Origin of the sequence: Microbacterium paraoxydans (genome assembly GCF_018224615.1) — a bacterium.
GTDB lineage: Bacteria > Actinomycetota > Actinomycetes > Actinomycetales > Microbacteriaceae > Microbacterium > Microbacterium paraoxydans_B.
This window is the reverse complement of record NZ_JAGTUK010000002.1, coordinates 784,158-841,287: the sequence shown is the minus strand read 5'-3', so window position 1 is coordinate 841,287 and position 57,130 is coordinate 784,158. Positions and strand designations below refer to the sequence as shown.

Annotated in this window: 55 protein-coding genes and 3 tRNA genes (2 of these 58 only partly in view); 22 read left to right on the top strand and 36 right to left on the bottom strand. The window is 70.2% G+C overall.

The window, feature by feature from the left end; translation table 11 throughout:
• Positions 1-577 carry the 3' portion of a class I SAM-dependent methyltransferase gene (locus tag KE274_RS09805; RefSeq protein ID WP_211543200.1) on the top strand. It extends 254 nt beyond the left edge of the window, so 577 of the gene's 831 nt are visible here — the last part of the coding sequence; its start codon lies beyond the left edge, outside the window; it ends in the stop codon at positions 575-577.
• 122 nt (positions 578-699) lie between these two features.
• Positions 700-2,223 (top strand): amino acid permease, encoded by a 1,524-nt coding sequence (locus tag KE274_RS09800; RefSeq protein WP_211543198.1) that lies wholly within the window; start codon positions 700-702, stop codon positions 2,221-2,223.
• 45 nt (positions 2,224-2,268) lie between these two features.
• On the opposite strand, the gene ygfZ is transcribed toward KE274_RS09800, so the two are convergent.
• The 3 genes from ygfZ to KE274_RS09785 form a co-directional block, all read right to left on the bottom strand.
• Positions 2,269-3,384: a CAF17-like 4Fe-4S cluster assembly/insertion protein YgfZ gene (gene ygfZ, locus KE274_RS09795; RefSeq protein ID WP_211543196.1), complete on the bottom strand. Its 1,116-nt coding sequence runs from the start codon at positions 3,382-3,384 to the stop codon at positions 2,269-2,271.
• 20 nt (positions 3,385-3,404) lie between these two features.
• Positions 3,405-4,007: an FABP family protein gene (locus KE274_RS09790; RefSeq protein ID WP_211543194.1), complete on the bottom strand. Its 603-nt coding sequence runs from the start codon at positions 4,005-4,007 to the stop codon at positions 3,405-3,407.
• A 149-nt stretch (positions 4,008-4,156) separates the two neighbouring features.
• Positions 4,157-4,447, bottom strand: a complete 291-nt coding sequence (locus tag KE274_RS09785) for a hypothetical protein (RefSeq protein ID WP_211543192.1) — start codon at positions 4,445-4,447, stop codon at positions 4,157-4,159.
• 74 nt (positions 4,448-4,521) lie between these two features.
• On the opposite strand from KE274_RS09785, the gene KE274_RS09780 reads away from it, so the two are divergent.
• The 7 genes from KE274_RS09780 to pstB all read left to right on the top strand — a co-directional run bounded on the left by KE274_RS09780 (position 4,522) and on the right by pstB (position 12,657).
• A complete protein-coding gene (locus KE274_RS09780; protein ID WP_211543190.1) occupies positions 4,522-5,205 on the top strand; it encodes a winged helix-turn-helix transcriptional regulator in 684 nt (227 codons plus the stop codon).
• Between the two features lie 46 nt (positions 5,206-5,251).
• Positions 5,252-7,417 carry an RNA degradosome polyphosphate kinase gene (locus KE274_RS09775; protein WP_211543188.1) on the top strand — a complete coding sequence of 722 codons (2,166 nt, stop codon included), beginning with the start codon at positions 5,252-5,254 and terminating at the stop codon, positions 7,415-7,417.
• Positions 7,414-8,400, top strand: a complete 987-nt coding sequence (locus KE274_RS09770) for an NUDIX hydrolase (protein WP_211543186.1) — start codon at positions 7,414-7,416, stop codon at positions 8,398-8,400. Before KE274_RS09775 ends, KE274_RS09770 begins: the two co-directional genes overlap by 4 nt.
• 158 nt (positions 8,401-8,558) lie before the next feature.
• On the top strand, positions 8,559-9,662 hold the full coding sequence (locus KE274_RS09765) for a phosphate ABC transporter substrate-binding protein PstS (RefSeq protein WP_211543184.1): 1,104 nt from the start codon (positions 8,559-8,561) through the stop codon (positions 9,660-9,662).
• A gap of 106 nt (positions 9,663-9,768) precedes the next feature.
• Positions 9,769-10,752: a phosphate ABC transporter permease subunit PstC gene (gene pstC / locus KE274_RS09760; protein WP_211543182.1), complete on the top strand. Its 984-nt coding sequence runs from the start codon at positions 9,769-9,771 to the stop codon at positions 10,750-10,752.
• A 1-nt stretch (position 10,753) separates the two neighbouring features.
• Complete coding sequence (gene pstA, locus KE274_RS09755; RefSeq protein ID WP_211543180.1) at positions 10,754-11,851, top strand: phosphate ABC transporter permease PstA; 1,098 nt, start codon at positions 10,754-10,756, stop codon at positions 11,849-11,851.
• A 26-nt stretch (positions 11,852-11,877) separates the two neighbouring features.
• Positions 11,878-12,657 (top strand): phosphate ABC transporter ATP-binding protein PstB, encoded by a 780-nt coding sequence (gene pstB / locus KE274_RS09750; protein ID WP_211543178.1) that lies wholly within the window; start codon positions 11,878-11,880, stop codon positions 12,655-12,657.
• A gap of 65 nt (positions 12,658-12,722) precedes the next feature.
• On the opposite strand, the gene KE274_RS09745 is transcribed toward pstB, so the two are convergent.
• The 5 genes from KE274_RS09745 to KE274_RS09725 form a co-directional block, all read right to left on the bottom strand.
• Positions 12,723-13,607, bottom strand: a complete 885-nt coding sequence (locus tag KE274_RS09745) for an aminodeoxychorismate lyase (RefSeq protein WP_211543176.1) — start codon at positions 13,605-13,607, stop codon at positions 12,723-12,725.
• 183 nt (positions 13,608-13,790) lie between these two features.
• The gene (locus KE274_RS09740) at positions 13,791-14,420 is read right to left on the bottom strand and encodes a DNA-directed RNA polymerase subunit beta (protein ID WP_211543174.1); all 630 of its coding nucleotides are present in this window, start codon (positions 14,418-14,420) and stop codon (positions 13,791-13,793) included.
• Between the two features lie 29 nt (positions 14,421-14,449).
• Entirely contained in the window at positions 14,450-15,241 is a 792-nt protein-coding gene (locus KE274_RS09735; RefSeq protein ID WP_211543172.1) for an anti-sigma factor, read from the bottom strand.
• Complete coding sequence (sigK, locus tag KE274_RS09730; RefSeq protein WP_211543170.1) at positions 15,238-15,840, bottom strand: ECF RNA polymerase sigma factor SigK; 603 nt, start codon at positions 15,838-15,840, stop codon at positions 15,238-15,240. The genes KE274_RS09735 and sigK overlap by 4 nt, the downstream gene beginning before the upstream one ends.
• 31 nt (positions 15,841-15,871) lie before the next feature.
• A complete protein-coding gene (locus tag KE274_RS09725; RefSeq protein WP_211543168.1) occupies positions 15,872-17,584 on the bottom strand; it encodes a cytochrome c biogenesis protein DipZ in 1,713 nt (570 codons plus the stop codon).
• A 178-nt stretch (positions 17,585-17,762) separates the two neighbouring features.
• Here KE274_RS09725 and KE274_RS09720 point away from each other — a divergent pair, with 178 nt between their 5' ends.
• The 3 genes from KE274_RS09720 to KE274_RS09710 all read left to right on the top strand — a co-directional run bounded on the left by KE274_RS09720 (position 17,763) and on the right by KE274_RS09710 (position 19,315).
• Positions 17,763-18,422: a fasciclin domain-containing protein gene (locus KE274_RS09720; RefSeq protein ID WP_211543166.1), complete on the top strand. Its 660-nt coding sequence runs from the start codon at positions 17,763-17,765 to the stop codon at positions 18,420-18,422.
• 132 nt (positions 18,423-18,554) lie between these two features.
• Positions 18,555-18,627 (top strand) — tRNA-Lys (locus KE274_RS09715).
• Between the two features lie 142 nt (positions 18,628-18,769).
• Entirely contained in the window at positions 18,770-19,315 is a 546-nt protein-coding gene (locus KE274_RS09710; RefSeq protein WP_211543164.1) for a type 1 glutamine amidotransferase domain-containing protein, read from the top strand.
• A gap of 3 nt (positions 19,316-19,318) precedes the next feature.
• Here the strand turns inward: KE274_RS09710 and KE274_RS09705 are convergent, their stop codons facing one another.
• A complete protein-coding gene (locus KE274_RS09705) occupies positions 19,319-19,837 on the bottom strand; it encodes a CGNR zinc finger domain-containing protein (protein WP_211543162.1) in 519 nt (172 codons plus the stop codon).
• A 25-nt stretch (positions 19,838-19,862) separates the two neighbouring features.
• On the opposite strand from KE274_RS09705, the gene KE274_RS09700 reads away from it, so the two are divergent.
• On the top strand, positions 19,863-20,090 hold the full coding sequence (locus KE274_RS09700; protein WP_211543160.1) for a hypothetical protein: 228 nt from the start codon (positions 19,863-19,865) through the stop codon (positions 20,088-20,090).
• 36 nt (positions 20,091-20,126) lie between these two features.
• Here KE274_RS09700 and KE274_RS09695 read toward each other — a convergent pair whose 3' ends face one another.
• Together KE274_RS09695 and KE274_RS09690 are read right to left on the bottom strand one after the other, a co-directional pair.
• Positions 20,127-20,660, bottom strand: coding sequence for a DUF1697 domain-containing protein (locus tag KE274_RS09695; protein WP_211543158.1), 534 nt, complete (start codon positions 20,658-20,660; stop codon positions 20,127-20,129).
• On the bottom strand, positions 20,657-21,238 hold the full coding sequence (locus KE274_RS09690; protein ID WP_211543156.1) for an isochorismatase family protein: 582 nt from the start codon (positions 21,236-21,238) through the stop codon (positions 20,657-20,659). The genes KE274_RS09695 and KE274_RS09690 overlap by 4 nt, the downstream gene beginning before the upstream one ends.
• 91 nt (positions 21,239-21,329) lie before the next feature.
• Here KE274_RS09690 and KE274_RS09685 point away from each other — a divergent pair, with 91 nt between their 5' ends.
• Both KE274_RS09685 and KE274_RS09680 read left to right on the top strand, forming a co-directional pair.
• A complete protein-coding gene (locus tag KE274_RS09685; protein WP_211543154.1) occupies positions 21,330-22,004 on the top strand; it encodes a HEAT repeat domain-containing protein in 675 nt (224 codons plus the stop codon).
• A 3-nt stretch (positions 22,005-22,007) separates the two neighbouring features.
• A complete protein-coding gene (locus KE274_RS09680; protein WP_307872182.1) occupies positions 22,008-22,997 on the top strand; it encodes a MerR family transcriptional regulator in 990 nt (329 codons plus the stop codon).
• A gap of 170 nt (positions 22,998-23,167) precedes the next feature.
• Here KE274_RS09680 and KE274_RS09675 read toward each other — a convergent pair.
• From KE274_RS09675 to KE274_RS09630, 10 genes are all read right to left on the bottom strand, one after another.
• A tRNA-Thr gene (locus KE274_RS09675) sits at positions 23,168-23,240 on the bottom strand.
• Between the two features lie 70 nt (positions 23,241-23,310).
• Entirely contained in the window at positions 23,311-24,864 is a 1,554-nt protein-coding gene (locus KE274_RS09670) for an alpha/beta hydrolase (RefSeq protein ID WP_211543152.1), read from the bottom strand.
• The gene (locus KE274_RS09665) at positions 24,861-26,018 is read right to left on the bottom strand and encodes a DNA polymerase III subunit delta' (protein WP_211543150.1); all 1,158 of its coding nucleotides are present in this window, start codon (positions 26,016-26,018) and stop codon (positions 24,861-24,863) included. The genes KE274_RS09670 and KE274_RS09665 overlap by 4 nt, the downstream gene beginning before the upstream one ends.
• Before the next feature lie 87 nt (positions 26,019-26,105).
• The gene (gene tmk, locus KE274_RS09660; protein ID WP_211543149.1) at positions 26,106-26,735 is read right to left on the bottom strand and encodes a dTMP kinase; all 630 of its coding nucleotides are present in this window, start codon (positions 26,733-26,735) and stop codon (positions 26,106-26,108) included.
• Positions 26,732-29,617 carry a type I DNA topoisomerase gene (gene topA / locus KE274_RS09655; protein ID WP_211543147.1) on the bottom strand — a complete coding sequence of 962 codons (2,886 nt, stop codon included), beginning with the start codon at positions 29,615-29,617 and terminating at the stop codon, positions 26,732-26,734. The genes tmk and topA overlap by 4 nt, the downstream gene beginning before the upstream one ends.
• 79 nt (positions 29,618-29,696) lie before the next feature.
• The gene (locus KE274_RS09650; protein WP_211543145.1) at positions 29,697-30,026 is read right to left on the bottom strand and encodes an Rv3654c family TadE-like protein; all 330 of its coding nucleotides are present in this window, start codon (positions 30,024-30,026) and stop codon (positions 29,697-29,699) included.
• Positions 30,026-30,367, bottom strand: coding sequence for a TadE family type IV pilus minor pilin (locus KE274_RS09645; RefSeq protein WP_211543143.1), 342 nt, complete (start codon positions 30,365-30,367; stop codon positions 30,026-30,028). Before KE274_RS09645 ends, KE274_RS09650 begins: the two co-directional genes overlap by 1 nt.
• Positions 30,364-30,561 (bottom strand): DUF4244 domain-containing protein, encoded by a 198-nt coding sequence (locus KE274_RS09640; RefSeq protein WP_211543141.1) that lies wholly within the window; start codon positions 30,559-30,561, stop codon positions 30,364-30,366. Before KE274_RS09640 ends, KE274_RS09645 begins: the two co-directional genes overlap by 4 nt.
• A 58-nt stretch (positions 30,562-30,619) precedes the next feature.
• A complete protein-coding gene (locus tag KE274_RS09635) occupies positions 30,620-31,516 on the bottom strand; it encodes a type II secretion system F family protein (protein ID WP_211543139.1) in 897 nt (298 codons plus the stop codon).
• Positions 31,510-32,520 carry a TadA family conjugal transfer-associated ATPase gene (locus KE274_RS09630; protein ID WP_211543138.1) on the bottom strand — a complete coding sequence of 337 codons (1,011 nt, stop codon included), beginning with the start codon at positions 32,518-32,520 and terminating at the stop codon, positions 31,510-31,512. The genes KE274_RS09635 and KE274_RS09630 overlap by 7 nt, the downstream gene beginning before the upstream one ends.
• Before the next feature lie 413 nt (positions 32,521-32,933).
• On the opposite strand from KE274_RS09630, the gene acs reads away from it, so the two are divergent.
• Positions 32,934-34,901: an acetate--CoA ligase gene (gene acs, locus KE274_RS09625; RefSeq protein ID WP_211543136.1), complete on the top strand. Its 1,968-nt coding sequence runs from the start codon at positions 32,934-32,936 to the stop codon at positions 34,899-34,901.
• Positions 34,902-34,955: 54 nt separating this feature from the next.
• Here acs and KE274_RS09620 read toward each other — a convergent pair whose 3' ends face one another.
• Together KE274_RS09620 and KE274_RS09615 are read right to left on the bottom strand one after the other, a co-directional pair.
• A complete protein-coding gene (locus KE274_RS09620) occupies positions 34,956-35,414 on the bottom strand; it encodes a RidA family protein (RefSeq protein WP_211543134.1) in 459 nt (152 codons plus the stop codon).
• The gene (locus KE274_RS09615; RefSeq protein ID WP_136032162.1) at positions 35,411-35,635 is read right to left on the bottom strand and encodes a hypothetical protein; all 225 of its coding nucleotides are present in this window, start codon (positions 35,633-35,635) and stop codon (positions 35,411-35,413) included. The genes KE274_RS09620 and KE274_RS09615 overlap by 4 nt, the downstream gene beginning before the upstream one ends.
• A gap of 88 nt (positions 35,636-35,723) precedes the next feature.
• Between KE274_RS09615 and KE274_RS09610 the strand changes: the two genes are divergently transcribed.
• The 6 genes from KE274_RS09610 to KE274_RS09585 all read left to right on the top strand — a co-directional run bounded on the left by KE274_RS09610 (position 35,724) and on the right by KE274_RS09585 (position 41,566).
• Positions 35,724-38,297, top strand: a complete 2,574-nt coding sequence (locus tag KE274_RS09610) for a transglycosylase domain-containing protein (protein ID WP_249186154.1) — start codon at positions 35,724-35,726, stop codon at positions 38,295-38,297.
• Entirely contained in the window at positions 38,288-39,229 is a 942-nt protein-coding gene (locus tag KE274_RS09605; protein WP_211543132.1) for a metallophosphoesterase, read from the top strand. The genes KE274_RS09610 and KE274_RS09605 overlap by 10 nt, the downstream gene beginning before the upstream one ends.
• Before the next feature lie 57 nt (positions 39,230-39,286).
• Positions 39,287-39,363: transfer RNA gene (locus tag KE274_RS09600), tRNA-Pro, on the top strand.
• Between the two features lie 67 nt (positions 39,364-39,430).
• Positions 39,431-39,907: a VanZ family protein gene (locus tag KE274_RS09595; RefSeq protein WP_211543130.1), complete on the top strand. Its 477-nt coding sequence runs from the start codon at positions 39,431-39,433 to the stop codon at positions 39,905-39,907.
• The gene (locus KE274_RS09590; RefSeq protein ID WP_211543128.1) at positions 39,904-40,671 is read left to right on the top strand and encodes an HAD-IIB family hydrolase; all 768 of its coding nucleotides are present in this window, start codon (positions 39,904-39,906) and stop codon (positions 40,669-40,671) included. Before KE274_RS09595 ends, KE274_RS09590 begins: the two co-directional genes overlap by 4 nt.
• Before the next feature lie 52 nt (positions 40,672-40,723).
• Entirely contained in the window at positions 40,724-41,566 is an 843-nt protein-coding gene (locus KE274_RS09585) for a DUF1295 domain-containing protein (RefSeq protein WP_211543126.1), read from the top strand.
• Between the two features lie 22 nt (positions 41,567-41,588).
• Here the strand turns inward: KE274_RS09585 and KE274_RS09580 are convergent, their stop codons facing one another.
• The 13 genes from KE274_RS09580 to pta all read right to left on the bottom strand — a co-directional run.
• Entirely contained in the window at positions 41,589-42,848 is a 1,260-nt protein-coding gene (locus KE274_RS09580) for an alpha-hydroxy acid oxidase (protein WP_211543124.1), read from the bottom strand.
• Positions 42,849-42,858: 10 nt separating this feature from the next.
• Positions 42,859-43,581, bottom strand: coding sequence for a FadR/GntR family transcriptional regulator (locus KE274_RS09575; protein WP_211543122.1), 723 nt, complete (start codon positions 43,579-43,581; stop codon positions 42,859-42,861).
• A gap of 98 nt (positions 43,582-43,679) precedes the next feature.
• The gene (locus tag KE274_RS09570; RefSeq protein ID WP_211543120.1) at positions 43,680-44,333 is read right to left on the bottom strand and encodes a thymidine kinase; all 654 of its coding nucleotides are present in this window, start codon (positions 44,331-44,333) and stop codon (positions 43,680-43,682) included.
• Between the two features lie 9 nt (positions 44,334-44,342).
• Positions 44,343-45,815 carry a malate:quinone oxidoreductase gene (locus KE274_RS09565; RefSeq protein WP_211543118.1) on the bottom strand — a complete coding sequence of 491 codons (1,473 nt, stop codon included), beginning with the start codon at positions 45,813-45,815 and terminating at the stop codon, positions 44,343-44,345.
• Between the two features lie 69 nt (positions 45,816-45,884).
• The gene (locus KE274_RS09560; protein ID WP_211543116.1) at positions 45,885-46,955 is read right to left on the bottom strand and encodes an aspartate-semialdehyde dehydrogenase; all 1,071 of its coding nucleotides are present in this window, start codon (positions 46,953-46,955) and stop codon (positions 45,885-45,887) included.
• Between the two features lie 179 nt (positions 46,956-47,134).
• Positions 47,135-48,421, bottom strand: a complete 1,287-nt coding sequence (locus KE274_RS09555) for an aspartate kinase (RefSeq protein ID WP_211543114.1) — start codon at positions 48,419-48,421, stop codon at positions 47,135-47,137.
• Positions 48,422-48,521: 100 nt separating this feature from the next.
• Positions 48,522-49,445 carry a DMT family transporter gene (locus tag KE274_RS09550; protein WP_211543112.1) on the bottom strand — a complete coding sequence of 308 codons (924 nt, stop codon included), beginning with the start codon at positions 49,443-49,445 and terminating at the stop codon, positions 48,522-48,524.
• Positions 49,442-50,035: a recombination mediator RecR gene (recR, locus tag KE274_RS09545; RefSeq protein ID WP_136032137.1), complete on the bottom strand. Its 594-nt coding sequence runs from the start codon at positions 50,033-50,035 to the stop codon at positions 49,442-49,444. The genes KE274_RS09550 and recR overlap by 4 nt, the downstream gene beginning before the upstream one ends.
• Entirely contained in the window at positions 50,035-52,329 is a 2,295-nt protein-coding gene (locus KE274_RS09540; protein WP_211543110.1) for a DNA polymerase III subunit gamma and tau, read from the bottom strand. Before KE274_RS09540 ends, recR begins: the two co-directional genes overlap by 1 nt.
• A 74-nt stretch (positions 52,330-52,403) precedes the next feature.
• On the bottom strand, positions 52,404-54,911 hold the full coding sequence (locus KE274_RS09535; RefSeq protein ID WP_211543108.1) for a glycoside hydrolase family 65 protein: 2,508 nt from the start codon (positions 54,909-54,911) through the stop codon (positions 52,404-52,406).
• A complete protein-coding gene (locus tag KE274_RS09530; RefSeq protein ID WP_211543106.1) occupies positions 54,908-55,666 on the bottom strand; it encodes a beta-phosphoglucomutase family hydrolase in 759 nt (252 codons plus the stop codon). Before KE274_RS09530 ends, KE274_RS09535 begins: the two co-directional genes overlap by 4 nt.
• A 100-nt stretch (positions 55,667-55,766) precedes the next feature.
• On the bottom strand, positions 55,767-56,987 hold the full coding sequence (locus tag KE274_RS09525; protein WP_211543104.1) for an acetate/propionate family kinase: 1,221 nt from the start codon (positions 56,985-56,987) through the stop codon (positions 55,767-55,769).
• A protein-coding gene (gene pta / locus KE274_RS09520; RefSeq protein WP_211543102.1) for a phosphate acetyltransferase crosses the window boundary here: on the bottom strand, positions 56,984-57,130 show its 3' end. The gene runs 1,986 nt beyond the window's last position; the window shows 147 of its 2,133 coding nt (coding positions 1,987-2,133); its start codon lies beyond the right edge, outside the window; the stop codon is at positions 56,984-56,986. Before pta ends, KE274_RS09525 begins: the two co-directional genes overlap by 4 nt.

Here is a 57,130-nt window from a genome sequence, read left to right as displayed (position 1 = left end):
GGCGGAGGTGCGCGCCGGCCGCACACCGTTCCCCGCCGACCTCGATGTATCGTTCTCGCGCGGGGGGTTCGAGGTGCCGTTGCCCGGTGGGCGGCACCCGGCGGTGATCCGGGCGATGAACGTGCTGCGGCAGTACGACGAGGGGGAGGTCGCCGCCGCCTGGCGCACCATGGCCGACCGCCTCGCGGCGGACGGGCTGCTCGTGGAGGGCACGTGCGACGAGCTCGGACGCGTGTCCAGCTGGGTCGACGTGACGGCCGACGGCACGGCCGTGCGCTTCACGCTCTCGCTCCGGCTGGCCGACCTGGAGCGACCGAGCATCGTCGCGGAGCGGCTGCCCAAGGCGCTGATCCATCGCAATGTTCCCGGGGAACGCATTCACGCATTGCTCGAGGATCTCGACCGCGAGTGGGACCGCGCCGCGCCCCTGTCGGCGTTCGGGTCCACGCAGCGCTTCGTCGCGGCGGCGTCCGCATTGCGCGATGCGGGTTGGCCGGTGCTCGGCGGAAGCAACCGGTGGCGGCTCGGCGAGCTCACGGTCCCGTGGGCCTCGGTCGCTCCCCGCGTGGACGCCTGACCTCCGACGGGGGCATTCCGATGTTCTGCATGAGCCCTCTGCCCGACGGGTAACGTCTTACACGACACAGAGACGCACGGTGGCGTCGCTTGAGGCAACGCTGCCGTAGGACAGGAGCATCGATGGCCACCACAGACGCACATCAACCGCACGACACCGGCACGGAGCGGGAGAACGAACGGGAGCGCCTGGGCGACGTCGCCACGTCGGTCCAGGACTTCTCGCACGAACAGCACGGGTACAAGGCGGCGCTGAAGGGGCGACATCTGCAGATGATCGCGCTGGGAGGGGCGATCGGCACCGGTCTCTTCATGGGTGCGGGGGGCCGACTCCACTCCGCGGGCCCTCTGCTCGCCGTGTCCTATCTGGTGTGCGGGGTCTTCGCGTTCTTCATCCTGCGCGCGCTCGGCGAGCTGGTGATCCATCGGCCGTCGTCCGGGTCGTTCATCTCGTACGCGCGCGAGTTCTACGGTGAGAAGCTCGCGTTCGCCGCCGGCTGGCTTTACCTCCTCAACTGGGGCATGGTGGCGATCGTCGACTCGACCGCCGTCGCGCTCTACGTCCACTACTGGTCCGCGTTCCGCGTCCTCCCCCAGTGGCTCGTCGCCCTCATCGCCCTCATCGTCGTCGTCGGACTCAACCTCGTCTCGGTGCGGCTCTTCGGCGAAATGGAGTTCTGGTTCTCCATTGTGAAGGTCGGAGCCCTGGCACTCTTCCTCGTCGTGGGCATCGTGTTCCTCGCCGCGGGCTGGCACACGGATCAGGGACCGACCGGGCTCGCGATGCTGGCCGCACACGGGGGCTTCATGCCGGAGGGCATACTGCCCGCCGTCATCGTCATGCAGGGCGTCGTGTTCGCCTACGCCTCCATCGAGCTGGTCGGGACCGCAGCGGGAGAGACGCAGGATCCGGAGAAGCTCATGCCCCGCGCCGTGAACTCCGTGATCCTGCGCATCGGCGTGTTCTACGTAGGGTCGGTGCTGCTCCTCGCTCTTCTGCTCCCTTACACCGTCTATCAAGCAGGCGAGAGCCCGTTCGTCACCTTCTTCTCCCACATCGGCGGGCCCGAGGTCGGCGCTGTCGCCGGCAGCGTCATGAACTTCATCGTCATCACCGCCGCCGTGTCCGGTCTCAACGCCGGCCTGTACTCGACGGGGCGCGTCTTCCACTCGCTCGCGTCGTCGGGCGCCGCGCCCCGCGTGGCCGCCCGCATGAGCAAGCGCGGCGTCCCGGTGGCCGGCATCGTCTTCACGGCGATCTTTGCCCTCGGGGGCGTCCTCCTGAACGCCGTGGTTCCGGAGAGCGCCTTCGAGATCGTCTTGAACCTGTCGGCGCTCGGCATCATCACCGCGTGGGGGACGATCATCCTGTGCCAGCTGCGACTGCAGAAGCTGGCTGCCCTCGGAAAGCTCCAGCGTCCCGCGTTCCGACTCTTCGGAGCGCCGTTCACCTCGTACCTCACGCTCGCCTTCCTGGCGTCGGTGGTCGTGCTCATGGCACTCGACTACCCGACGGGCACCTGGACGGTCGGCAGCCTCGTGGTGGTGATCCCCGCCCTCATCGGAGGATGGTTCCTCGCCCGCCGCCGCATCCTCGAGTACGCGGCAGCGCGGTCGGGGCACACGGCCCCGCACCCCACGCTCTAGGCACGAGCGAGCGAAGCCTGCCGGCCCGGGGCGGGGCCTCGCTGCTCAGCCGCGCTGATCGACGTCCCGCGGGTCCGGCGCGGACGGGCGGCGAGACAGGCGCGTCAGGCGGGGCACGTCGGCGGTGGCACCCGCATCCGCGGGCACGATGACCTGTTGCGAAGCCGCGATGTCCACACCGTCGGCACGCACCACGAGATCACCGACCGGCGCCCGACGTGACAGGATCGCGAGCGCGATGGGGCCCTCCTCGTGGTGCCGAGCGACCGAGGTGACGTGCCCGACCTCGTCTTCGCCCGCGAACACCGGGGCACCGGGCTCGGGCAGCACCGCGTCGCTGCCGTCGAGGTGCAGTGCGGCGAGCCGGCGCGGCGGATGGCCGAGGTTGTGCACCTTGGCCACCGTCTCCTGTCCGCGATAGCAGCCCTTGTTGAGGTGCACCGCGCTGCGCAGCCAATCGGACTCGTGCGGCAGCGAGCGCTCGTCCACCTCCGATGCCCAACGCGGTCGCCACGCCGCGACGCGCAGCGCCTCGGCGGCCAGGAGCCCCGCCACCTCACCGTCGGTGAGGGCTGCCGCGAGCTCGGGCACATGCTCGTGCGGAATGATCGCGATGCGCCAGGCCAGATCGGCGCCGGGATGCTCCGGGGTCTCCGCGTATTGGTGCCCACCCGCACCGACGTGCTGCCAGGGGTCGACCCACACGAGCGCACCGTCGATGCGGCGGATCCGCTCGGATGCGGGGCCGCCGTCCACGAAGCCCACCAGGGCGACGTCCTCGCGGACCTCGACCGCGGCCTGCGTGCGGAACTTCATGCGGACCAGCCAGGTGGCCAGAGCATCGGCGTCGGCCGCGTCAACGATCAGCCAGGTCGCGGCACCGTCGTCGACGACGCCCGCCGCATGCTCCACCCGCCCCTGCGGATCGAGGACCAGCAGCTCCGTGCTCTCGCCTGGGGCGAGGTGCCCGACCGCCTGCGACGTGATCGAGTCGAGCCAGCCGAGGCGCTCGGGGCCCGCCACCTCGATCACGGCGCGATCGTCGAGCGGGACCAGGGCCTCCCCCGCGGCAAGCCAGCGCTGTTCACGGAAGGGATCGCCGAAGTGCGCCACGCCGCCGTCGCCGAGGACCGCGCCGCTCCGCTCGTCGAATGCGCCCATTCCGCTCCGCCTCTCTTCGCTCACACCCGCGCGAGGCGGGCCGAGGCATGTGCGCGCAGCGGTGTTCCGAGCGCAGAGATGTCCCACGCCCAGAGCAGGTGGCCGTCGACCAGGCCGTACATGCGCGATGCCGAGCCGTACTCCTTGGTGCCCGCTCCGCGCACGATCGCATCGGAGGACAGGTCGACGCGGGGACCGTTGATCTCGCCGAGGTAGTACTCGACCACGCCGTCCGACCGGGCGATCGAGACCTCCAGCGGGAACGCGCCGTTCGGGGCACGCAGTTCCTCGACGTCGTCGACGGTGCGGGCGACGGGTGCGGCCGTGGGGGGAAGCAGCGCCGGACCGGCGTCGGTCGCGGCAGCCGGACGCGCGAGCCGCCAGAAACCGGACTCGGCGGTCAGCGGGATCGACACGGACTGCTCGTCGCCCGTGAACGTCGCCGTCGCGGCGTAGTTCAGGAAGGGCCCGCCGTCATGGCTGAAGCTGACGCGGTGGGTGAACTCGCCCTGCAGACGCTCCTCGCCGACCGGGTAGTCGATCACACCGGTGCCCTCCCAGACCCCGATCAGCCACGCGAGCGGGGCCAGGTCGGCGGGAAGGTCGGTCGGGAGCTCGATCACGATCTCGTCAGCGCTGGCCGCGGAACAGGTTGCGCAGCACCACGGCCGACACGAAGACGATCGCCAGGCTCGCGAGGCCGAGAAGGCCGATGAAGAAGATTTCGAGCGCCATGATGTCCATGAATCCACCATACCGCGCCGGATCGGCGTCAGGACGGGATGAGCGCCGCCAGCCCGAACCCGATCGAGATCACGCCCATCAGCAGCAGAGACCCGGTCACGCTGCTCGCCACCCGGAAGATGAATCCCTGCGTGCGGCCGTACCAGAGCTGCACCGCGAAGGAGAGGAGCACGATCGCGCCGAACCCCACGAGCATCCACGGGATGCGCCACTCCTCCGACGCGAAGATGCCGATCAGGATCGTGCCGACGAACGCCGCGGCCCATACGACGATCACGCCGGTGAAGGCGTTGCGCGGAGCGAGGGCCGGTTCTGACATGTCACCATTCTTGCGCATCCGCGGCCGCTATCATGGCGGCACGGCGTCGATCCCCCCGCCGGTGAGGAGTGCGCGTGGCCCTGGTCCTGGTTCTGACCAACGCTCCCCTCTCGGAGCAGGTGCTCCCCGCGCTGGAGCTGCTCAGCCATCGCACCCGCCAGATCCCCGCCGAACCGGCGCAGCTCGTGAACGCCCCCGAGTACGACGTGGTGATGGTCGATGGGCGGCACGACCTCGTCGGCGCGAAGTCGCTGTGCCGCCTGCTGCGTGCCACCGGCCAGCAGGCGCCTCTTCTGCTCGTCGTCACGGAGGGCGGCATGAGCGCGGTGTCCGGAGACTGGGGCATCGACGACGTGCTGCTCGCCGCGGCCGGACCCGCCGAGATCGACGCGCGCGTCCGCCTCGCGATCGCCCGTCGCGACGAGGTGACCGAACCCGCCCGCGTGCAGGCGTCCGGCATCACGATCGACGAGCAGTCGTACTCCGCCAAGCTGCACGGCAAGCCGCTCGACCTCACCTACAAGGAGTTCCAGCTGCTGCACTTCCTCGCCACCCATCCCTCGCGCGTGTTCACCCGCGAGCAGCTGCTCAGCGAGGTGTGGGGCTACGACTACTTCGGCGGCACCCGCACGGTCGACGTGCACGTGCGACGGCTGAGGGCCAAGCTCGGCGATCAGGAGCAGATCATCGGCACGGTCCGCAACGTCGGCTACCGCTTCAACGTGTACGAGGACGAGAGCCTCGTCGGCGCGGGGTGACGGGGCGTTCACACGCCCGACACCTCCCGGTGCTTAGATGTACCCCATGATCGATCCCGCACTCGCCGACGCCGGGCTCGGTGACGCCGAAGACGACGACTTCGACGCTCTCGAGTCCCCCGACTCGCAGCTCCCCGACCATCGGTACCTCGATCGTGAGCTGAGCTGGCTGGCGTTCAACCAGCGCGTGCTGGAACTCGCCGAGGACCCGACGCTGCCCGAGCTGGAGCGCGCGAACTTCCTGGCGATCTTCGCGAGCAACCTCGACGAGTTCTTCATGGTGCGCGTCGCCGGACTCAAGCGACGCATCATGACCGGCCTCGCGGTGCCGACGAACATCGGCCGCTCCCCGATCGACGCACTCGCCGACATCTCCCGCGAGGCCCACGCGCTGCAGCTGCGGCACGCAGCCGCGTGGACCAACCTGGTGCGCCCCGCCCTGGCCGACTCCGGCATCGAGATCACCGAGTGGTCGGATCTCACGGACGACGAGCGCAGCGCCCTGTCCGAGTACTTCGGCGCGCAGGTGTTCCCGGTCCTCATGCCGCTGGCGGTCGACCCCGCCCACCCGTTCCCCTACATCTCCGGCCTGTCGCTGAACCTCGCGATCCGCATCCGCAACGCCCGCACGGGCCGCCAGGAGTTCGCGCGGCTCAAGGTGCCGCCCATGCTGCCGCGCTTCGTCGAGGTCCCGTCCACCGGTGAGATCAAGCGCTTCCTGCGTCTGGAGGAGCTCATCGCCAATCACCTGGGCGACCTGTTCCCCGGCATGGAGGTGCTCGACCACCACGCGTTCCGCCTCACCCGCAACGAGGACGTGGAGATCGAGGAGGATGAGAGCGAGAACCTGATCCAGGCGCTCGAGGCGGAGCTACTGCGCCGCCGGTTCGGCCCGCCGATCCGTCTCGAGATCACGGACGACATGGACGACGTCACGATGGACCTGCTCGTGCGCGAGCTCGACATCACCGACCTGGAGGTCTACCGCCTCCCCGGACCGCTCGACCTGCGCGGCCTATTCGACCTGTCGCGCATCGACCGACCCGACCTCCGCTACCCGCCGCACCTGCCCACGACCGCGGTGGCGTTCCAGCCTGCAGGGTCGAGCAATCGCGCCGACATCTTCAAAGCCATCCGCAAGTCCGACGTGCTGGTGCACCACCCGTACGAGTCGTTCACGACCAGCGTGCAGGCGTTCCTGGAGCAGGCCGCGCGCGACCCGCACGTGCTCGCGATCAAGCAGACGCTGTACCGCACCTCGGGTGACAGCCCGGTCGTGCAGGCGCTGATCGACGCCGCCGAGGCCGGCAAGCAGGTGCTCGCGCTGGTCGAGGTGAAGGCGCGGTTCGACGAGGCCAACAACATCGTCTGGGCACGCAAGCTGGAGAAGGCGGGCGTGCACGTGGTCTACGGGCTGGTCGGGCTGAAGACCCACTGCAAGCTCGCACTCGTGATCCGCGAGGAGGACGGGCTGCTGCGGCACTATTCGCACGTCGGAACGGGCAACTACAACCCCAAGACCAGCCGGATCTACGAGGACTTCGGGTTGTTCACCGCCGATGCGCAGGTGGGCAAGGACCTCACCCGGCTGTTCAACGAGCTGAGCGGCTACGCGATCGAGAAGAAGTTCAAGCGCCTCCTGGTCGCCCCGCTGCACCTGCGGAAGGGGCTCATCCGGCTGATCGACGCCGAGCGCCGCAACGCGGAGGCCGGGGTACCCGCCCACATCCGCATCAAGGTCAACTCGATGGTGGACGAGGAGATCATCGACGCGCTCTACCGCGCCAGCGCCGCCGGAGTGAAGGTCGACGTGTGGGTGCGCGGCATCTGCAGCCTCCGCACCGACCTCGAGGGGATCAGCGAGAACATCACCGTGCGCAGCATCCTCGGACGCTACCTGGAGCACTCGCGCATCTTCGCGTTCGAGAACGGCGGCGACCCGCAGGTCTACATCGGCAGCGCCGACATGATGCACCGCAACCTCGACCGCCGCGTGGAAGCGCTCGTGCGCGTGACCGACCCCGCCCACCTCAAAGAACTCACGGCGTTCTTCGACCTCGCGATGGACGACCGCACGTCGTCGTGGCACCTCGGTGCCGACGGCGTGTGGGAGCGCCACGCCGTGAACGCGGACGGCCGGCCGCTGGTCGACCTGCAGGATAAGACCATGGGGATGATCCAGCGGCGCCGCCGGGCGCGGGCGGTCCGATGACGACACGGCAGCTCCAGCTCCCCGACGACGTCGCCCGCTCGAAGTGGGCGGACAAGGCCGTGTACGCCGCGGGCGCGGTGGTCTGGCGGCTGATCGACGGCAAGCTCCGCATCCTGCTGATCCACCGCACCAAGTACCGCGACGTGACCCTTCCCAAAGGCAAGGTCGACCCCGGGGAGATGCTCGCGGAGACCGCCGTGCGCGAGGTTCACGAGGAGACGGGCATCCGCGTCTCCCTCGGCGTGCCGGTCGGCGTGAGCCGCTACCTGCTCGCGTCGCGCAAGCAGAAGGTCGTGCACTACTGGGCGGCGGAGGCGACCGACGACGCCATCCGGGCCTCCACGTTCGTGCCCAACCGCGAGATCGCCGCGCTCGAATGGGTCAGCGTCAAGAAGGCCCGCGCCGCGCTCAGCTACCCGGTCGACCACGAGATCCTCGACGCGTTCGCGGCACTCGTCGACGACGGCGTGCTGCGCACCTTCCCGGTGATCGCGCTCCGGCACGCGAAGGCCCTCCCCCGTTCGGAGTGGGACGGCCCCGACGCCGCGCGCCCGCTCACGGAGCGCGGCCGACGCCAGGCCAAGGCCATCGTCGGACCGCTGCGGGCGTTCGGCGTGCGCAAGCTCGTGACGAGCGACGCCGTGCGATGCGTGCAGACGGTCGCGCCCCTGGCCAAGGCCCTCGACCGCAAACCCGTGAAGACCGAGAAGATCAGCCAGGACGCCTGGGAGGACGGCACCTCCGACCTCCGCTCCGTCGTCGGGCGGCGCATCCGGTCCGGCAAACCCGCCGTGCTGTGCAGCCACGGACCCGTGCTGCCAGGACTGCTCGCCGAGATCGCCCTCGCCACGGGCACCGTCCACGGCTCGTACGTCAGCAGCGCCGCCGACCTGGAGACCGGTGCGTTCTCGGTCGTGCACGTGTCGGCGACCAACCCCGGCTCCGGGATCATCTCGATCGAGACCCACGCACCCAAGGTCTGACGGCGCGGGAACCCGCTCGGCGCCTGGGATCGACGCCAGAGCGTCGCCCGTCGTTCACCTGCCGTTCACCTGCGCGGGAGAGTCTCGTTAACCGTCGCCCCTAGCGTCACTGTGTGCCCTGCACCGGGCCCCAACCCTCCACGATCGAAGGATCCACAGTGAAGATCTCCCGAATCGCACGAATCGGCGCCATCGGCGCCGTCGCCGCTCTCGCACTCGCCGGCTGTGCCGCGAACGAAGGCGGCACCGGCGGCTCCACCGGCGAGCCCAGCGACTCCACGCTCTCCGGCACCATCGACGCGACCGGAGCGTCGTCGCAGACCGCCGCCCAGGAGGCGTGGGTCGCCGCGTTCCAGACGGCCAACCCCGACGTCACGGTCAACTACGAGCCCACCGGCTCGGGCACCGGCCGCGAGAACTTCCTCGAGGGCGGCAGCAACTTCATCGGCTCCGACCGCGCGTTCAACGACGAGGAGATCGCGGCCGGCGGCTTCGGCGCCTGCACCAGCGACGACATCGTCGAGGTGCCGCTCTACATCTCGCCCGTCGCCGTCGCCTTCAACCTCGAGGGCATCGACACGCTCAACCTCGACGCCGCCACCATCGCGGGCATCTTCGCCGGCACCATCACCACGTGGAACGACCCGGCCATCACCGCGCTGAACGAGGGCGTCGAGCTTCCCGACCTGGCGATCTCGCCCGTGCACCGCTCCGACCCCTCCGGCACGCAGGAGACGTTCGCGAAGTACCTCAGCGCGACCGCTCCCGACGTGTGGACCTACGAGGTCTCGGACGAGTGGCCGATCCAGGGCGGCGAGGCCGCTCAGGGCACCTCGGGCGTGAAGCAGGCCATCACCGCCGGCAACGGCGCGATCGGCTTCCTCGACGCCTCGCAGGCCGACGGACTCGGCCAGGTCGCCGTGGGCGTGGGTGAGGACTTCGTGCCGTACTCGGCCGAGGCGGCAGCGAAGCTCGTCGAGAGCTCGCCGCTCGCCGAGGGCCGCGGCGAGGGTGACCTCGTCTTCGACGTCGACCCCGCCGCCGCCTCCGACGGCGCCTACCCGATCGCCCTGGTCAGCTACCTCATCGGCTGCGAGCAGTACGAGGACAGCAACATCGCGGAGCTCGTGAAGGCCTACTTCACGTACATCGCGAGCGCCGAGGGCCAGGACGCCGCCGCGGAGAACGCCGGCAGCGCCCCGATCTCGGACGGGCTGCGCGAGCAGGTCCAGGCCGCGATCGACCTGATCAAGGTCGGCTGATCCTGCCGATCCGCTGACCGACGGTGCCCCCGCGTCCCACACCGGGCGCGGGGGCTCCGGCAGGTCGGCACCCGATCCATCTCACCCGGCCCGAAACAGGGAGATCATGAGCACGACCGCGCAGGAGCCGACAACGGCACCGGCACCGACACCGGCGCCGCCCGCACCGATCAAGGCCAAGCAGCGACTCGGCGACCGGGTGTTCTCCGGCACCGCGCTCGGGGCGGGGATCATCATCCTCGTCGTGCTCGCGCTCGTCGCCGCCTTCCTCATCATCCAGAGCCTCCCGGCCTTCCAGCTCGACACGAGCGACAACCACATCCTGCGCGGCGAGTCGTTCTGGGTGTACGTCTGGCCGCTGGTCTTCGGCACGCTGTGGGCGTCCTTCATCGCCCTCATCATCGCGGCGCCCATCGCCATCGGCATTGCGCTGTTCATCTCGCACTACGCCCACCGCCGGCTCGCGGCCGTGCTGGGCTACATCATCGACCTGCTCGCGGCCGTCCCGTCCGTGGTCTTCGGCCTGTGGGGCGGGCTCGTGCTCGCCCCGCTGCTGCAGCCGATCTACGTCTGGCTCAACGAGAACGCCTCCTGGGTGCCGTTCTTCGGCGGGCAGGTCTCCGCCACCGGGAAGACCATCCTGACCGCGGCACTCGTGCTCGCCGTGATGTGCATCCCGATCATGACCGCCATCTGCCGCGAAGTGTTCCTCCAGACGCCGAAGCTGCACGAGGAGGCCGCGCTGGCCCTCGGGGCGACGCGCTGGGAGATGGTGCGGATGGCCGTGCTGCCCTTCGCCCGCGGCGGCATGGTGTCCGCCGCGATGCTCGCCCTTGGCCGCGCGCTGGGCGAGACGATGGCCGTCACCATGGTGCTCTCCCCCTCGGCGGTCGTGAGCTTCCTGGTGCTCACCGCCACGAACCCCACGCCGATCCCCGCGAACATCGCCCTCGCCTTCCCGGAGGCGCACGGCACGGGCGTCAACACCCTCATCGCGACCGGCCTCATCCTCTTCGTCGTGACCTTCGCGGTCAACGCCGTGGCGCGCTGGATCGTCGCCCGCCGCGCCGAGTTCTCGGGAGCGAACTGACATGACCGTCCTCACCAGCGCTCCGAACGCCACGAGCAGCGCCTCCCTGACCTCCGGACGCCTGCCGAAGTGGGCCCCGTGGGCCCTCCTGGGCGTGTCCTTCCTGGTCTCCGCCGCCGTCTTCGGCGTCGCCGCCGCCGGGGCGGGAACGCCGCTCGCCGACTTCAACATCGCCGGCACCGTGGTCGTCGGCATCCTGCTCTACATGGTGATCATCACGGTGATCTCCGCGATCGCCGAGAGCCGCCGCAAGGCCGTCGACCGGCTCATGACCGCGCTCGTGGCCACGGCGTTCCTGATCGCCCTCCTGCCGCTCGTGTCGCTGCTGTGGACCGTGGTGGCCAACGGCATCGAGCGCTTCGACGCCGAGTTCTTCACCTACTCCATGCGCAACGTGGTGGGCGACGGCGGCGGCATCGTGCACGCCATCTGGGGCACCGTGCTGATCACGCTCACCGCGACCGTCATCTCCGTCCCGATCGGGCTGATGACGTCGATCTACCTGGTGGAGTACGGCCGCGGGAAGATCGCGAAGGCCATCACGTTCTTCGTCGACGTCATGACGGGCATCCCCTCGATCGTCGCCGGTCTGTTCATCTACGCCGTGTTCGCACTGCTGGTGCGGCCGGGCATCTCGATGGGCTTCATGGGTGCGCTCGCCCTCGCCGTGCTGATGACCCCGGTGGTCGTGCGCGGCAGCGAGGAGCTGCTGCGGATCGTGCCGAACGAACTGCGCGAAGCCTCCTACGCGCTCGGCGTGCCGAAGTGGCTGACCATCCTCAAGGTCGTGCTGCCCACCTCGATCGCCGGCATCATGACCTCCGTCATGCTCGCGATCTCCCGGGTGATCGGTGAGACCGCCCCGCTGCTGCTGACCGCCGGTTTCACGCAGAGCCTCAACACGAACATCTTCAACGGCCAGATGATGACCCTCCCGGTGTTCGCCTACAACCAGTACATGAACCAGGGCACCAACCCCGACGCCGCCGTCGCGCGCGCCTGGGCCGCCGCCCTCACCCTGATCCTCATCGTCATGGTGCTGAACCTCCTCGCGCGTCTGATCGCGAAGTGGTTCGCCCCGAAACTCTCCGGCCGCTGAGCCCGAACCTCAGAACAGGAACCCACGTGTCCAAGAGCATCGAAGTCAACGACCTCAACGTCTACTACGGCAACTTCCTCGCCGTCGAAGGCGTGTCCCTCGACATCCAGCCGCGCAGCGTCACGGCCTTCATCGGCCCGTCCGGCTGCGGCAAGTCCACCTTCCTGCGCACCCTCAACCGCATGCACGAGGTGATCCCCGGTGCGCGCGTCGAGGGCGAGGTGCTGCTCGACGGCAAGGACCTGTACGGCCCCGGCGTCGACCCCGTGCTGGTGCGGCGCCAGGTCGGCATGGTGTTCCAGCGCCCGAACCCGTTCCCCACGATGTCGATCAAGGAGAACGTGCTCGCGGGCGTGCGCCTCAACAACAGTCGCATGTCGAAGAGCGACCAGGACGACCTGGTGGAGAAGTCGCTCACCGGCGCCAACCTGTGGAACGAGGTCAAGGACCGCCTCGACCGCCCCGGCTCCGGGCTCTCCGGCGGTCAGCAGCAGCGCCTGTGCATCGCTCGCGCGATCGCCGTGTCGCCCGAGGTCCTGCTGATGGACGAGCCGTGCTCCGCGCTCGACCCCATCTCCACCTACGCGATCGAGGAGCTGATCGGCGAGCTCAAGAACGAGTTCACGATCGTGATCGTGACGCACAACATGCAGCAGGCGTCGCGCGTCTCCGACAAGACCGCGTTCTTCAACATCGCGGGCACCGGCAAGCCGGGCAAGCTCATCGAGTACGACGACACCACGTCGATCTTCACCACGCCGTCGGTGCAGGCCACCGAAGACTACGTCTCCGGCCGCTTCGGCTGAACCGGCGCACGCACGAGGGCCCGGGTGCTGCGGCATCCGGGCCCTTCGCCGTACATCGGACCCGGTCAGTCGCGCGGAGAGAGCAGGTACGCGTTGAGCTCGTCCGTGAGCGCCAGGTCCACCGGCAGCGGCGTGCCGTCGACCGCCGTGACCGGTGCCGCGAGCCGCACGCTCGACACCAGCCACGCCGCATCCGCCGCGGTGAGGTCTGCGGCGGGGATCCGGTCGTAGCCCACGTCGAAGCCGCGCGCGCTCAGGTGCTCGTAGACGCTCAGCTGCGTGGTGCCGTGCAGGATGCCGCCGTTGGGCGCCGGGGTCGTGAACCGGTCGCCGAACCGCAGGATGAGCGAGGCCGTCGGCGCCTCGAGCACGAACCCGTCGCTCGACAGGAACACCGCGTCGTCCGCCCCGCGCCGCTGGGCCTCGCGCAGCGCCGCCATGTTCACCGCGTACGACAGCGTCTTCGCGCCGAGCAGCAGCCAGGGCGCGCGCTCGGCCGCGCCGAGGTCGTACCCGCGGTCGAGGGTGACCACCTTGACGCCCTCGCGTCGCACGGCTGAGAAGTCCGCGGCCGGAGCGGCCGTGACCCACGCGGTCGGGGTCGGCCCGTGCTCCACGCCGCGGCTCAGGATCAGCTTGATCACCGACTCCCCCGCTTCGAGCCGGGCGGCCGCGTGCTGCACGGCCTGCCGCCACTGCTCCAGGTTCGGCGCCGGAAGGTCGCACAGGCGCGCCGAGTGCGCCAGCCGCTCCAGGTGCGGCACGACCTCCTGCGCGTGGCCGTCGACCACGCCGATCGACTCGAACACGCCGTCGCCCCTCTGCGTGCTGAGCTCGCCGACGCTGAGCGCGGGAGCGGCCGCATCCACGGCGGTGAAGGTGTCGGTGTAGTCGTCGCGCTGCTCGTCGGCGGCGACGGGGTCGAGCATGAGGGCGAAGCGTCGGGTCATGCCACGAGCCTAGAACGACGGGAATACCTGTCGCGCACTCGCGTTACACTGGAGTGGCCGGGCCGCATAACCCCGGGCTCCAATTTTCGCCGCTGCGAGCGGCCTTCCGCCGAGAGGCGTTCTTGCGGCCCGGTCTTTTCGTATCCGGGACGCGGAACACCGAGCGTGGCGCGCGGCCGCGGATCAGGCCAGCGCGCCCATCCGCCACAGCGCCGCGGACGCCGACAGGTCTTGCGCATAGCTGCTCAGCCGCAGAGCCCGCGTGGTCAGCTCGCTCGCACGGGCAGGCTCCGTGGCCTCATAGTCGTCCGCGGTGTGCGTGGCCCCCGAGGCCTGCACGCGGCAGAACGCCGCCGCCCGGTCGAGCGCCACCGCGAAGTCGCCCCGGAAGGCTCCGCGCAGGATCGTGTCGATCAGCGCGACCAGTTCGGCGGGGCTCGCCGGCACCGGGGCGCCCGCCACCACCGCATCCGCGGACGGCAGCTCCACGCGTCCGCGGTCGTACAGGAGCGCCGCGGTCGCCGGGTCTCCGTGGATCGCCAGCTGCAGCACGTACAGGCGCCACAGCGACCCGGGCAGCGTGCGGGACGGCGCGGTGGACCACAGCTCCGCGATCTCGTCGATACCGTGCTCGCGCGTGAACGCGATCAGCCGTTCCACGCTCGCGCCCGTCTCGTCCTCGCGCACCCGGGTGAGCAGCGCGGAGGCCGTGGCGTGCGCGACCCTGGTCTCCTCCGCGGGGTCGCGCGAGCCCACGATGTTGTCGAAGGCGGTGGTGGGGCGGCGCACGGGCCGGTGGTGCTGCTCGGGCATCCCTCCAGGGTACGCCCCGGTGCCGCGACTCAGGCCGTGGGGATGACGATGACCGGGTCGGTGGTGGGCTGCCCTGTAGGCGAGCCGCCCTCCTGCTCGACGGTCACCGCGATCGCATCCCCGGCACGCATCTCGCCCTCCAGCAGCGCGGTCGCCGCGCCGTCTTCCGGGTCGAATACCCCAGCCGCGATCGGCTCCTCGCCGCGCACGAACCACAGCTCGTAGGTCTTGCCGGCGTCGGTCTCGGGCAGCCCGTCGGTCACCAGCACGGCCTTGCCCACCGAACCCGACCAGTGCGCGGTGGCCGTGGCCCCGCCGTCGAGCTCGACCGTGGCCTGCTGCGCATCGCCCGCCGCCTCGATCTCCTGCAGCGCCACGACACTGGCGGGACGCGTCAGCTGCGCGTTGAGGGCGACCGCGCCGACGCCCACGCCGACCAGCAGCGCCAGGCACGCGGCGAGCGCGAACGCGAGACGGGTCCAGCGGCGCGGCGCCCGGGTCTCCGGCACCCCGGGCGCCTCCGGCGCGGACGGGGCCGCGGCCTCGGCCTCGGGCGATTGGTGCACCCCGGCGTCGCGGTCGTCGCCGCCGCCCTGAGGCGTGTGGGCGATCTGAGCCAGCAGCGCGGCGCGGATACCGGGAGACGGGGCGACCGGGGTCACACCCTCGCCGAGCAGCGCCGCGCTGTCCGCCTCGATGTCGGCCACGGCCGCCCACTCCGGGTGCTCCGCAAGCGCCCGGCGGTACCGCTTCTCGTCGTCGGTCGACAGCGCGTGGAGTGCGGCACCCGCCGCGAGCTCCGCGAAGTCCTTCTCGTTCATGCCGTCACCCCCATCGCCGTGCGCAGACGGGTCAGCCCGTCTCTCATCCGTGTCTTGATCGTCCCCAGCGGCGCCCCCACGAGCGCCGAGATCTCGCTCTGACTGTAACCGCCGTAGTAAGCGAGGACGAGCGCCTCCCGCTGCGCCTCAGGAAGCCCTGACAGCGCCGCGACGACCCGCTCTCCCTCGATGCCCAGCTCCACTCGTTCCGCGACACTGTCGTGCGCGACCCCGAGGTCTTTGAAGCCGGCTCGCACATCGCGGTCGGCGCTCGACTGCGATGCCCGCACCCGGTCGACGGCCCGTCGATGAGCGATCGTCATCACCCATGTTCGTCCCTGTCCCCTGTTCGGAGCGAAGCGCGAAGCGGATTGCCAGATCTCCAGGAAGACCTCCTGGAGCACTTCCTCGCTCTGCGCGCGGTTCACCAGCACCCGGAGGATGAGACCGAAGACCCGCGGGGACAGGGCGTCGTACAGCTCGGCGAAGGCAGCCTGATCACCGGACGCGACGCGGACGAGGAGGTCGGCGACGGCATCCTGCGGCGCTGCCCCGTCCTCCGGGACGTCCATCCCGTCGATGACCATCTCCATAAGCATGCCGTATCTCCTCCCCGTTCCCGCGCAGACGTCACCCGAATGTGAAGGAATAGACCTCGACGCCGGCCGGAACCTCGAGCGTGAGCGTGCCCTTCTCGATGTCGTCCTGCTCGACCAGCCCGTACGAGCGAGGCGTCCCGTCGACCCGGATGGTCTGCTCCGTGCCGTCCTGGTCTCGGACCACGACGTCACCCGACCCGGCCACGACCATCCGCACCTCGGCCGCGCGGTACTCGAGCGCGATGCGTCCGTCGTCCCCGGTCGGAGTCACGTACTGCGTCTCGACCGTCCAGTCGCCGTCCAGCGCGAAGCTGTCGTCCGGCTGGTCCTTCGGGAAGGAGAAGCTGCCGTCACCGCGGCGGTACTCGCCGCCCCCGCCGTAGTTCACGTCCTTCGAGGATCCGAGGAACGTCTCCCTCGTGGTGGAGCCGAGCTCCGGCGTCTCATCCTTCACATCGGTCGCGGCCGGCAGCTGCACGTCGGGGTCCGCATCCTGCAGCAGCTCGCGGATCATCGACTCGGTGGCGGCGTAGTTGCCCTCGCCGAACGAGATGTGCCGCACGGTGCCATCCGCGTCGATCAGGTAGTGCGCGGGCCAGTAGCGGTTGCGGTAGTTGGTCCAGGTGGAGAGCGTGTTGTCGAGCGCGACCGGGTAGGCGATGCCGAAGTCGCGCACCCCCGCGGCCACGTTGCCCGGATCCTTCTCGAACGCGTACTCCGGCGAGTGGATGCCGATCACCTGCAGCCCCGCGTCGCGGTACGCCTCGTCCCACGCGACCACGTGGGGGATCGACCGCTGGCAGTTGATGCACGAGTACGCCCAGAAGTCGATCAGCACCACCTTGCCCCGGAGGTCCTTCAGATCGATCCCCTGTCCGTCCGGCGTGTTCAGCCACTGCTGGATGCCCTTGATCGACGGGGCCGTACCGCACGACTCCAGTTCGGTCGCGCCGTTCGTGCACTTGTCGAGATCCTTGTTCTCCTCGTTCACCAGGCCACCGAGGTCGAGCGCGTCCTGCACCTGCTCGGAGTCGGCGATCTGCTCCTGCAGCGGAGCCGTGTAGTCGGGGAGAAGCCGCTGCAGCGCCTGCGGCACGTTGAACACCAGCCCCACGGCGAGCGCGATCATCGCGATACCGGCGGCGATGCGCAGCGCCCGCTCCTTGGTACGGAAGGCGCGGATGCGCTCCACCACGCTGCGCCCCGCGAGCGCGAACACCAGCAACGGCACCGCCACGCCGATCGCGAACGACACCGTCAGGAGCACGGTGCCCACGCCGATCTGGCCGGTCGATCCCGCCACGATGATCGCCGCGAGCACGGGTCCGGCGCACGGCACGAACACCGCACCGAGCGCGAGGCCGACACCGAAGCCGTTGCCGCGGTTCTTCACCTCGCGCTGCCCGAACCGCTGGAACGGCCGCTCCAGGATGTGCTGGAACCGCGGCACGATCAGCCCCACCCCGATCACCACCAGCACCGCGATGCCGACCCAGCGGATGATGTCCTGCGGCAGATTCAGCAGGCCGAGGATCAGCGAGCCCACGAGCGTCACCAGCGTGAAGCTGAGCACGAGCCCCGCGATCACGAAGTAGGGGCGGCTGCGCCGAGCGGGCACCGCCTCCCCGTCGTACGCGGCCGACTGGGCCCCGCCGGTGAGGAAGATCACCGGCAGCACGGGCAGGATGCACGGCGAGATGCCGGTGATGAGCCCGCCGAGCAGGCCGATGATGATCAGGTCCATGAGGTCCTCGCTTCTGTCACGCTCTGTTCGCTCCGCGGCGCGCAACGGATTGGATCGGACGGCCCCACCGGGCGGATTCCAAGAAATCCGAAATTCCTCCCATCCGATCCCGAGACGGTTCCGAACACCGGTCAACGCCACGGAGAGGCCGTGGCCGGAGTTTTCGAAGGAGCTCGACATGTTCAGCACCAAGAAGAAGGTCACCGCAGCAGTCACCCTGGGTCTGGCGAGCGCATTCCTGCTCTCCGCGTGTTCCATGGGCAGCGGCACCACCACGGAGGAGTCGTCGGAGCCGACGGCCCCCGAGACGTCTGAGTCGACGCCGATGGAGATGGACCCCGCCGCGAACCTCGTCGGCCCCGGCTGCGCGGCCTACGCGGAAGAGGTGCCGGACGGTGCCGGTTCCATCCAGGGCATGTCCCAGGACCCGGTCGCGGTCGCCGCCTCCAACAACCCGCTGCTGAAGACGCTGGTGTCCGCCGTGAGCGGCCAGCTCAACCCCGACGTGAACCTCGTCGACACGCTCAACGGTGACGAGTTCACCGTGTTCGCGCCGGTGGACGACGCGTTCGCGAAGATCGACCCCGCGACGATCGAGGCCCTCAAGACCGACAGCGCCACGCTGACGTCGATCCTCACGTACCACGTGGTCCCCGGCCAGATCGAGCCGGCCGACATCGCCGGCACGCACACCACCGTGCAGGGCGCCGACCTCGAGGTGACCGGCAGCGGTGACGAGTGGATGGTCAACGACGCCAACGTCATCTGCGGTGGCGTGCAGACCGCGAACGCGACCGTGTACCTGATCGACTCGGTCCTCATGCCCCCGGCGCAGTAAGCGCGGGGACGTGCCGGGCGACCCGACCGGCACACGGCCTTCTCTGATCGGGGAGGAGTCAGGGAAGGTGAAAGGGCCGTCGGCGAGCTGTGCGCCGGCGGCCCTTCGTCGTGCGCTCTAGACTGGGGGGACGGGCCTCTAGCTCAGTTGGCAGAGCATCGGACTTTTAATCCGCGGGTCGTGGGTTCGAGCCCCACGGGGCCCACCGCATCCTCTGTGCTGTCGCGACCCCGCTCCCCTGTATCACCGCGGTCGCGCCCTGGCCACCCCCTCCCCTCGATCCGCCGGACGCGAGAGGGTCGAGGCACGCCCGGATCCGGGCGACTCCCCCAGCGAAAGGACAGACGATGACTCTCAGCGGAAACCGCGTGGCGTTCCTGGCGACCGACGGCTTCGAGGACAGCGAGCTGACCAGCCCGTGGGAGGCCGTGACCGCGGAGGGCGCGAGCGCGACCATGATCGCCCCCGACGGTGCCGCCATCACCGGCAAGAACGGCCACGAGCAGGCGGTCGACCTGACCGCGAAGGACGCCTCGGCCGACCAGTTCGACGCGCTCGTCCTCCCGGGCGGCGTCGTGAACGCGGATCACCTGCGTATGGACGAGGCGTCGATCGCCCTGGCCCGCTCGTTCTTCGAGCAGCACAAGCCGGTGGGCGTGATCTGTCACGGCGCGTGGATCCTGATCGAGGCGGGCGTCGTCGACGGTCGCACACTCACGAGCTACCCCAGCCTGAAGACCGATCTGCGCAACGCGGGCGCGAGCTGGGTGGACGAGGAGGTCGTGGTCGACGAGGGCCTGGTCTCCAGCCGCACCCCCGACGACCTTCCCGCCTTCAACGCCAAACTGGTCGAGGAGATCGGCGAGGGCAAGCACGCGGGTCAGACCGCCTGACCCTCATCCCACGCGCGCCCGATGGCGCCGCACGGCCGCCCGGTTCGCGCACCTCACGGAGCAGAACCGCTGGCGGCCGTTGCGCGTCACATCGGCGACCACGTTCCGGCAGGGGGCGGCCTCGCAGCGGCCGAGTCGCGTCATCCCCCGCGTGACCAGGTGCAGGGCCGTGCCGAGGTTGATGATGGCGCGCAGCACGAACGGCAGCGAGCGCACGTCGTCGCGGTAGTGCAGATGCCAGCCCTCGCCGTCGTGGTCCACCAGGCGCGGGTAGGCGCCGGCCGCCGCGAGCTGCGCATTCAGCAGGACTGCACGGGCATCGGGGTCGGGTTCGTCGACGATCGTGAGCCAGTCATCGATGACCGCCCGCACCGCGGCATGGTCACCGTCTGCGGGCGGGAACGTCTGGGTCATGCCCAGTTCGAGAGTGCGCGCCTCGATGCCCTCGCGATCGGCCGGCCAGTCGTTCGCGAGCGACGCGGCGAGCAGCACGGCGTACTCGCCGTAAGGGTTGAGATGCATAAGACCATTACATCACGCTGGTCGCATGACCACCTCCGACACCCTTCCCGTTCCTCTCGCCGCCGCCCTCGACCGCCACGAGCACGCGTGGCTCGCGGAGTCACGGCACACCACGAGCGAGGGCGTCGTGCTCTACGTGCGCTGCATCGGCTGCGGCACCCGTCGGGTCGACGTCGCCCCGCATCCGCACCTCCCGCCCCGGGCGCTGAGCCGGCCGATCGGGGTCACATCCGCCGACGCGATCGCCCCGTGACCCCGCTGGCCGCGTGAAGCGCCGCGTTCGCGCGCCTCAGGCCGTGAGTTTGATCAGCTTCTGCGTGGTGCGGAGGTTGCGGGCGGTCCCGGCGACCCCGAGAGCGCGGTTGAGCACGTTCGTGGTCAGCTTCGTGGAGTGCACGCCACCCTCGGCGTAGTCGATCCAGAGGTCGTGCCCCACCAGAGCGATGCGCTCGCCCGGCACCAGACGCTCCTCGAGCGCCGCAACCGCCCCCGGCGCCGGCGGCCCCTCCAGGAACATCGCGTGCACGTACTTCGCCTCCCCGTCGGGAAAGGGCTGCACGGCCTCCGAGGCCACGAGCTCCGCGTGCGTGCGGTGGATCACGGGCGTGTCGACCCCGAACTCCTCGGCGATCAGGCGGCGCACGGCCGCGCGGGCACGGTCGGGGTCCTCCGGCGTCGCGCACAGGATGTTGCCGCTCGCGATGTAGGTCGAGACCCCGTCGAGCTCGGTCCGCTCCGCCAGCACCTCGCGCAGACGCGCCATGGGCACGCTGTTGCGCCCGCTCACGTTCACCGCGCGCAGCAGCAGCACGCTCCGGCTCACGCGTCGCCGCTCTCGACCAGCTCGGCGCCCGCGTGTGCGAGCTCGGCCAGCGCAGCCGCGCTCGGGGCGGCAGCGACCCCGGCGATCAGATCGGTGAGGACGCGGACCCGCACGCCGTGGGCGATGGCGTCCAGCGCGGAGGCGCGCACGCAGTGGTCCGTGGCGATGCCGACCACGTCGGCCGACACGACACCGGCGGCCGTGAGCACCGCGCCCGCCGTGTCGCCGTCGTCGGTCACGCCCTCGAACAGCGAGTACGCGGGCACGCCTTGCCCCTTGCGCACGTGATGGGTGACCGCGGTCGTGTCGAGCAGGGGGTCGTACTCGGCGCCGTCCGTGCCGGCGACGCAGTGGGCCGGCCACGAGTCGACGAAGTCGGGAGACGCGGAGAAGTGGCCACCGTTGTCACCACTCGCGTCATGCCAATCCCGGGAGGCGATGATGACGTCGTAGTCGTCCGCGTGGGCGGAGAGGTAGACGGACACGGCCGCGGCGACCTCATCTCCCCCGTCGACCGCGAGCGCGCCGCCCTCGGTGAAGTCGTTCTGGACGTCGACGATGAGGAGTGCTCTGCTCATGAGTCGAGAGTACGCCCGCCCGGGCGCGGGCTCGTGGCTGCACTTGACCTTGTCACCGTGACAAGGTGTGCAATAGACAGCGGAGGTACTCATGACCGAACAACATCCCCGCACCCCCGCCTCGCGCCTGCGCGCGGCGCTGGAGTCGACCGCGTCCTCGACGCGACTGCGGGCCGCGCTCACGGCGGGCACGAGCCCACAGCCCGACTACGTCGACGTGCTCGTCGAGCGGAGCGCCGTCGAGCCGGACTTCTTCGTGCGCGACATGCTCACCTGGGCCCTCACCCGGCACGACCCCGTCTCCGCCGTCGACCGGCTTCTCCCGGAGCTGCGGTCGCCCGTGGCGCAGGCGCGGAGTCAGGCGCTGCACACGCTGTCGAAGATCGGCGACCGTCGCGCATGGCCTTCGCTGTCGTCCGAGCTGCTGCGCGACGACGACCCGGAGGTCGCACGGGCGGCGTGGCGCGCCGCCGCGGGGCTCGTGCCGGACGGCGAGCGGGAGGCGCTCGCGCGGGAACTGGCGAGCCAGTTCGGGCGCGGCGACAGAGAGCTGCAGCGCAGCCTCAGTCGCGCGTTCGCGATGCTCGACGACGCCGGAGCCGCGGTCGTCGCGGAGTACACGCACCACGCGGACCCCGCCGTCCGCGCGCACGCCATCGCCACCGCACGCCTGATCGACGACCCCGACGACGACTTCGCCGCCGCGGTCGAGGAGGCGCAGCGGATCGTCGCCCTTCAGGCGTCCCCCACCCCGGTGGAGGACTGACGGGTGCTGATCGGCGAGGTGGCGGCCCGCTCGGGCATCAGCGCGCGGATGCTGCGGCACTACGACCGCATCGGGTTGCTGTCACCGAGCGAGCGCACGACGGGCGGGTACCGCGACTACTCCGAGGCGGACCTGCGCCGGCTGTTCCACATCGAGAACCTGCGCTCGCTCGGCCTCCCGCTCGCGGACATCCCGGCGGCCCTCGAAGACGACACCCGTGCCGCGACGGAGACGATCGAGCGGATGCTGCGGCGCACGCGCGAGCGCATCGCGGTGCTCACCGAGCTCGCCGATCGATTGGAACGGGTGCGGTCGGGTGAGCCGTCGGACTGGTCGGACGCGCTGCGGATGGTCGAGCTCCTGCGGGGGCTGGACGCGCCGGATCCCTCGGCACGGCTGACGCTCGCCCTCACCGGCGACGCCGACCGCGCCCCCGCGACCGTGCTCGTCGAGGCGCTGCTGCGTGAGGATGACGTCAACGCCGCGGGCGGCCTGCTGTGGGCCGTTGCGCGTGCCGGAGACGAGGCAATCCCGGCTCTGGCGAGCGCCCTGCAGGACGCAGCGCCGGAGCGTCGGCATCGTGCGATCGGCGCTCTCGAGAAGCTGGACACCCCGGAGGCGCGGGCTGTTCTCGCCGCGCAGACCGACCATCGCGACCCGGAGATCGCATCGAGGGCCGCCCGTGCGCGTGGGCGGGGAGGGGATGCCGGCGCCGTCCCGCGGCTCGTCGCCGATGTGGCGGACGGCGTCGACGACATCACCGCCGCCGACCTGCTGGAGCGACTCGCGGCAGACCCGAAGGTCGCGCGCGTCGTCGCCGCGCAGGTGCAGCGCGCCGCGGAAGGCGCCTCCGTCGCTGGGCGTCGCCGTCTCGCTGCGGCTCTGGCCGGAGTGCCCGGCCGGCGGGCGGATGAGGTGCTGAGCCTTTTGGCGCAGGACGCAGACCGCGGCGTGGCCCTCACCGCGTCCGCGCTGCGGGCACGACGCGGGTAGGGCGCGAGGTCACGCCGGGGAGACCCCGCGATCACGCGAACACCAGGCCCGGTGCTTCCCCGGTATGTGCAGCCCGGAGATGCACTGCCCCGGGAATGAAGCCTCGAGAATGCAGAAGCCCGGAAATGCAGGAAACCCCCGGGATCTCGAGGATCTCGGGGGTTTCACTGAGCCGCTTGTCAGAATCGAACTGACGACCTTTTCATTACGAGTGAAATGCTCTGCCGACTGAGCTAAAGCGGCGTGCGACGCGTGAGCGGCGCGATCACCGATATTACCCTGTCTCGCGCTCGCTCGCGAATCGAGGCCGCCGTCACTCGCAGCGCAGGCCGTCCTGCGGCACGACGTCGTCGATCAGGAACGCCTCCACCGCCTGGTCGACGCAGGTGTTGCCCTTGTTGTAGCCGGTGTGTCCCTCGCCCACGCGAGTGATCAGCACACCCTCCTCCAGCTGGTTCGCGAGCGACTCCGACCACTCGTACGGCGTGGCCGGGTCGTTGGTGGTGCCGACGACCACGATCGGTCCCGCGCCCTCCGCGGTGATCTCGCCCCGCGTCCCGGTGGGCGGGAAGGGCCACACCTCGCAGGGGTCGGGTCCGGTCCAGTACGGCGCGATCGTGGGTGCTCCCTCTGCGATCTTCGCGTTGGTCGCCGCCTCGGCCGCCGGGTCGTCCTCAACCGGATAATCCATGCAGTTGTAAGCGCGGAACGCCTCGCTGGAGTTGTCGATGTAGGTGCCGTTCTCCCGGCCGTTGTAGAAGTCGGCGAGCAGGAACGCGGTCGTGGGGTCGCCCTGCAGCGCCTCCTCGAGCGCCTGGGTCAGGTAGTCCCAGCTGTCCTGCGAGTACAGCGCTGCGATGATCGCCGTCATGAGCGCGTCGGCCCCCATCTCGCGTCCATCACCGTTCTTGAGGGGCGTGCGGTCGGCGCTGGCCAACAGCGCACCGAGGTCGGTCATCGCCTCGTCGACCGAGCCGCTGAAGGGGCAGCTGCCCGAATCCAGACAGTTCTGCATGTAGGCGCGCAGGGCCGACTCGAAGCCGAGAGCCTGGGTCGCACCCACCTCGAGCCCTGGCACGGAGGGATCGATCGCACCGTCGAGCACCAGGCGCCCGGCTTTCTCCGGGTAGAGCTTCGCGTAGGTCGCGCCGAGGAAGGTGCCGTAGGAGTAGCCGAGGTAGTTGAGCTGCTTGTCGCCCAGCACCGCGCGGATGAGGTCCATGTCGCGGGCGGCGTTGACCGTGGTGATGTATGGCAGGATGCCCTCGCTGTTGGCATCGCACGCCTCGCTGAACGCCCGGTGTCCGTCGAGCAGCTCCTGCTCCCACTCGGCCGTCCCCCGCGGAGCCTTCGGGATGCCGTAGAGGTAGTCGTCCATCTCCGCGTCGTCGTAGCAGGTGACGGCCGTCGAGTCGCCCACACCGCGGGGGTCGAACCCGATCACGTCGAAGTTCTCGACCAGGGCCGGGCCCACCGCGTACCCGAGGCTGCTGAGCACGAGGTCGACGCCGCTCGACCCGGGGCCGCCCGGGTTGGTGAGCAGCGAGCCGACCGCGGTGCCTTCCGAGCGGTGCCGCACGACCGAGAGCTGGATCTCGCCGGAACCCGGGTTCTCCCAGTCGAGCGGAGCCGTGACCTCGGTGCAGTCGAAGCCCGTGCCGCAGTCGGTCCATTCCAGCTTCTGCGAGTAGTACGGCAGCAGGTCGGCCGCGACGCCCTCGGTGTCGGCTTCCTTCTGGTCGGTCGGACGCGTCGACTGCTCGGGGATCATCGCGTACAGACAGCCGGAGAGGGCGACCGAGACGGCGGCCAGGCCGGCGATCAGCGCGGTCGCACGGCGCAGGCGGGACAGGGGGTGAGTGTTCACGGTTTCCTCCCGCTCGTGACGGTCACGAGCAAGCTCTCCAGGGCGAGCAGCGGAGCGACGTTGCGCTCCAGCGACTGCCGGGTCTCGGCAAGGTGGTCGAGCACGACCAGCGTTCGGGCGACGGGCCAGGCGGCCGCGAGGTCTGCGAGTTCCGTGCGCAGTTCGCGGTTGATGAGGTCGTCGCCGCGTCCGTACTGGAGCATGATGACGTCGCGGAACAGCGACTGCATGTCGGTGAGCACACGGTCGATGCCGTCGCGCAGACTCCGGGTTGCGCGCTTCTTCTGCTCGTCCTCCAGCGCGGACACCTGCGGGCGCAGTGCGGGCGGCACTGCCTGACCCTCCGCCACGCCCACCGTGCGCAGCAGCGCGGCCCGCTCGCTCGCGTCGCGTTCCGCCGTGAGTGCCTTGGCGTCCTCCGTCGCGGCCTGGATGATGCGCCCGGCGACCTCGACCGCGTCGTTCACGCCACGCACTCCGATCACGGCCCGCAGGGTCTCCTCGCGTCGGCGCCGCGCGGCGTCATCCGTGGCGAGCCGCTGAGCCATCCCGATGTGCCGCTGGGCATGACGCGCCGCCTGCTCCGCAACCGCTTCGTCGGCGCCGGTGCGCAGGCTGATGAGCCGCGCCACATCGGCCACGTCGGGTTCGCGCAGCCGCAATGACCGCACCCGCGAACGGATGGTCGGGAGCAGGTCGGCCTCGCTCGGCGCGCACAGGATCCACACCGTCTGCTCGGGCGGCTCCTCGAGCGCCTTCAGCAGCACGTTCGAGGTGCGCTCGACCATGCGGTCGGCATCCTCGACGACGATGACCCGGTAGCGCCCCGCGGAAGGAGCGAAGTAGGAACGCTCGACCAGGGCTCGCGCCTCCGCGATCGTGATGATGACCTTGTCGGTGCGTAGCGCGGTGACATCCGGGTGCGTGCCGGCCAACACCTGACGCATCGTGGCTTCGTCGTCGGGTCCGTCGGCGATGAGCGCCGCGGCGAAGGCGTACGCCAGTGTCGAACGCCCCGAGCCCGGAGGTCCGGTGATTAGCCACGCGTGGGAGAGCGCCGCGGGATCCGAGACGGCGGCGCGCAGCGTGTCGACCGCGGCATCTTGACCCCAGACGTCCGCCCAGGGGAACGGCGGCGCGAGAGTGGGGGGCATGTCCTCAGCCTAATCGGGACCGCCGACGCCGCGGGGACCTCTCGCGTCATCCGTGGTCGCGACGTCGAGCCCCGAGAATGTGGAGGATCAGTCGAACAGTGCGCCGACGCGACGCCGGATCGGCTCCGCGATCTCCTCCGGTGCCCGTGCGGCATCGAGCACGAGGAACCGCTCCGGCTCGGCCGCGGCCAGCGCCAGGTAGGCCTCGCGCACGCGCGAGTGGAACTCCGCCTTCTCGGCCTCCAGACGGTCGAAGGGCTTGTCGGCGGAATCGAGCCGTGTGCGCGCTTCCGCGGGATCGAGGTCGAGCAGTACCGTCAGGTCGGGGAGCGCGCCCTCCGCCGCCCACAGCGACAGGTCGCGGACCTCGACCGGGTCGAGCACCCGTCCGGCGCCCTGGTAGGCCACGGACGAGTCGAGGTAGCGGTCCTGGAGCACGACGTCACCGCGGGCGAGCGCCGGCCGCACCACCGTGGCGACATGGTGCGCCCGGTCGGCGGCGTACAACAGTGCCTCGGCGCGGGGCGCGATGTCGCCGCGGTGGTGGAGCACGATCTCCCGGATCAGTGTGCCCACCTCGGATCCGCCCGGCTCCCTGGTGCGCACGACCGTGTGCCCGCTCTGCTCCAGCCAGTCCGCGAGCAGATCAGCCTGCGTGGTCTTGCCCGAGCCGTCTCCGCCCTCGAGTGTGATCCAGGCCCCACGGCCCGCGGTCACGAGCCCGCCTTCTCCGCCGCCTTCGCCGCGGCGTTCGCCGCACGCGTCGCCGCGGCCTTCTTCGCCGCAGCCGACCGTGCCGCGGACGCCGCTGTCGTCGACTTCGCGGTGGCCTTCTTCGCGGTCGCCTTCTTCGCGGTGGTCTTCGCGGTGGCCTTCTTCGCGGTGGTCTTCGCGGCAGCGGTGCCGGCCTTCTTCGCCGGAGCCTTCTTCGCTCCCGCGCGCGCACCACGCTTGGGCGCCGGCCCCTTGGCGCGCTTGTCGGCGAGCATCTGCGTGGCAATCTCGAACGTGATGTCTTCGGGCTTCTGCCCGCGCGGGATCGTGACGTTCGTTTCACCATCGGTCACATACGGACCGAAGCGCCCGTCGCGCACCCGGATCGGCTTGCCGCTCACTGGGTCGGCGTCGAACTCGGCGAGCGCGCTCGAAGCCCGCCGGCCAGCGCCGTACTTCGGCTGCGCGTAGATCTCGAGTGCCTGCTCCAGCGTCACGTCGAAGATCTGCGACTCGCTGTCGAGCGACCGCGAGTCCGTGCCTTTTTTCAGGTACGGACCGAACCGGCCGTTCTGGGCCGTGATCTCATCGCCGGACTCCGGATCGACGCCGACCACTCGCGGCAGGCTCAGCAGCTTGAGCGCCGTGTCGAGGTCGAGCGTGTCGACCGACATCGAACGGAACAGAGATGCCGTGCGCGGCTTGGGCGCCGCCTCCTTCTTCGCGCCGCGCTTGGGCTTCGGCGTCTCGACCACTTCACCCGTCGCCTCGTCGACCGCGGCGTCCTCCGAGACCGGGTCGTTCTCCTGCACGTACGGCCCGAAGCGCCCGTCCTTGACGACGATGATCTTGCCGTTCTCCGGGTTCTCCCCCAGCACGCGGTCTCCCGCGACCGGGGCGTCGATGAGCTCCTGCGCCTTCTCCGCGGTCAGCTCGTCGGGCGCGAGGTCCTCCGGCACGTTCACGATGCGGGGCTTCGCGTCCGGGTTCTCCGGATCCGCGACCTCGAGGTAGGGGCCGTACTTGCCGAAGCGCAGGGTCGCGGTGTCGGTGATGCGAGTGGAGTTCAGCGCCCGCGCGTCGATCTCACCGAGGTTGTCGACGACCTGCCGCAGCCCCACGTGCGACTCGGAGCCGAAGTAGAACGACTTCAACCACTCGACGCGGTTCTGCTCACCCCTGGCGATGGTGTCGAGATCGTCCTCCAGGGCGGCCGTGAAGTCGTAGTCGACCAGCTCGGCGAAGTGCTCCTCGAGCAAGCGCACGACGCTGAACGCCAGCCACGTGGGTACGAGCGCCTGCCCGCGCTTGACCGCGTAGCCGCGGTCGAGGATGGTCTCGGGGATCGTGGCGAAGGTCGACGGGCGGCCGATGCCCTTCTCCTCCAGCACCTTCACGAGCGATGCCTCGGTGTACCGGGGCTTGGGGGTGGTGCGGTGTCCCTTGGCCTCGGCCTTCGAGACGCTCAGCTCGTCGCCCACGGCGACGGCTGGGAGCGACTGGTTCTCGGCGGCGTCCGCATCGCTGCGCTTCTCGTCGCGGCCCTCCTCGTACGCCTCCAGGAAGCCCTTGAAGGTGTACACGGTTCCGGAAGCGGTGAACTCGGCGGTCTGCCCATCGGCGTCCACCGCGATCGTCACGGTCGTGGTCTCGTACTTCGCGTCGGCCATCTGGCTCGCGACCGTGCGCTTCCAGATCAGGTCGTAGAGCCGCTGCTCCTCCCGGTCGAGCTCGGAGGAGAGCGACGCTGGCGTACGGAAGTTCTCGCCGGAGGGACGGATGGCCTCGTGAGCCTCCTGCGCATTCTTGCTCTTCGACTTGTAGACGCGCGGCTTGAGCGGCACTGCACTGTCGCCGTAGAGGGCCACCGCCTGGCTCCGCGCCGCCTGCACCGCCTGGGTGCTCAGCGCCGTGGAGTCGGTACGCATATAGGTGATGTACCCCTTCTCGTACAGGCGCTGCGCGACGCTCATGGCCTGCTTGGCGCTCATCGAGAGCTTGCGGCCCGCCTCCTGCTGCATGGTGGAGGTCGTGAAGGGGGCATACGGGCTGCGCGTGCCCGGCTTCGCCTCGACCTTGGTGACCGTTCCCGCCCCCGCGATCTCGACGGCCTTGGCCAGTGCTGCGGCGCGCGCCTCGTCGAGCACGACCACGGCCTTCTTGAGTGCGCCGGTGTCGTCGAAGTCGGAGCCGCGGGCGAGCTGTCCCCCGTCGACGCGCACGAGACGGATGCGGAAGGACGTGCCGGTCGCCGCGGCATCCGCATCGACGTCCCAGTACTCGGCGGACACGAACGCCATGCGCTCGCGCTCGCGGTCGACGATCAGGCGGGTCGCCGCGGACTGCACACGCCCGGCGGAGATCCCGGTCTTGACCTTGTACCAGAGCACCGGCGACACGTCCCACCCGTACAGGCGGTCGAGGATGCGTCGCGTCTCCTGCGCGTCGACGAGGGCGTGATCCAGCTCACGCGTGTTCCCGACGGCCGCCTGGATCGCGTCCTTCGTGATCTCGTGGAAGACCATCCGTTTCACGGGCACCTTGGGCTTGAGCGTCTCGAGCAGGTGCCAGGCGATCGCCTCACCTTCGCGGTCTTCATCAGTGGCGAGCAGAAGCTCGTCGGCGCTCTTGAGCGCGCGCTTGAGCTCAGCGACGGTCTTGGTCTTGCGGTCGGAGACGACGTAGTACGGGTCGAAGCCGTTGTCGATGTCGATCGAGTACTTCCCGTACGCCTTCTTGTCCTCGGCGGGGATGTCCTTCTTGTCGGCGAGGTCGCGGATGTGGCCGACGGAGCTGAGCACCTCGTACCCGTCGCCGAGGTATCCCTGAATAGACCGCATCTTCGTCGGGGACTCGACGATGACGAGCTTCTTGCCTTCAGCCAAGGGTGCGTCCTTTCTTCGAAGCACACCATACACACCGCTGTGCGGGGTCCTTCACAGCGAGCGAGGGGTAGCGCGGCCGTCACGGTTCCTCGGGTTGCCCGGCACGGGCGCGGGAGACGGCTGCGAGTCCAGCGTACGCCGCCGACACCGTCACGGTCGCCACGTCCCCCGCCAGCGAACACCGCACCAGCCGTGCCCCGCCGGCCTGGGCCACGTGCGCGGCGAGGGCACAGGGCGTCTGAGAAGTCGGCACGGCACCGCTGCGGGCGTCGGCCGCGGCGAGCGCGGCGGCGTCAGCGGCGGCCGCGGTCCGCTGCGTGGTGACGGCGGCCCCGCCGACGGCGACGAGCCCGACCGCGAGCGTTGCACCGACGACGAGCACGCCGGCGGCGAGCACCGTGCCTGCCATCAGCGGCCCCCGTTCAGCGCACAGCTCGAGGCGCGAAGCGGGATGTGTACGAACACACCGACGGTCAGGTCGAGCGTCGCGCGCGCACACACCAGATCGTCTGCGGCGGCGAACGACACTCGGGCTCCGGGAACGGCCGACGACACGATGCCCGCCGCCATGCCTTCCGCGTCGCCACGACCGACCAGTCGGGCGGCGTCGGCCGTCGCATCCTGCAGAGCGACCTGTTGCGCCGCGGCAGCGAGCACCCCGGCTCCGACAAGGAGAACGAGCACGACAGCCGGGAGGGCGAGCGCCAGTTCCGCCGCCACCGCGCCGCGCTCGCCCAACCGCCTGCTCATGAGACCGTGAGAGCGCGACGCACGAGCCCGGTGAGGATGCCGCGCACCTCATCCGAACGCATGATCACGACGAGGAGACCGGCGAAGGCGACGGCCGCCATGGTCGTGATCGCGTACTCGGCTGTCGCGGCTCCGGTCTCGTCACCGAACAGGGCGGCAGCGCGACGGCGGTCGAGTCTGGGGATGGTGTTCATTCTTCTCTCTTCCTCTTTCTTCCTTCGGGGATCGTCGTTCGTCGGAGGCTCCGAGAACTCACAGCGGGAGCGACGTGGTGGTCAGCACGCTGAGCATCAGTGGAGCGACACCGAGCAGCAGGAACGCCGGCAGGGTGCACACGCCGAGGGGAACGAGCAGTCGTGTCGAGAGCGCCGCCGCCCGAAGCCGCCCCTGCACGCGCGCGGCGTGCCGGTCCTGGGCGGCGGAGGCACGCAGCAGTTCCACCGCGGGCACGCCAGCGGATCGCGACAGGTCGAGTACCCGGCGCACGCTCTCCTCCCCTCCCTGGTCGACCACTTCCGTGTCGGTCACGAGCCGGAGCGCCCGGTCGATCGGGGCTCCCCCGCGCAGAGCGACAGCGACGAGCTCGGCACGGATGCCCGGCGTGCCGGGAGCGGGCTGGGCACGACGCAGCAATCGCGTCGTCCACACCCGGGCGGCGGCGACGAGCAGCAGCCCGGCGAGCGCGCACACCGCGCCCGCGGGAGTCCCGAACACCACGCCGATCGTGTCGAAGCCGAGCGCGAGGCCGAGGAGCAGCCCGGCGAGCGGCATCCAGAGCAGGAGTCGCGCCGTCCCCGCCGGCTCGGCCAGAGCGATGCGGACATCGTCTGCGGCCGACGCCGCGTCGCGCACCGACTCGGCGATCGTGCGGAGGACCTCGGCGAGCGGGGCACCGACCACGGTGGCGATCTCCCAGGCCGCCGCCAGCTCGGTCCAGCGTCCGCCCTGTGCGTGGATCGCGGTGACGAGCGAGGCGCCGCCGTTCACCCTCGCCAGGATCGCGGCCGCCGGCGGATCTCCCGTCTCCGCGAGATGACGCCACGCGGCGAGAGGCGCAGCGCCCGCCTGGAGCAGCACGGCCAACGTCTGCACGGAGTGCGCAAGATCGACCTCGCGCGGAGGCTCCGCCCCACGCCGCCACGTCACCACGGCTCGACCTCCTCGATGCCCAGCCGCTCTCCACTCATCACGAGTCGTCCCACGTGGGCGATGCGACGTGTTCCGTCGGCTTCCCTGTGCAGATGCAGCACGACGGTGAACGCGCTCACGGCCTGTCGAGCGAGGGCCACCGCGTCCATCCCCGCAAGCGCGCCGAGAGCCTCCAGCCGCGCGGGCACATCCGCCAGGCCGCTCGCGTGCATGGTCCCCGCACCACCGTCGTGCCCCGTGTTGAGGGCCGTCAACAGCTCCCGCACCTCCTCGCCGCGGCACTCCCCCACCACCAGCCGATCAGGGCGCATGCGCAACGACTCGCGCACGAGCCGCGCCAGCCCGATGCCGCCCGCACCCTCCAGGTTCGCCTGACGCACCTCCAAGGCGACGTGGTGCGGGTGTCGCGGCCGCAACTCCGCGACGTCCTCGATCGTGACGATGCGCTCCCCGGGTGGCACGCACGACAGCAGTGCGGAGAGCAGCGTGGTCTTGCCCGTCCCGGTGCCGCCCGTGATGAGGATGTTCGCCCGCTCGGCAACCAGCCGTTCGAGCCGGGCGCGCTGCGTCGCCTCGATCGTGCCGAGTGCGCCGAGGGCATCGAGGTCGGCCGCATGCACGCGCGGGATCCTGATGGACAGTGCGGTTCCGCCGGTGGCGACGGGCGCCAGGACGGCGTGCACCCTCACACCGGCGCCGAGCCGGACGTCGACGCACGGCGCTTGATCGTCGAGGTGCCTGCCGCCCAGGGCGACGAGAGCGACGGCGAGGTCCCGGACCTCGCGCTCGGTCGCCCGCCACGACGGCACGGCCTGCGCTCCCTGCCCCCGATCGACGAACAAGCCGTCTGATCCGTTGACGAACACGTCGGTCACCGCGTCGTCCACATAGGGCGCGAGCGGCGCGAAAGCGGACTCGGCCAGGAGCGACGCATGCGGGGAGCCCACAGCGGGGTCTCCGTCCGTGTCGGCGTCCCTGGATCGGATCACGAATCGTTCAGGCATGCGGCGAGGCTAGGCGCAGCACCCGTCCCGAAAGCGCCCGCCCACCCCACGGCAAACGACGGGTGTGTACAAGGCACCAGCGCGACCGGCCGTGCAGAGTCCGGAAGGAGATGGGCGGTCGCGGCGCGAGTTCGGGGAGCGCTCCCAAAGAGATGGGCGGCATCTCACGGGGGGAATGAGATGCCGCCCACGGCGCCGCGCGATCGGGGGAATCGGGCGCGCCAAGGCCGGAATGAGATTTCGGCTGTCGTCGAGTGTACGCAAGGCGACCGTCCTGACAAAACCAGCCCCAGTACCGACTTTCGGCAGTACTCGACGGGGAAGAGCGCCGATAGATTCGCCCTGACCTGGTCGCCCCCTTCCCCCTGCGACCACGCCTGCATGACCCGTATGCCGCAAAGGAGCGCCTGCCGATGAGCAGTCAGATCGACCACCTTCTCGACGAGACCCGGAGATTCCCGCCATCGGAGGAGTTCGCGGCGCAGTCCGTCGCCTCGCCCGAGCTGTACGAGCGTGCCGCGGCCGACCGCGAGGGCTTCTGGGCCGAGCAGTCGCGCGACCTCCTCCACTGGCACACGCCGTTCACGCAGGTACTGGACTGGAGCAACCCTCCCTTCGCGAAGTGGTTCGATGACGGCGAGCTCAACGTCGCGTACAACTGCCTCGACCGACACGTCGAAGCCGGAAACGGCGACCGTGTCGCCCTGCACTGGGAGGGCGAGCCGGGCGACAGCCGCCGCATCACGTACGCCGAGCTGACCGAGGAGGTCAAGCGCGTCGCCAACGTGCTGGAAGAGCTCGGCGTCGGGCAGGGCGACCGCGTCGCCATCTACCTGCCGATGATCCCCGAGGCCATCGCATCGATGCTCGCGGTCGCACGCGTCGGCGCCATCCACTCCGTCGTCTTCGGCGGCTTCAGCGCGGACAGCCTCCGTTCACGCATCGACGACGCCGGCGCGAAGCTCGTCATCACGGCCGACGGCGGCTACCGCAAGGGTCGCGTCTCCGCCCTCAAGCCCGCAGTGGACCAGGCCCTCGCCGACCGCGGCGACGGCGAGCAGCAGACCGTCGAGCACGTCCTCGTGGTCCGCCGCGGCGAGAACGAGGTGGAGTGGACGGAGGGACGCGACATCTGGTGGCACGACGTGGTGCCGTCCGCATCCGCGGAGCACACCGCGCACGCCTTCCCCGCGGAGAACCCGCTCTTCATCCTCTACACCTCCGGCACGACCGGGAAGCCGAAGGGCATCCTGCACACGTCCGGCGGCTACCTCACGCAGGCCGCCTACTCGCACAAGTACGTGTTCGACCTCAAGCCCGAGACCGACGTCTACTGGTGCACCGCCGACATCGGCTGGATCACCGGCCACAGCTACGTCGCGTACGGCCCGCTCGCCAACGGCGCCACGCAGGTGCTGTACGAAGGCACACCCGACACGCCGCATCCCGGCCGCTGGTGGGAGATCATCGAGAAGTACAAGGTCTCCATCTTCTATACGGCCCCCACTGCGATCCGTTCGTTCATGAAGATCGGCCGCAGCGTTCCGCAGAAGTTCGACCTCTCGTCGCTGCGCGTGCTCGGTTCGGTGGGCGAGCCCATCAACCCCGAGGCGTGGATGTGGTACCGCGAGGTCATCGGCGCCGGCACGGCCCCGATCGTCGACACGTGGTGGCAGACCGAGACGGGCGCCATCATGGTGTCCGCACTCCCCGGCGTGACGGCGACGAAGCCCGGGTCGGCGCAGGTGCCCCTGCCCGGCATCTCGCTCGACGTGGTGGACGAGCAGGGCGTCGAGGTCGGCAACGGCAACGGCGGCCTGCTGGTGATCACCGAACCGTGGCCGAGCATGCTGCGGGGCATCTGGGGCGACCCCGAGCGCTTCCGCGAGACCTATTGGGAGAAGTTCGAGAAGCAGGGCTACTACTTCGCAGGTGACGGCGCGCGGCTCGACGAGGACGGCGACCTGTGGCTGCTCGGGCGCGTCGACGACGTCATGAACGTGTCGGGGCATCGGCTCTCGACGGCGGAGATCGAGTCATCGCTCGTCGCGCACGAGGCCACGGCGGAGGCAGCGGTCGTCGGCGCGTCCGACGAGACGACGGGCCAGGCGGTGGTGGCGTTCGTCATCATCAAGGAGAGCTACCTCGCCGCACACGACCCGGCCGGACTCGCCCAGCAGCTCCGGCTCTGGGTGGGAGAGCAGATCGGCGCCATCGCCCGCCCTCGCGACGTCTACATCGTGGGCGAGCTGCCGAAGACGCGCTCGGGCAAGATCATGCGGCGCCTGCTGCGCGACGTGGCCGAGGGCCGGGAGGTCGGCGACACCACCACGCTGGCCGACACCGCGGTCATGAGCATCATCTCGGCGCAGGTCAAGTAGGCCGCAGAACGACGAACGCCCCCTCCGGCCGGAGGGGGCGTTCGCGCGTACGGATCAGGCGAGGCGGAACGTGACCTCGACCTCGACCGGGCTGCCGAGCGGGAGCTCTGCGACACCCACGGCGGCACGCGCGTGGCGTCCCTCGTCGCCGAAGATCTCACCCAGCACCTCGCTCGCGCCGTTGATGACGCCTGGCTGCCCCGTGAAGCCCTCCGCCGAACCGACGAAACCGCCCACGCGGACCACGCCGGCGATCCGGTCGACACCGCCGGCGACATCGGCGGCAGCGGCGAGTGCGTTGAGGGCGCACGTCCGCGCGAACGCCTTCGCGTCTTCGGCGGAGACCTCGGCGCCGACCTTGCCGACCGCGGGAAGGTCGCCATCGACGAACGGAAGCTGCCCCGAGGTGTAGACCAGTCCGCCGTGGACGACGGCGGGGACGTATGCGGCGACGGGCGCAGCGACCGCGGGAAGCTCGATGCCGAGCTCGGCGAGGCGGGTGGAGACGCTCATGCCTGGCCCCCCTCGAACTGGCGTGCGGCCTCTGCAGCGGCGGCCAGGCCCGCGTTCGCCGACCCGTCGGTGGTCACCGGTCGCTTGAAGTACGCCACGAGACCTCCTTCCGGGCCCTGCACCACCTGCACGAGCTCCCAGCCCTGCTTGCCCCAGTTGTTGAGGATCGCGGCGGTGTTGTGGATCAGCAGCGGCGTGGTCAGATACTCCCACGTGGTCATGGCTCTCCTGTCGATCGGGGCACGAACAGGCCGGCCGGGCCGTGCTCGTCAGAGGGTGTATTCAGGGAACTCCCCTACGATCAAGCGTATGCCCCACAAGAATCGCACGGTGAAGGGCGTGCTCGGCGGTCTCGTCGGGCTCGTCGGACTGAGCGCCGTCGCCGGTCTGCTGGTCACCGCCAGCGTCACTCCCGTCCTCGCGATGACGGGAGTCGCCGGAACCACGGCGCTCACCCTCTTCGACAAGCTCCCGGAGAACCTCAGCCCCGGCACCCCGATGGAGCAGTCGACGATCTACGCCACGCAGCCGGACGGCACGCCCGTCGCGCTCGCCTCGTTCTACGAGCAGAACCGCGTCCCCGTCACGTACGAGCAGATCAGCCCGGTGCTCTACGACGCGATCCTCTCGAGCGAGGACAAGAGCTTCTACAGCCACGGCGGTGTGAACCTCGGCGCCACCATGAAGGCACTGATCGACAACGTCCGCGGCACCTCGAGCCGCGGCGCGTCGACCATCAGCCAGCAGTTCGTGAAGAACGTGCTGATCCAGCAGTGCGAGCAGGACGTCGACACCACGTCCGACACGTACTCGGAAGAGCTGCAGCAGTGCTGGCTGGACGCGACCAACGCGGTCGGCAGCAAGGGCATCGAGCGCAAGCTGCAGGAGATGCGCTACGCGATCCAGATCGAGAAGGACTTCTCGAAGAACGATATCCTGCTGGGCTACCTCAACATCGCGAACTTCGGCGGCACGGTCTACGGCATCGAAGCCGCGGCCCGGTACTACTTCTCCACCACCGCGATGAACCTGACGGTGGCGCAGGCCGCCACCCTCGCCGGCATCGTGCAGAACCCGAACACCTACCGGATCGACAAGCCGGTGGAGGGCACCTACACGGACGACGCCGGGGTGGGACACAACAACGCCGCCGATGGCTACGCCGACACCCTCAAGCGCCGGGACTACGTGCTCTACCGCATGCTCGACGACGGCAAGATCACCCAGGCGCAGTACGACGAGGCGAAGGCCTCTCCGATCGTCCCGGCCATCAACCCGCCGACGCAGGGCTGTGCGGCTGCCGGCACGAACGCGTACTTCTGCCAGTACGTGCGCTCGATCGTCCTGAACGACGAGGCCTTCGGCGCGACACCGCAGGAGCGACGCGACCTGCTGCGCCGCGGTGGCCTGAAGATCTTCACGTCGCTGGACTACCGCATCCAGAACCCGGCAGCGCAGGAGATGGCCGACATCGTTCCCGCCAACTACGACGGCAAGCACTTCGGCGCGGCTGGCGTGTCGATCGAGGTGGGCACCGGCCGCATCCTCTCGATGACGCAGAACACGGTGTTCACCGAGACCCCGACCACCGACCCCGCCTACACCTCGCTCGTGTTCGCGGGCGACCGGAAGCACGGCGACTCGAACGGCTTCCAGGTCGGCTCGACGTACAAGCTGTTCACGCTGATCGATTGGCTGGAGAAGGGCCACTCGGTGCGCGAGGTGCTGAACGGGCGCGTGCAGACGAACATGAAGTTCACGGCTGCGGCGTGCGGCGGCGGCACCATGACCGCGAACACCAAGGAGATCGGCAACTTCGGCGGCGGCGGCGGCTCGACCGACACGGTCCTGAACTTCACGAAGAACTCGCTCAACAGCGGGTACTTCGCGATGGCCTCGAAGCTCGATCTCTGCGACATCAACAAGGTGGCCGACCGTCTCGGCGTCACGCTCGCCAACGGCGGCAAGACGACCGACGAGAACGTGCCCTACGACGTGCTCGGGGCGAAGAACATCTCGCCCATCGCGATGGCGAACGCCTACGCGACCGTCGCCAGCGGCGGCACGTACTGCACGCCGCGCGCGATCGACCGCGTGATCGGCCCGGACGGCAAGGACCGTGAGCTGCCCGCCTCGTCCTGCACGCCCGGAGTGATCTCCCCTGAGGTCGCGGCGACCGCCGCGTACGCGCTGCAGACCGTCATGGGCGGCGGCGGCACCGGTGCGCGCGCGAACCCGGGCGACGGCACCCCCCTGATCGGCAAGACCGGAACCCACAACACGTGGTCGACCATGATGATCGAGTCGAGCACCAAGGTCGCCACGGCCGTGTGGGCGGGGCGCTGGCAGGGCCAGGAGAACATCTACCGGCAGCGGTACGGCGGTTGGAACCTCAACGACATGCGATACCCGCTCGCCCGCGCGGCCCAGGCCGCCGCGAACGAGGCGTACGGCGGGGACCGCTTCCCGCAGCCGGACAACAACCTGATCCGCCAGGAGCTCAAGGCGGTTCCGAGCGTCGTCGGCATGGCCCAGGATCAGGCCCGCTCGACGCTGGAGAACGCGGGCTTCCAGGTGGCGATCGGCGGAGAGGTCGACAGCGACCTCGCGGCGGGTCTCGTCGCCGCGCAGGATCCCACGGGTGAAGCGGCGACCGGCGCCACCATCACGCTCTCGATCAGCAACGGCCGTGGCGCCGTGGTCCCGTCGAACATCGTCGGGATGTCGAGGGACCAGGCGGACGCCGCCCTCAAGGCGGCCAGGGTGGCGTCGTACGAGTTCGACAACTCGTGCAACCCGCCAGGATCCACGGTCGCCGTGACCAATCCGGCACCGGGCAGCCCGGTCAACAGCAGCACCACCGTGGTCGTGACGTGCCAGTAGGTTCGTCTCGCACGGCCCATCCGGCCCTCATCGCGCTCGGCGCGGTGGGGGCTGTGGGTGCCGCGGCCGCGGTGTGGGGTGTCGGCATCGAGCGGTACCTGTTCACGGTGCGAGACGTGTCGACCGCGGCGTTCGCCCCGGGTACGCCTCCGCTGCGGATTCTGCACCTCTCCGATGCGCATATGGCCCCGTGGCAGCACCGCAAGCAGGATTGGCTGGCGTCCCTGGCGCAGCTGCGCCCCGACCTGGTCGTGAACACGGGCGACAATCTGGGACACGAACGCGGCCTGGAGGGCATCCGCCGCGCGTTCGCGCCGTTCGCGGGCATCCCCGGGGTCTTCGTGCACGGCTCGAACGATGTGAACGGGCCGGCGCCTCGCAATCCGATGCGTTACTTCTCCGGGCCGTCCCGGCGCCATCGGGAGCCGAGCGTGCTCGATACGGCGTCGATGGATCGCTTCTTCACGGACGAGCTCGGCTGGACCGACCTCAACAATCGTGCCGCGCGACTGACCGTGCGGGGCGCCGACGTCGACCTGTTCGGCGTGGACGATGCCCACCGTGATTGGGACCGACTCGACGAGCTCCCCGCGGCCATCGAGGCGCTCGGACCGCGCGAGCCGGGAACCGCCGTGCTGGGCGTGACGCACGCTCCGTACCAGCGCGTGCTGAACCGTTTCGTCGACCTCGGCGCGGAGGCGATCCTCGGCGGCCATACGCACGGCGGTCAGGTCTGCCTGCCCGGTTACGGCGCGCTCGTGGCGAACTGCGACATCCCGTTGAAGCAGGCGAAGGGGCTCAGCACGTGGTCGCACGGCGGCCGCGGCGTGCCGCTGAACGTGAGCGCCGGGTGCGGGCACTCGATCTATGCGCCCGTGCGCTTCGCGTGCCGCCCGGAGGCGACACTGCTGACGCTGATCCCCCGCGTGTGATCCGCGGCTCGATTGGGCGCTGAGCGGATTTCCCTGTAGACTCGGAGGGTTGCAAAACGGGGTGTGGCGCAGCTTGGTAGCGCGCTTCGTTCGGGACGAAGAGGTCGCAGGTTCAAATCCTGTCACCCCGACCAGTGACACCGGAAGGCCGCCCCCACGGGCGGCCTTCTCTGTCTCGGAGAGTGTGCGAAAGGGGACCGCATGGGGACGCTCCTCCCACCCCCGCGCCGCGTCACGCGCGTGTGGGCACTCGTCCTCGGCGTTCCCTTCCTCCTCGGCCTCGCGCTCCTCACGCTGACCCCGTCGCGGATCGAGCACTCGGTTCCGAACCTGCTCGACGTGATCGTGTCGCTCACCCACCGGCTCGGCTGGACGGCCGTGACGGTCACCCGGCTCGAGGTGCTGTCGAACATCGCCGTCTTCGTCCCGCTCGGCATCCTCGCTTTCCTCCTCCTCCCCCGCCGCGTGTGGCCGCTGTCGCTGATGATCGGTCCGGTTGCGTCCCTCGCGATCGAAACGGCACAGCGCATCGCGCTGCCCCACCGTGACGCGACCATGAACGACGTGTGGGCCAACTCGACCGGCGCGACGCTGGGCGTGGCCCTGGCCATCCTGTGCACGCTGCTCGCCGCCCCACGCTCTTCACGGCTGCGACCTCCTAGGCTGGAGGCATCATGACCTCGCCCGCACTCGTCGCCTTCGACCTCGATGACACGCTCGCCCCGTCCAAGGGCCCGATCGACCAGCGGATCGCCGGCCTGCTGCGCGAACTGCTGCGCAGCGTCGACGTCGCCATCATCTCCGGCGGCAACGAGTCGCAGTTCCGCACCCAGGTGATCGCGCAGCTCGCCGATGCCGACGCGGCCACACTCGCCCGCCTGCACCTGCTGCCCACCTGCGGTACCCGCTACCTGCGCCACGACGGCACCGACTTCACGGCCGTGTACGCGCACGACCTGAGCGACGACGAGAAGGCGTCCGCGCTCACCGCCCTCCGCGACGAGGCACAGCGGCTCGGGCTGTGGGAGGCCGAGCCCTGGGGCGACATCCTGGAGGACCGCGGGTCGCAGATCACGTTCTCCGCGCTCGGGCAGCGCGCTCCGCGCGAGGCGAAGCACGCCTGGGATCCGTCCGGCGCCAAGCGCGCGGCCCTGCGCGATGCGGTCGCCGCCAGGCTCCCCGGCCTCGAGGTGCGCTCGGGCGGATCGACCTCGATCGACATCACGCGTGCCGGGATCGACAAGGCGTTCGGCATGCGGCAGCTTTCGGACCGCACCGGCATCTCCCTCGACGCCATGCTGTTCTACGGCGATCGGCTCGACGAGGGGGGGAACGACTACCCCGTCCTCGCCCTCGGGGTGCCGTCGATCGCCGTGGAAGGCTGGGAGGACACCGCGGCCCGGCTGGAGGCACTGCTCCCCACGCTCGCGACACGCGTCTGAGGCGACCTGGGCGGAACGCACACGACCGGGTGCGCGGTCCTAGCATGGCGTCATGGATGCGCTGCAGCTCGTGCTCGTCGTCGCCGCTCTCGCCAGCCTCTCGTGCTGGGTGCTGTCCCTGATCACCCGGGACACCTCGTGGGTCGACCGCGCGTGGTCGATCGTGCCCGTCGTCTACGTGTGGATCTTCGTGGCGGGGGCCTTCGCCGCGGATACCGGCTCGGCGCGGGTGGTGCTGATGGGGATCCTGGTGACGGCGTGGGGCGCGCGGCTGACGTTCAACTTCGCGCGCAAGGGCGGCTACACGGGCATGGAGGACTACCGCTGGGCGATCCTGCGCACGCGGATGCGCCCGTGGCAGTTCCAGGTGTTCAACCTGCTGTTCATCGTCGCGTACCAGATGACGCTCCTCGTGCTGATCACGCTCCCGGCCTGGCTCGCGGCGCAGTACGCCACTCCCCTGTCCGGGTGGGATGCCCTGTTCGCGATCGCGTTCGTCGCGTTCCTGACCGGCGAGACGATCGCGGATCAGCAGCAGTGGAACTTCCATCAGCGCAAGAAGCGGGCCGGTGGCGTTCTCGCCCCGGGTTTCGCGACGACCGGGCTGTTCCGCGTCAGTCGTCACCCGAACTTCTTCTTCGAGCAGGCCCAGTGGTGGGCGTTCTACGCGCTCGGAGCGACGGCGGCGGTCACCGCGGGCGAGGGTCTGCTCGGCGGCGTGCTCAACCCGACGATCATCGGCGCGGCACTCCTCACCGTGCTGTTCATCGGTTCCACGATCTTCACGGAGTCGATCACGGCCTCGAAGTACCCTGCCTACGCCGAATACCGGCGCACGACGTCGATGCTCGTACCGTGGCCTCCGCGGCGCCGCGCCGTGGCCCCGCAGTCTTAGCGGACCAGGGCGCGGCCCCGTGTCAGCGGACAGCGACCTCGACGGCGTCGCGGGCGACCGGAACCAGACGGGTCAGCTGCGTCACGTGCCCCGGCTCGAGCTCGTCCAGCGAAGCGACGCCGAGGAGACGCATGGTCCGCTCGATCTCGCTGCGCAGGATCGCGATCGTGCGGTCCACGCCCTGACGCCCGCCCGCCATCAGGCCGTAGAGGTACGCGCGGCCGATCAGCGTGAAGTCGGCACCCAGCGCGACCGAGGCCACGATGTCGGCCCCGTTCATGATGCCGGTGTCGATCATGACCGTGAAGTCGTCGCCCACGGCCGTGCGCACCTTCGGCAGGAGGTGGAACGGGATCGGCGCGCGGTCGAGCTGGCGCCCGCCGTGGTTCGACAGGACGATGCCGTCCACGCCCGCATCGCGCAGTCGCACCGAATCCTCGACGTTCTGCACGCCCTTGATCACGATGCGACCGGGCCAGATGTCACGGATCACCGCGAGGTCGTCGTAGCTGATCGTGGGGTCCATCGCCGCGTCCAGCAGTTCCCCGACCGTGCCGCCCGTCGAGCTCAGCGACGCGAACTCCAGCTTCGGCGTGGTCAGGAAGTCGAACCACCACCAGGGCCGTGGGATGGCGTTGATGATCGTGCCGAGCGTGAGCTGCGGCGGAATGCTGAACCCGTTGCGCTTGTCCCGCAGGCGGGCACCGGCCACCGGGGTGTCGACCGTGAACTGCAGCGTGTCGAAGCCCGCGGCGGCCGCACGCCGCGCGAGCTCGTACGAGATCTCGCGGTCACGCATGACGTAGAGCTGGAACCAGTTGCGCCCGTGCGGGTTGGCGGCCTTCACCCCCTCGATCGACGTCGTGCCGAGGGTGGACAGCGTGAAGGGGATCCCCGCGGCGGCCGCCGCACCGGCACCGGCGACCTCCCCCTCCGTCTGCATGAGACGGGTGAAACCGGTCGGCGCGATGCCGAACGGGAGTGCGGACGGACCGCCGAGGATCTCGACCGTGGTGTCGACGTCGGGGGCGGGCTTCAGGATGCCGGGGTGGAACTCCACATCCTGGAACGCCTGGCGCGCCCGGCTCAGCGACAGCTCGCCCTCGGCGGCGCCATCGGTGTAGTCGAAGGCGGCCTTGGGCGTGCGGCGCTTCGCGATCGTGCGGAGATCGTCGATCGTGAGGGCCGCGTCGAGCCGGCGCTTGCGGCCGTCGAGTTCGGGCTTCTTGAACTTCATGAGCTCCAACAGCTCGGCAGGATTGGGGAGCTGGCGCTGGACCATGGCGTGCCTCTCAGTCGTCGGGGTGGAGGTCGCGGGTGAGCCCCGCGGACGTGTAGTAGCCGGTGATGTGGGCACGGACCAGCGCGCGGGCGGCCTCGGCATCTCCCGCGTCGATCGCCGAGACGAGCGCGTGATGCTCGGACCGCAGTCGCGCCGCCATGGCGTCCCAGTCGGGGATCGCGGCGGCACCCGCCTGCACGTACGACTCGATCGACGAGCGCAGCCCGGCCATCATGGCCGCGATCACGGTGTTGCCGCTGCCCTCCGCGAGCGAGAGGTGCAGCTGCGCGTCCAGGGCGAGGAACTCCGACGGGGTGAGGCCGTCGGCGTCCATCGCGTCCAGCAGTTCGTGGGCCTTCGCGGTGTCGCCGCCGTCTGCGGAGGCCAGAGCCGCGACGACGGCGTCTTCCAGCACCAGGCGCGTGCGGACGACGTCGTCGAGCGGGAAGCCCTGTGCCGCGACCTGCAGCCGGAGCAGAGCCGACATCCCCCCGGTCGGCGTGGCGATCACGATGGCGCCGGCCTGTGGGCCCGATCCGGTCGCCGTGCGGATGAGGCCGAGCACCTCGAGCACCCGGAAGGCCTCGCGCACGCTGGAGCGTCCGACACCGAGATCACTCGCCAGGTCGCGCTCGGACGGCAACCGGTCCCCCGGGCCGAGGCGCCCGTCGAGCAGGTCGCGCTCGATGTGCTCGAGCACGAGTTGCCATGCCCGCGCCGGCTGCTCCGCCATTCCGCCTCCTGTGGTCTGACCACAGCGTACCCGGTGTGGTCAGACCACGCAAAAGCCGCCCGGCTCGAGCGAGACGGGCGGCCGCGACACTCACCTCTTCAGCCCAGGCGGCCGCCGGACTCCTCCAGATAGCACGTGCCGCACAACGACTCGTACGTCGTGAGCTCGGGCGACGCGGAGCCGTCCGCGCCCTCGTCGATCGCCACCTGGTCGCCGTCGAACACGAACCGACCGCCGACGACCCGCCCGTTGAACACCGCCTTGCGACCGCAGCGGCAGATCGTCTTCAGCTCCTCCAGTGAGTGGGCGATCGCCAGGAGCCGCGCCGACCCCGGGAACGCGTGCGTGAGGAAGTCGTTGCGAATGCCGTACGCCATGACGGGGATCCCGTCCTCCACCGCGATGCGGAAGAGGTCATCGATCTGCGCGGCCGTGAGGAACTGCGCCTCGTCCACGAGGAGGCACGCCACGTCGATCGGCGCCGTGGGAAGCAGCTCCTCCTCCGTGGAGCGCCGCATACGATCACGATGCGCCGTGAACAGGGCGCGCGCGTCGTCGTCCGGTCCGATCAGGAAGTCGACCCGCCGCGTGACCCCCAGGCGGCTTTCGATCTCCGACGCACCCTTGGTGTCGATCTCGGGCTTGGCGAGCAGCACATGCTGACCGCGCTCCTCATAGTTGTACGCCGCCTGCAGCAGAGCGGTCGACTTGCCCGAGTTCATCGCGCCGTAGCGGAAGTAGAGCTTCGCCACGGACCGATCTCAGACGTTGATGCCGAGGGCGGCAGCCGTCGCCGACGTCGACTCCTGCGCCAGCGCCGGGTCGGCGTTGAGCTTCTTGCCGAAGGTCGGAATCAGCTCACGCAGCTGCGGCTCCCACGCGGGGAACTCCCCGGGGAAGCACTTCTTCAACAGGTCGAGCATGATCGGCACAGCCGTGGACGCACCGGGGGACGCCCCGAGCAGACCGGCGATGGAGCCGTCGGCCGACGCGACGACCTCGGTGCCGAACTGCAGCACGCCACCCTTCTTGGGATCCTTCTTCATGACCTGAGCACGCTGACCCGCATTGATGAGCGTCCAGTCCTCGTCCTTCGCGGTCGGCATGAACGTACGCAGGCTGTCGACCTTCTTGCGATGGTTCTTCATCAGCTCGCTGATGAGATAGGTGATCAGGTCGGGGTTCGCGAACGCCACCCGGAGCATCGGCCACAGGTTGTGCGCACGCACCTGCGTGACGATGTCGAGCATCGAACCGTTCTTCAGGAACTTGGGGCTGAAGGTGGCGAACGGACCGAACATCAGCGACGCCTCGCCGTCGACCACGCGGGTGTCCAGGTGCGGCACCGACATGGGCGGAGCACCCACCGACGCCTGCGAGTACACCTTCGCCTTGTGCTGCGCGACGATCTTCGGGTTCGTGGTCTTGAGGAACTGCCCGCCGATCGGGAACACGCCGTAGCCCTTGATCTCGGGAATGCCCGAGCGCTGCAGGAGCTTGAGCGCCCAACCGCCCGCGCCGACGAAGACGAACTTCGCCTTGATCTCGTTCGGAGTGCGACCGACCGTGGTGCGGTACTTGATCAGCCAGGTGCCGTCCTTCTGCCGCTTGAGCGACTTCACCTCGTGATTCGTGCGGACAGAGACGCCCGACGCGCGGAGGTGATCGAACAGCTGATGCGTGAGGGCCCCGAAATCGACGTCGGTGCCGGCCGGCACGCGCGTGGCAGCGAACGGCTCGCCCTTGCGACGCTTCTGCATGAGCAACGGCGCCCACTGGTTGATGACGCGCGAGTCCTCGCTGTACTCGATGCCGGCGAACAGCGGCTGCTCCTTGAGCACCTCGTACCGGTTCTTGAGGTACGCGACGTCTTTCTCACCGCGCACGAACGTCATGTGCGGGGTCGCGTTGATGAAGGTCGACGGCGCATCCAGCACGCCCTTCTCGACCAGCGACGACCACAGCTGCCGGCTCTGCTGGAACTGCTCGTTGATGGACACGGCCTTGGCGGGATCGAGCGGCGCATCGCCCTGCTGCGGCATGTAGTTCAGCTCGCACAGGGCGGCGTGCCCGGTGCCGGCGTTGTTCCAGGGGTTCGAGCTCTCCTGGGCCACGTCGGACAGTCGCTCGAAGGCGACGATCTTCCAGTCCGGCTGCAGCTCGTGCAGCAGAGTACCCAGGGTGGCGCTCATGATGCCACCGCCGATCAGGACGACATCGACGTTTTCAGTCACCCGAACAGTCTAGTTCGCGGCCAGGACACCGCAGACCATGCGACGGCTCCCGCGAGAGCCTCCGACAGCTCAGCGCACGGGCGCGAGGCGCTCGGCGAGCACCTCGGCGATCTGCACCGCGTTCAAAGCAGCGCCCTTGCGCAGGTTGTCGTTGCTGATGAACAGCACCAGGCCCTTGCCCTCGGGCGCAGACTGGTCGGCTCGGATGCGACCGACGAAACTCGGGTCCTTGCCCGCCGCCTGCAGCGGCGTCGGCACCTCGTCGAGCACCACGCCGGGAGCCGAACTGAGGACCTCGCGGGCGCGCTCCGGCGTGATGTCACGCGCGAACTCGACGTTGATCGAGAGCGAGTGCCCCGTGAACACCGGCACGCGCACGCACGTGCCGGCCACGCGCAGCGCGGGAAGCTCGAGGATCTTCCTGCTCTCGTTGCGGAGCTTCTTCTCCTCGTCGGTCTCGTTGTCACCGTCGTCGACCAGGTTCCCGGCGAACGGGATCACGTCGAACGCGATCGGTGCCACGTACTTCTCCGGCTCCGGGAAGTCCACGGCCGAACCGTCGTGCACGAGGCGCAGCGTGTCACCCTGCGCCAGCACGCCCTCGACCTGGCCGAGCAGTTCCTGCGCGCCGGCGAGCCCGGACCCGGAGACCGCCTGGTAGGTGGAGACGATGAGCCGCTCGAGCCCGGCCTCGGCGTCGAGCGCCTTGAGCACCGGCATCGCCGCCATCGTCGTGCAGTTCGGGTTCGCGATGATGCCCTTCGGGCGATCGTCGATCGCATGCGGGTTGACCTCGCTCACGACGAGCGGCACCTCGGGATCCATCCGCCACGCGCTGGAATTGTCGACGACGACGGCCCCCGCCCCGGCGAACTTCGGCGCGTACGCACGACTCGCGGTCGCACCGGCGGAGAACAGCGCGATGTCGACGCCCGACGGGTCAGCGGTCTCCACGTCCTCGACGATCACCGTCTGACCGCCGAAGTCGATCGCAGTACCCGCCGAGCGCGACGACGAGAACAGACGCAGCTCGCGAATCGGGAACGACCGCTCGGCGAGAATCTCGCGCATCACGGTGCCCACCTGGCCGGTGGCGCCGACGATGGCGACGGAGAGTCCTGAATCGGAGATGCGGGTCATGATGTTCCTTGGCTTCGTGCGGTACGGCGTACGAGGCTTCGGGCGCGGCGTCGGGATGCGGAGGCCACGCCTGGCGCCGGTGTCAGGGTTTCGGCGAGTCTACCGCGCCGACACCGGCCGACCGCCCGCGTGACGACACCAGGACGACGTCGGCAGGATCCGGACGGCCGATGGCAGGATCAGCGACCCGTGCCGGCGTGGACCGTCGCCTCGGCCTCGCCGTCCAGACCGTAGGCGGTGTGGACCGTACGGGCGGCCTCGGCCAGGTCGTCACCGCGGAGCACCACCGAGATGCGGATCTCCGACGTGGAGATCATCTCGATGTTGATGCCGCCGGCCGACAGCGCCTCGAACAGGGTCGCCGAGACACCCGAGTGCGTGCGCATGCCGGCACCGACGACCGACAGCTTGCCGATCTGGTCGTCGTGCACGAGGTTCTGGAAGCCGACCTCGGCCTGCTCGCCCGCGAGCGCCTTGAGGGCGGCCGGGGCGTCGGCCTTCGGGACCGTGAAGGAGATGTCGGTGCGCCCGGTCGACGCCGCCGACACGTTCTGCACGATCATGTCGACGTTCGCGCCCGACTTCGCGACGATCTTGAAGATCTCGGCGGCCTTGCCCGGGACATCGGGCACGCCCGCGACGGTGATCTTGGCCTGGCTGAAGTCGGTGGCGACACCGGCGACGATGGGCTCTTCCATGACTGCTCCCTCGGCTTCGCGAGGGTTCTTCATGCCCTCGCCCAGAACATAGGTGCCCTCGGCCGACGAGAACGTCGACCGGGCGTGGATCAGGACGCCGTGACGGCGTGCGTACTCGACCGCGCGGATGTAGAGCACCTTCGCGCCGTTCGCCGCGAGCTCCAGCATCTCCTCGCTCGAGACGTGGTCGAGCTTCTGCGCCCTCGGGATCACCCGCGGGTCGGCCGTGAAGATGCCGTCCACATCGCTGTAGATCTCGCACACGTCGGCGTCGAGCGCGGCCGCGAGGGCCACCGCCGTGGTGTCGGACCCGCCGCGGCCGAGCGTCGTGATGTCGCGGGTGTCGCGGTTGAAGCCCTGGAACCCGGCGACGATCACGATCGCCCCCTCGTCGAGCGCCTCGCGCAGACGCACCGGGGTCACATCGACGATGCGCGCGGCACCGTGCTGGGAGTCGGTGATCATGCCCGCCTGGCTGCCCGTGAAGGAGCGCGCCTCGAAGCCCATCGAGTGGATCGCCATCGCCAGCAGCGCCATCGAGATCCGCTCACCGCTCGACAGCAGCATGTCGAGCTCGCGGGGCGCCGGAATGGGCGCGACCTCGTTGGCCAGGTCGAGCAGCTCATCGGTCGTGTCGCCCATCGCGCTCACCGCGACGACCACGTCGTGACCCGCACGACGCGTGTCCACGATGCGCTTGGCGACGCGCTTGATGCTCTCTGCGTTCGCGACGGACGAGCCGCCGTACTTCTGCACGATGAGGGCCACGTTCACTCCCTGGGATGACGGGCGGATCCGCCCACGCTCATTCTACGGATCGCGCACATGCCCGACCGCGCATGTGACAGGCGGCGGGGGCGGCGCCGGGTCAGAGGGCGACCGGCGGCGCGGGCGAGGGCGGCAACACGGGACGCAAACGCCCCCCGGTCGCCGCGAACCAGCAGCCGACGATGATCAACGGGAAGCCGATCAGCAGCCCGGGTGTGAGCGGCTCGGACAGCACGATCGCGCCAAGCACGATCGCGACCACCGGATTGACGTAGGTGAACAGCGGCGCACGCACCGGGCCGACCTCTCGGATGAGAGCGAAGAAGGCGAGGAACGCGAGCGCCGTGCAGATGACGGCCAGAGCGAGCAGCGCCCCGATCGAGGGCAGCGTCGGCACCTCGTGCTGCGTGAGCAGACCGATCGGCAGATAGAGGACCCCGATCATGAGCAGCGACAGCGTGATCGTGCCGAGCGAGGGCACGTCGCCGAGCTTGCGCGCCACGATGAACGGGGCGATCGCATACAGCACGGCGACCAGCAGCACCTCCCCCGCCGCGAGCAGACTCACCTCGCCGCCGAACAGCCCGGGGCCGGCGACGACGATCGCGACGCCGAGGAAGCCCACGAGCAGACCGAGGCCACGGGCCGGGCGCAGCACGCCGCGGTCGCCACCGCCGAGCGCGATCAGCGCGGCGAACAGCGGAACCGTCGCCACCAGCAGCCCCGTCATCCCCGAGGGCAGCGTCATCTCCGCATGCCCCAGGAGCACGAAGGGTCCGGCCATCTCGATCGCGCCGAACGCCAGCACCCACGGCCAGTGACGGAGTGCGGCGCGCAGGGCACCGCTGCGGAGCGCGAACGGCAGCAGCAGGAGGGCAGCGATCAGCGTGCGCCCTGCAACGATCGCGGGCGGGGAGATCGACTCCACCGCGACGCTGATGAACAGGTAGGGCACACCCCACAGCAGAGCCATGACCCCGAAGAGCAGCCAGCCCCGACGGGAGAAGCCGGAGTGCGGTGTCACAGCACGCGCCGGCCCTCGAACGCCCGACCCAGCGTGACCTCGTCGGCGTACTCGAGGTCGCCGCCGACCGGCAGGCCGGAAGCGAGACGAGACACCGTGATCTGCATCGTGGTCAGCAGCCGGCTGAGGTAGCTCGCCGTCGCCTCGCCCTCCAGGTTGGGGTTCGTGGCGATGATGACCTCCTGCACCGTGCCGTCGGCGAGACGCGTCATCAGCTGCGCGATGCGCAGATCGTCCGGTCCGATGCCGGCGATCGGGCTGATCGCGCCGCCGAGCACGTGGTACAGGCCACGGAACTCGCGCGTGCGCTCGATCGCCGCCACGTCTTTCGCATCCTCGACCACGCAGATCAGCGCCTGATTACGGCGAGGGTCCCGGCAGATCGCGCAGCGCTCCTGCTCCGCGACGTTGCCGCAGATCTCGCAGAAGCGCACGCGCACGCGGATCTCGGTGAGCAGCTCCGCCAGGCGCGCCACGTCGAACGTGGGCGTCTGCAGGATGTGGAACGCGATGCGCTGCGCCGACTTGGGTCCGATGCCGGGCAGCCGGCCGAACTCGTCGATCAGCTCTTGGACGATGCCGTCGTACATCAGGAGAACCTCGTGGGGGGCTCGTAGGGCTCTTCGCGAAGGAACGTCGCGCCGAGCACCTGGCGGATCACGGCCTCACCGTAGCGCTGCACTCCCCCGGCCGCGGGGGTGCGCTCGACCACGACGGGCGGGACGGCGACCGACGGTGCGGCCGCGCGGGACGGCTGCGCGGCGGGGCGCGCGGACGGAGGAACGGACGAGGACCGCGGCTCGTACGCCGGTTCGTACGACGGGTCGTACGGCGGCTCCTCGTCGAAAGCCGGCGCGTCGTCATCTCCGGGCAGCGGCGGCTCCTCGCGGTCGACGGCACCGTCGGCGGGCGGCGCCGGTGCGGACGACGCGGCCTCGACCTCCTCCGGCTCCTCGTCCACCGCGAGCGCCGTCGGCGCAGCCGCCACCGGCTCCGCCGTCGGGATGGCGGCCACGGCCCACTCGGTCACGGGGGCGGCATCGCTGCGGACCTGCGGGCGGACGCGCGCCGCTGAGGCAGGCTCCGATGCAGGCGCCGCGTCGGCGGGGGCGGTGGAACCGGACGACGCGGGCTGGCGCGGCGCTCCGCCCGGAGGCATGGGCGCGGGCAGGTACTTCACCCGCACCCCGACCTCCTGCTCGATCGCCGAGCGCAGGTGGTCGGACGGACCGGAACCGGGCGTGGTGCCCTTGAACTTCGCCACGTCGTGCTGACTGGTGAACCCGAGCGTGAGCACCTCGCTGTCGGTGTCGTACGCGAGGGGCTGCACGGCGGTCGCCAGCAGCCACGACGTGCGGCTGATGCCCTCGAGCCGCGTGAGCACGGACGGCCACGCCGCACGGATGCGGTCGAACGTGACGGGGCCGGACGGTGCAGCCGGAGCAGCGTCGGGCGCGCCGCTCTCCGCGGCCGGGGCGACACGGCCGGAACCCGCTGCGGACCCGGATGCCGGCGGCGCGTCGGACACGACGGCGGAGTCCACGGCGGCCCCCGGAGCAGGGGACGGTGCCGACGCCGGCGTCGATGGAGCGGACGGCGTCGACGGGGTGGATGACGCCTGCGTCACGACGGGGGCGGGCGGCACGGCCGACGACGATGATGCAGCGGATGCCGGGGACGCGGGAGCTCCGGACGATGCAGCGGCAGCGGCCACGGCAGCCGGCGCTCCGGCGGACGTGGCAGCCGCGGACGGCGTGGCCACCTCCGCCGCCTCGGCCAGCACTCGCGCGACCATCAGCTCGAGGTGGAGCCGGGGCGACGTGGCGCCGGACATGTCATCGAGCGCCGCGCTCACCACGTCGGCCGTACGCGAGAGCCGGAGCGCACCGAACGCCTCGGCCTGACGCCGCATGCGGTCGAGCTCGTCTTCCGCGATACCGCGCAGCACCGCGGAGGCCCCGGAGCCCACGGCCGCGATCACGATCAGGTCGCGCAGCCGCTCGAGCAGGTCGTCGACGAAGCGCCGCGGGTCTTGCCCGGTCTGCACCACGCGGTCGATCGCCGGGAAGGCCGCAGCGGCATCGCCCGCGGCGAGCGCATCCACGATCTCGTCGAGCAGCGCGCCGTGCGTGTACCCCAGCAGTGCCACGGCACGCGCATAGCCGACCGTGACGGTCTCGGAGCCGGCCGGCGAGTCGGACCCGGCGATCAGCTGGTCGAGCAACGACAGCGTGTCGCGAGGACTGCCGCCGCCCGCCCGCACGACGAGCGGGAGCACGCCCTGCTCGACGACCACGCCCTCTTCGGCGCACAGCTTCTCGACGTACTCGAGCATCGCGGCGGGAGGAACCAGCCGGAACGGGTAATGGTGCGTGCGGGAGCGGATGGTGCCCAGCACCTTCTCGGGCTCGGTCGTCGCGAAGATGAACTTCACGTGCTCGGGCGGCTCCTCGACCAGCTTCAGCAGCGCGTTGAAGCCCTGCGGCGTGACCATGTGCGCCTCGTCGAGGATGAAGATCTTGTAGCGGTCACGGCTCGGGGCGAACGTCGCGCGCTCTCGCAGGTCGCGTGCGTCGTCGACGCCGTTGTGGCTCGCGGCGTCGATCTCCACGACGTCGAGGGAGCCCCCGCCCGCGCGCGACAGTTCCACGCAGCTCGGGCACGTGCCGCACGGGGTGTCGGTCGGACCCTCCGCGCAGTTGAGGCACCGCGCCAGGATGCGGGCCGACGTGGTCTTGCCGCAGCCGCGCGGACCGGAGAACAGGTACGCGTGCCCCACACGGTCGCCACGCAGCGCCGTCATCAGCGGATCGGTCACCTGAGACTGCCCGATCATCTCGCCGAACGTCTCGGGGCGGTAGCGGCGGTAAAGGGCTGTGGTCACCACTCCAGCCTACGGCGTGCCACCGACGTTCGGCGGGTCGCGCCCCCACCTCGACGGCGGAGGCGCGACCCGGCTCAGTCGATCGGCTCGATCACCGGAATCGCGGTCGTGATGACCGGCACCGAGGCGGACAGCCGCGTGCCGTCGTCGCGCCGGGCATCCGCGAACTCGCGCAGCGTCGGGCGTCCGGGGATCACGGGTCCCTGGTCGGCCAGCCGCACCACCGCCGGATCCTCGAGCGTCGCGAAATACGCCGTGTCACGCACGCTGAACGGCACCGGCGGACCGCTGCGCACCTCGACCCGCAGCTCCTCGCGCGTGACCGTCACCGTGAGCGCCGACCCCTGCCACTGCAGCGGGAACGACAGCGACGGCCACCCCACCGGCAGCCGAGGATCGAAGCTCAGGTCGCCCGCATAGTCGCGCATGCCGCCGAAGCCGCACACCAGCGCCGTCCACACCCCACCGGCCGACGCCACGTGCACGCCGTCCGACGCGTTGTGATGCAGATCGTGCAGATCGACGAACAGCGACTGCTCGAAGTACTTCTGCGCCAGATCCTGATACCCGACCTCCGCCGCCAGGATCGACTGCACCACGGCGGACAGCGTCGAGTCGCCCGTGGTCAGCGGGTCGTAGTAGTCGAAGTCGGCCTTCTTCTCCTCCGGCGTGAAGTGGTTGCCCTGCAGGAACAGCGCCAGCACGACGTCGGCCTGCTTCAGCACCTGGAACCGGTAGATGACCAGCGGGTGGAAGTGCAGCAGCAGCGGACGCTGATCCGCGGGGGTGTTCGCCAGATCCCACACCTCGCGCTCCAGGAACAGCGAGTCCTGCGGGTGGATGCCCAGGCTCTCGCTGTACGGGATGTACATGGCCTCGGCAGCGCGCTCCCACGACTCCGCTTCGCCAGGGCCGAGACCCGTGCGCTCGACCAGCGCCGCGTAGTCCTCGGGGTAGCTGTCGCGGATCTCCCGCACCACCTTGGCGGCGTAGCGGAGGTTGTAGCGCGCCATCACGTTCGTGTACAGGTTGTCGTTCACGACCGTGGTGTACTCGTCCGGGCCCGTGACGCCGTGGATGTGGAACGTCTGCAGCCCGTCCCCCGCGTCGGACTGCTCGACCAGTCGCGCGCCGCGCCAGAACCCGAGGGTGGCCCACAGCCGCGCCGTCTCGATCGCGATGTCGGCGCCCTCCCGGCGCAGGAACGCCTCGTCGCCCGTGGCCCGCACGTACTTGCCGAGCGCGAAGCTGATGTCGGCGTTGATGTGATACTGCGCCGTGCCCGCCGCGTAGTACGCCGAGGCCTCCTCGCCGTTGATCGTGCGCCACGGGAACAGCGCCCCCGCCTCGTTGAGCTGTGCCGCCCTGCGACGCGCGGCCGGCAGCATCTTCACGCGAGCCCTCAGCGCGTTGTAGGCCCAGCGCGGCGTCGTATAGGTGAGGAACGGCAGCACGTAGATCTCGGTGTCCCAGAAGTAGTGGCCGCTGTAGCCCGAGCCGGTGAGGCCCTTCGCCGGCACGCCAGCCCCGTCCGCGCGTGCCGACGCCTGCGCGAGCTGGAACAGGCACCAGCGCGTGGCCTGCTGCAGGTCGTCGCGCCCGCCGATCTGCACGTCGCTGCGCTCCCAGAACGCGTCGAGCCACTCGCGCTGACGCCGGAACACCGACTCCACGCCCTCGTCGCTCGCGCGGTCGAGCGACCGACGGCAGCGGTCGACGAGCTCGCGCGTGGGCACGCCGCGCGACGTGTGGTAGCTGACGAGCTTCGTGATCGTGATCGGCACGCCCGCCTTCGCCTGCACGCGGAAGACGTTCTTGGCGATATCCGGCTCGCACAGCGTGCGGGCGTTGTACTCGTTCTCGGTCTCGACGATGTGGTCGGCGACCACCGCGACGGTCATGCCCGACGCCGCCACCCGGTACGACAGCGCGGAGCGGAGCCCGTCCTGCCAGTGCTCGGCCGGCTCCAGCACCCGGTCGGCGATGCGCTCCGCCTTGCGGGGATCGAAACCGGCGCCCTTGGCCGCGATCGGCGTGCCCGCATACACGCCGGCACCGTCCTGACGGTTGAGCAGCTGGCAGCTGATCGTGACGGGCGCGTCCGCGTTCTCCACCACCACCTCGAGCCGCAGCACCGCGAGGTGCCGCTCCTCGAAGCTCACCAGCCGCTGGTCGCGCATGCGCACGCGCTTGCCCGACGGCGTCTCCCACACCACGCGGCGCTCCAGCACACCCGTGCGCATGTCGAGCGTGCGGGCGTACTCGCGCACATCGGCGTCGTCCAGCGAGATCGGCTCGTCGTCGACGTACAGCCGCATGACCTTGGCATCCGGCGCGTTCACGATGGTCTGGCCCACCTCGGCGAAACCGTACGCCTGCTCGGCGTGACGGATCGGCCAGGTCTCGTGCAGACCGTTGATGAACGTGCCGTGCTCGTGCGCGCCGCGGCCCTCGATGTGGTTCCCGCGCAGCCCGAGGTAGCCGTTGCCCACCGAGAACAGCGTCTCGCCGACGCCCTCCTCCGAATAGCGCGTCTCGATCAGACGCCACGGGTCGACGGGAAAGCGTTCGCGGTCGATCATGCGGTCTCCGGGGTGTCGGTGGGGGTCTCGGGAAGCAGGGCGGCGAGGTCGTCGACCACGTGCGTGGCTCCGGCGGCGCGCAGCGCGTCGGCACCCGTGCCGCGGTCGACGCCGATCACGGTCGCGTAGCCGGCAGCGGCCGCGGAGGCGGCGCCGGACGTGGCGTCTTCCACGGCGACGCTGCGCGCGGGGTCGACGCCGAGGCGGGCCGCGCCCGCCGCGAACATGTCCGGCGCGGGCTTGGAGGCCAGGCCGTCGCGCTCCGCGACGACGCCGTCGACCACGACACGGAAGAAGGAACGGATGCCCGCGGCGGCGAGCACCTCCTCGGCGTTCTTCGAGCTCGACACGACCCCCATCGGCACACCGGCCGCGTGCAGGCGCTCGATCAGCGCGAGCGAACCGGGGAACGGGGCGATGCCCTGTCCGCGCAGCGAGGCCGCGAACGCGGCGTTCTTGCGGTTGCCGATGCCGCAGACCGTCTCGGCGGAGGGGTCGTCGTCGACCGAGCCCCACGGCACCTCGACGTTGCGGCTGCGCAGCAGGCTCGCCACCCCGTCGTACCGCTTCTTGCCGTCGACGTAGGCGAAGTAGTCCTCGTCGGTGTACGGCGGGGTGATGCCCCAGCGCGCGAACACGTCGTCGAACACCGCCTTCCACGCCCGCATATGCACCTCGGCGGTCGGCGTGAGCACGCCGTCGAGATCGAACAGCACTCCTTCGGCGAGGAGCAGGTCGGGCAGTGCTTCTGGCACAGGGCCTCCAGGAGAAGGGCGAGGGACGGATCGGCACCTCTCCGTGCCACTGTGCCAGCGTAATGCGGGCAGCGCGCACGGGGTAACCCCGCGGCTCGGATCAGAGCAGCTCGGCCGTCTGCCTGGCGATCTGGAGCTCCTCGTCGGTCGGCACCACCAGCACCGCCACGCGCGAGGAGTCGGACGAGATCACGCGGATCCCCCGCTCCCTGGCGGCGTTACGCTCCCGGTCGAGCTCGACGCCCGCGAAGCCGAGCGTCGACATGGCCGCCGCGCGCACCGGCGCCGCGTTCTCCCCCACGCCCGCCGTGAACGAGATGACGTCGACGCCGCCGAGCTGCGCGATGTAGGCCCCCGCGTACGCGCGCAGCCGGTGCACGTACACGTCGAACGCCAGGACGGCCGCCTCATCCCCGGCCTCGACCCCCGCGAGGATGTCGCGCATGTCGCTGCGCCCCGCCAGGCCGGCGAGCCCGCTGCGGGTGTTCAGCAGCGCATCCAGGTCGTCGATCGTGTACCCGGCGCGGCGCGACAGGTGCACGAGCGCGGCGGGGTCGAGGTCGCCCGACCGCGTGCCCATCACCAGTCCCTCGAGCGGCGTCAGCCCCATCGAGGTCTCCACCGAGCGGCCGCCGTCGATCGCGGTGACCGAGGCCCCGTTGCCGAGGTGGAACACCAGCTGCCGCAGCTCGCCCAGGTCGCGGCCGAGGAAGCGCGCCGCAGCCTCGCTCACGTACTGGTGGCTGGTGCCGTGGAACCCGTAACGGCGCACGCGGTGCTCGGCCGCGAGCTGTGCGTCGATCGCGTAGGTGTACGCCGCGGGCGGCAGGGTCTGATGGAAGGCCGTATCGAACACCGCCACGTGCGGCACCGCGTCGAACACGGCCCTGGCGGCACGGATCCCGGCCAGGTTCGCCGGGTTGTGGAGCGGAGCGAGCACCGCCAGTTCGCCGATCTGGCGTTCCACGTCGGCATCGATCAGCGTGGGGGCGTAGAACCGCGCGCCGCCGTGCACCACGCGGTGCCCCACAGCGACCGGAGGGTGCGCGTCGAGCGACGGTCCGTGCGCCGCGAACTGCTCGCGCATGACCTCGAACGCGGCCTCGTGGTCGGGGATCGACCGTTCGTCGCGGTAGGTGGCCTCAAGCATGGTCGGCACCGCGTAGGCATCGGCGACCGGGCGGACCGTATGGGACACCGGACTCGACTCCTGGCCGATGCGCTCGATCAGCCCGCTCGCGAGCTCATCCTCCCGCTCGACGTCGATCAGGCTGTACTTCAGCGACGAGGACCCGCTGTTGATCACCAGGATCGCGCTCACGCCCGCTCCCCCTCCCGGGCCGCGCCCTGCGCCTGGATCGCAGTGATCGCGACGGTGTTGACGATGTCGTCCACGAGTGCTCCGCGCGACAGATCGTTGATCGGCTTGTTGAGGCCCTGCAGCACCGGGCCGATCGCGACGGC

Coding starts and splice junctions, on each gene's coding strand:
- KE274_RS09590 (WP_211543128.1), top strand. CDS start 39,904: ATGACCTCGCCCGCACTCGTCGCCTTCGACCTCGATGACACGCTCGCC.
- KE274_RS09710 (WP_211543164.1), top strand. CDS start 18,770: ATGACTCTCAGCGGAAACCGCGTGGCGTTCCTGGCGACCGACGGCTTC.
- pstC (WP_211543182.1), top strand. CDS start 9,769: ATGAGCACGACCGCGCAGGAGCCGACAACGGCACCGGCACCGACACCG.
- pstA (WP_211543180.1), top strand. CDS start 10,754: ATGACCGTCCTCACCAGCGCTCCGAACGCCACGAGCAGCGCCTCCCTG.
- KE274_RS09580 (WP_211543124.1), bottom strand. CDS start 42,848: ATGGTCCAGCGCCAGCTCCCCAATCCTGCCGAGCTGTTGGAGCTCATG.
- KE274_RS09665 (WP_211543150.1), bottom strand. CDS start 26,018: ATGCCCCCCACTCTCGCGCCGCCGTTCCCCTGGGCGGACGTCTGGGGT.
- KE274_RS09595 (WP_211543130.1), top strand. CDS start 39,431: ATGGGGACGCTCCTCCCACCCCCGCGCCGCGTCACGCGCGTGTGGGCA.
- KE274_RS09800 (WP_211543198.1), top strand. CDS start 700: ATGGCCACCACAGACGCACATCAACCGCACGACACCGGCACGGAGCGG.
- KE274_RS09775 (WP_211543188.1), top strand. CDS start 5,252: ATGATCGATCCCGCACTCGCCGACGCCGGGCTCGGTGACGCCGAAGAC.
- KE274_RS09585 (WP_211543126.1), top strand. CDS start 40,724: ATGGATGCGCTGCAGCTCGTGCTCGTCGTCGCCGCTCTCGCCAGCCTC.
- KE274_RS09735 (WP_211543172.1), bottom strand. CDS start 15,241: ATGAACGAGAAGGACTTCGCGGAGCTCGCGGCGGGTGCCGCACTCCAC.
- KE274_RS09610 (WP_249186154.1), top strand. CDS start 35,724: ATGCCCCACAAGAATCGCACGGTGAAGGGCGTGCTCGGCGGTCTCGTC.
- KE274_RS09535 (WP_211543108.1), bottom strand. CDS start 54,911: ATGATCGACCGCGAACGCTTTCCCGTCGACCCGTGGCGTCTGATCGAG.
- KE274_RS09640 (WP_211543141.1), bottom strand. CDS start 30,561: ATGAACACCATCCCCAGACTCGACCGCCGTCGCGCTGCCGCCCTGTTC.
- KE274_RS09560 (WP_211543116.1), bottom strand. CDS start 46,955: ATGACCCGCATCTCCGATTCAGGACTCTCCGTCGCCATCGTCGGCGCC.
- KE274_RS09700 (WP_211543160.1), top strand. CDS start 19,863: ATGACCACCTCCGACACCCTTCCCGTTCCTCTCGCCGCCGCCCTCGAC.
- recR (WP_136032137.1), bottom strand. CDS start 50,035: ATGTACGACGGCATCGTCCAAGAGCTGATCGACGAGTTCGGCCGGCTG.
- KE274_RS09630 (WP_211543138.1), bottom strand. CDS start 32,520: ATGCCTGAACGATTCGTGATCCGATCCAGGGACGCCGACACGGACGGA.
- KE274_RS09725 (WP_211543168.1), bottom strand. CDS start 17,584: ATGGACCTGATCATCATCGGCCTGCTCGGCGGGCTCATCACCGGCATC.
- acs (WP_211543136.1), top strand. CDS start 32,934: ATGAGCAGTCAGATCGACCACCTTCTCGACGAGACCCGGAGATTCCCG.
- KE274_RS09770 (WP_211543186.1), top strand. CDS start 7,414: ATGACGACACGGCAGCTCCAGCTCCCCGACGACGTCGCCCGCTCGAAG.
- KE274_RS09720 (WP_211543166.1), top strand. CDS start 17,763: ATGTTCAGCACCAAGAAGAAGGTCACCGCAGCAGTCACCCTGGGTCTG.
- KE274_RS09620 (WP_211543134.1), bottom strand. CDS start 35,414: ATGAGCGTCTCCACCCGCCTCGCCGAGCTCGGCATCGAGCTTCCCGCG.
- KE274_RS09785 (WP_211543192.1), bottom strand. CDS start 4,447: ATGTCAGAACCGGCCCTCGCTCCGCGCAACGCCTTCACCGGCGTGATC.
- KE274_RS09740 (WP_211543174.1), bottom strand. CDS start 14,420: ATGCCCGAGCAGCACCACCGGCCCGTGCGCCGCCCCACCACCGCCTTC.
- KE274_RS09690 (WP_211543156.1), bottom strand. CDS start 21,238: ATGAGCAGAGCACTCCTCATCGTCGACGTCCAGAACGACTTCACCGAG.
- KE274_RS09650 (WP_211543145.1), bottom strand. CDS start 30,026: ATGGCAGGCACGGTGCTCGCCGCCGGCGTGCTCGTCGTCGGTGCAACG.
- KE274_RS09575 (WP_211543122.1), bottom strand. CDS start 43,581: ATGGCGGAGCAGCCGGCGCGGGCATGGCAACTCGTGCTCGAGCACATC.
- KE274_RS09685 (WP_211543154.1), top strand. CDS start 21,330: ATGACCGAACAACATCCCCGCACCCCCGCCTCGCGCCTGCGCGCGGCG.
- ygfZ (WP_211543196.1), bottom strand. CDS start 3,384: ATGGGCGCATTCGACGAGCGGAGCGGCGCGGTCCTCGGCGACGGCGGC.
- KE274_RS09705 (WP_211543162.1), bottom strand. CDS start 19,837: ATGCATCTCAACCCTTACGGCGAGTACGCCGTGCTGCTCGCCGCGTCG.
- KE274_RS09615 (WP_136032162.1), bottom strand. CDS start 35,635: ATGACCACGTGGGAGTATCTGACCACGCCGCTGCTGATCCACAACACC.
- KE274_RS09745 (WP_211543176.1), bottom strand. CDS start 13,607: ATGACCCGACGCTTCGCCCTCATGCTCGACCCCGTCGCCGCCGACGAG.
- KE274_RS09645 (WP_211543143.1), bottom strand. CDS start 30,367: ATGAGCAGGCGGTTGGGCGAGCGCGGCGCGGTGGCGGCGGAACTGGCG.
- sigK (WP_211543170.1), bottom strand. CDS start 15,840: ATGCTTATGGAGATGGTCATCGACGGGATGGACGTCCCGGAGGACGGG.